The 45741-nt window shown below is 41.1% G+C and carries 43 protein-coding genes and 2 pseudogenes (1 of these 45 running past the window's edge); 17 read left to right on the top strand and 28 right to left on the bottom strand.

Annotation, left to right across the window (positions count from 1 at the left end; all coding sequences use genetic code 11):
• Positions 1-123 precede the first annotated feature (123 nt).
• The 3 genes from IR173_RS05335 (at position 124) to IR173_RS05325 (ending at position 2454) form a co-directional block, all read left to right on the top strand.
• The gene (locus IR173_RS05335; protein WP_237038634.1) at positions 124-1173 is read left to right on the top strand and encodes an alcohol dehydrogenase; all 1050 of its coding nucleotides are present in this window, start codon (positions 124-126) and stop codon (positions 1171-1173) included.
• 31 nt (positions 1174-1204) lie between these two features.
• Positions 1205-2020 carry a TrmH family RNA methyltransferase gene (locus tag IR173_RS05330; RefSeq protein WP_237038633.1) on the top strand — a complete coding sequence of 272 codons (816 nt, stop codon included), beginning with the start codon at positions 1205-1207 and terminating at the stop codon, positions 2018-2020.
• A 152-nt stretch (positions 2021-2172) separates the two neighbouring features.
• On the top strand, positions 2173-2454 hold the full coding sequence (locus tag IR173_RS05325) for an ATP-binding domain-containing protein (RefSeq protein ID WP_237038632.1): 282 nt from the start codon (positions 2173-2175) through the stop codon (positions 2452-2454).
• A 238-nt stretch (positions 2455-2692) separates the two neighbouring features.
• Here IR173_RS05325 and IR173_RS18205 read toward each other — a convergent pair.
• From IR173_RS18205 to IR173_RS05300, 5 genes and pseudogenes are all read right to left on the bottom strand, one after another.
• Positions 2693-2821: pseudogene (locus IR173_RS18205) on the bottom strand (twin-arginine translocase TatA/TatE family subunit); the annotation flags it as partial.
• Positions 2822-2890: 69 nt separating this feature from the next.
• Complete coding sequence (locus tag IR173_RS05315) at positions 2891-3457, bottom strand: flavodoxin (protein ID WP_237038630.1); 567 nt, start codon at positions 3455-3457, stop codon at positions 2891-2893.
• A 250-nt stretch (positions 3458-3707) separates the two neighbouring features.
• On the bottom strand, positions 3708-4271 hold the full coding sequence (locus IR173_RS05310; protein WP_237038629.1) for a sugar O-acetyltransferase: 564 nt from the start codon (positions 4269-4271) through the stop codon (positions 3708-3710).
• 3 nt (positions 4272-4274) lie between these two features.
• Positions 4275-5096, bottom strand: coding sequence for a carboxymuconolactone decarboxylase family protein (locus IR173_RS05305; protein WP_237038628.1), 822 nt, complete (start codon positions 5094-5096; stop codon positions 4275-4277).
• A 25-nt stretch (positions 5097-5121) separates the two neighbouring features.
• The gene (locus tag IR173_RS05300) at positions 5122-5457 is read right to left on the bottom strand and encodes a hypothetical protein (RefSeq protein WP_237038627.1); all 336 of its coding nucleotides are present in this window, start codon (positions 5455-5457) and stop codon (positions 5122-5124) included.
• 156 nt (positions 5458-5613) lie between these two features.
• Here IR173_RS05300 and IR173_RS05295 point away from each other — a divergent pair, with 156 nt between their 5' ends.
• The 6 genes from IR173_RS05295 (at position 5614) to IR173_RS05270 (ending at position 13672) form a co-directional block, all read left to right on the top strand.
• Positions 5614-6510 (top strand): helix-turn-helix domain-containing protein, encoded by an 897-nt coding sequence (locus IR173_RS05295; protein WP_237038626.1) that lies wholly within the window; start codon positions 5614-5616, stop codon positions 6508-6510.
• A gap of 687 nt (positions 6511-7197) precedes the next feature.
• Positions 7198-7377: a hypothetical protein gene (locus tag IR173_RS05290; protein WP_237038625.1), complete on the top strand. Its 180-nt coding sequence runs from the start codon at positions 7198-7200 to the stop codon at positions 7375-7377.
• A 74-nt stretch (positions 7378-7451) separates the two neighbouring features.
• Positions 7452-8579 carry a hypothetical protein gene (locus IR173_RS05285; RefSeq protein ID WP_237038624.1) on the top strand — a complete coding sequence of 376 codons (1128 nt, stop codon included), beginning with the start codon at positions 7452-7454 and terminating at the stop codon, positions 8577-8579.
• Positions 8576-9127, top strand: a complete 552-nt coding sequence (locus IR173_RS05280; RefSeq protein WP_237038623.1) for a condensin complex protein MksE — start codon at positions 8576-8578, stop codon at positions 9125-9127. The genes IR173_RS05285 and IR173_RS05280 overlap by 4 nt, the downstream gene beginning before the upstream one ends.
• On the top strand, positions 9111-12767 hold the full coding sequence (locus tag IR173_RS05275) for an ATP-binding protein (protein WP_237038622.1): 3657 nt from the start codon (positions 9111-9113) through the stop codon (positions 12765-12767). Before IR173_RS05280 ends, IR173_RS05275 begins: the two co-directional genes overlap by 17 nt.
• Complete coding sequence (locus tag IR173_RS05270; RefSeq protein WP_237038621.1) at positions 12764-13672, top strand: hypothetical protein; 909 nt, start codon at positions 12764-12766, stop codon at positions 13670-13672. Before IR173_RS05275 ends, IR173_RS05270 begins: the two co-directional genes overlap by 4 nt.
• Before the next feature lie 1272 nt (positions 13673-14944).
• On the opposite strand, the gene rhuM is transcribed toward IR173_RS05270, so the two are convergent.
• From rhuM to IR173_RS05245, 5 genes are read right to left on the bottom strand one after another with little or no spacing between them, the layout of a single operon-like run.
• Positions 14945-16333: a RhuM family protein gene (rhuM, locus tag IR173_RS05265; RefSeq protein WP_087375733.1), complete on the bottom strand. Its 1389-nt coding sequence runs from the start codon at positions 16331-16333 to the stop codon at positions 14945-14947.
• Positions 16333-17460 (bottom strand): Fic family protein, encoded by a 1128-nt coding sequence (locus tag IR173_RS05260; protein ID WP_087375739.1) that lies wholly within the window; start codon positions 17458-17460, stop codon positions 16333-16335. The genes rhuM and IR173_RS05260 overlap by 1 nt, the downstream gene beginning before the upstream one ends.
• Positions 17461-17467: 7 nt before the next feature.
• Positions 17468-17872 (bottom strand): TIR domain-containing protein, encoded by a 405-nt coding sequence (locus IR173_RS05255; protein WP_087375732.1) that lies wholly within the window; start codon positions 17870-17872, stop codon positions 17468-17470.
• A 4-nt stretch (positions 17873-17876) separates the two neighbouring features.
• On the bottom strand, positions 17877-19079 hold the full coding sequence (locus IR173_RS05250) for a tetratricopeptide repeat-containing protein (protein ID WP_087375731.1): 1203 nt from the start codon (positions 19077-19079) through the stop codon (positions 17877-17879).
• A gap of 11 nt (positions 19080-19090) precedes the next feature.
• Positions 19091-19690, bottom strand: coding sequence for a TIR domain-containing protein (locus tag IR173_RS05245; RefSeq protein WP_087375730.1), 600 nt, complete (start codon positions 19688-19690; stop codon positions 19091-19093).
• Between the two features lie 90 nt (positions 19691-19780).
• Here IR173_RS05245 and IR173_RS05240 point away from each other — a divergent pair, with 90 nt between their 5' ends.
• From IR173_RS05240 to IR173_RS05220, 5 genes are all read left to right on the top strand, one after another.
• Entirely contained in the window at positions 19781-19990 is a 210-nt protein-coding gene (locus tag IR173_RS05240) for a helix-turn-helix domain-containing protein (protein WP_087375729.1), read from the top strand.
• Positions 19991-20078: 88 nt separating this feature from the next.
• Complete coding sequence (locus IR173_RS05235) at positions 20079-22784, top strand: type I restriction endonuclease subunit R (RefSeq protein ID WP_087375728.1); 2706 nt, start codon at positions 20079-20081, stop codon at positions 22782-22784.
• Positions 22785-22788: 4 nt separating this feature from the next.
• On the top strand, positions 22789-24207 hold the full coding sequence (locus IR173_RS05230; protein ID WP_087375727.1) for a type I restriction-modification system subunit M: 1419 nt from the start codon (positions 22789-22791) through the stop codon (positions 24205-24207).
• Positions 24208-24210: 3 nt separating this feature from the next.
• Positions 24211-25341 (top strand): PDDEXK nuclease domain-containing protein, encoded by a 1131-nt coding sequence (locus IR173_RS05225; protein WP_087375726.1) that lies wholly within the window; start codon positions 24211-24213, stop codon positions 25339-25341.
• A gap of 46 nt (positions 25342-25387) precedes the next feature.
• Positions 25388-26794 (top strand): restriction endonuclease subunit S, encoded by a 1407-nt coding sequence (locus tag IR173_RS05220; protein ID WP_237038620.1) that lies wholly within the window; start codon positions 25388-25390, stop codon positions 26792-26794.
• Positions 26795-26824: 30 nt separating this feature from the next.
• On the opposite strand, the gene IR173_RS05215 is transcribed toward IR173_RS05220, so the two are convergent.
• Positions 26825-27628, bottom strand: a complete 804-nt coding sequence (locus IR173_RS05215; protein ID WP_087375798.1) for a tyrosine-type recombinase/integrase — start codon at positions 27626-27628, stop codon at positions 26825-26827.
• 33 nt (positions 27629-27661) lie between these two features.
• On the opposite strand from IR173_RS05215, the gene IR173_RS05210 reads away from it, so the two are divergent.
• Complete coding sequence (locus tag IR173_RS05210; protein WP_117719734.1) at positions 27662-28213, top strand: restriction endonuclease subunit S; 552 nt, start codon at positions 27662-27664, stop codon at positions 28211-28213.
• Here the strand turns inward: IR173_RS05210 and IR173_RS05205 are convergent.
• The 7 genes from IR173_RS05205 to IR173_RS05175 form a co-directional block, all read right to left on the bottom strand.
• Positions 28208-29371: a restriction endonuclease subunit S gene (locus IR173_RS05205; RefSeq protein WP_407921736.1), complete on the bottom strand. Its 1164-nt coding sequence runs from the start codon at positions 29369-29371 to the stop codon at positions 28208-28210. The genes IR173_RS05210 and IR173_RS05205 overlap by 6 nt on opposite strands.
• A gap of 72 nt (positions 29372-29443) precedes the next feature.
• Positions 29444-29842 carry a hypothetical protein gene (locus IR173_RS05200; protein ID WP_087375712.1) on the bottom strand — a complete coding sequence of 133 codons (399 nt, stop codon included), beginning with the start codon at positions 29840-29842 and terminating at the stop codon, positions 29444-29446.
• A 35-nt stretch (positions 29843-29877) separates the two neighbouring features.
• Positions 29878-30819 (bottom strand): relaxase/mobilization nuclease domain-containing protein, encoded by a 942-nt coding sequence (locus IR173_RS05195; protein WP_087375711.1) that lies wholly within the window; start codon positions 30817-30819, stop codon positions 29878-29880.
• Positions 30809-31117, bottom strand: a complete 309-nt coding sequence (locus IR173_RS05190) for a MobC family plasmid mobilization relaxosome protein (protein WP_087375710.1) — start codon at positions 31115-31117, stop codon at positions 30809-30811. The genes IR173_RS05195 and IR173_RS05190 overlap by 11 nt, the downstream gene beginning before the upstream one ends.
• 206 nt (positions 31118-31323) lie before the next feature.
• Positions 31324-32409 (bottom strand): DUF6371 domain-containing protein, encoded by a 1086-nt coding sequence (locus IR173_RS05185; protein WP_237038619.1) that lies wholly within the window; start codon positions 32407-32409, stop codon positions 31324-31326.
• A gap of 78 nt (positions 32410-32487) precedes the next feature.
• Positions 32488-33864: a DUF3987 domain-containing protein gene (locus IR173_RS05180; protein WP_087375708.1), complete on the bottom strand. Its 1377-nt coding sequence runs from the start codon at positions 33862-33864 to the stop codon at positions 32488-32490.
• Between the two features lie 11 nt (positions 33865-33875).
• Complete coding sequence (locus IR173_RS05175) at positions 33876-34241, bottom strand: helix-turn-helix domain-containing protein (protein ID WP_087375707.1); 366 nt, start codon at positions 34239-34241, stop codon at positions 33876-33878.
• A 184-nt stretch (positions 34242-34425) separates the two neighbouring features.
• On the opposite strand from IR173_RS05175, the gene IR173_RS05170 reads away from it, so the two are divergent.
• Positions 34426-35358 carry a restriction endonuclease gene (locus IR173_RS05170; RefSeq protein WP_087346563.1) on the top strand — a complete coding sequence of 311 codons (933 nt, stop codon included), beginning with the start codon at positions 34426-34428 and terminating at the stop codon, positions 35356-35358.
• Positions 35359-35368: 10 nt separating this feature from the next.
• Here IR173_RS05170 and IR173_RS05165 read toward each other — a convergent pair whose 3' ends face one another.
• The 10 genes and pseudogenes from IR173_RS05165 to IR173_RS05120 all read right to left on the bottom strand — a co-directional run bounded on the left by IR173_RS05165 (position 35369) and on the right by IR173_RS05120 (position 45237).
• Entirely contained in the window at positions 35369-36253 is an 885-nt protein-coding gene (locus tag IR173_RS05165; RefSeq protein WP_237038618.1) for a mobilization protein, read from the bottom strand.
• Positions 36254-36517: 264 nt separating this feature from the next.
• Positions 36518-36883 (bottom strand): annotated as a pseudogene (locus tag IR173_RS05160) (lipofamily protein).
• 8 nt (positions 36884-36891) lie between these two features.
• Entirely contained in the window at positions 36892-37998 is a 1107-nt protein-coding gene (locus tag IR173_RS05155; RefSeq protein WP_087375705.1) for a site-specific integrase, read from the bottom strand.
• A gap of 84 nt (positions 37999-38082) precedes the next feature.
• A complete protein-coding gene (locus IR173_RS05150; RefSeq protein ID WP_087375704.1) occupies positions 38083-38982 on the bottom strand; it encodes a helix-turn-helix domain-containing protein in 900 nt (299 codons plus the stop codon).
• A 396-nt stretch (positions 38983-39378) separates the two neighbouring features.
• The gene (mnmE, locus tag IR173_RS05145) at positions 39379-40773 is read right to left on the bottom strand and encodes a tRNA uridine-5-carboxymethylaminomethyl(34) synthesis GTPase MnmE (protein ID WP_237038617.1); all 1395 of its coding nucleotides are present in this window, start codon (positions 40771-40773) and stop codon (positions 39379-39381) included.
• Between the two features lie 11 nt (positions 40774-40784).
• On the bottom strand, positions 40785-41270 hold the full coding sequence (locus IR173_RS05140; RefSeq protein WP_237038616.1) for a GAF domain-containing protein: 486 nt from the start codon (positions 41268-41270) through the stop codon (positions 40785-40787).
• Between the two features lie 9 nt (positions 41271-41279).
• On the bottom strand, positions 41280-42158 hold the full coding sequence (locus IR173_RS05135) for a nucleoside phosphorylase (protein ID WP_237038615.1): 879 nt from the start codon (positions 42156-42158) through the stop codon (positions 41280-41282).
• Positions 42159-42310: 152 nt separating this feature from the next.
• Positions 42311-43309 (bottom strand): flotillin-like protein FloA, encoded by a 999-nt coding sequence (floA, locus tag IR173_RS05130; RefSeq protein ID WP_237038614.1) that lies wholly within the window; start codon positions 43307-43309, stop codon positions 42311-42313.
• Between the two features lie 31 nt (positions 43310-43340).
• Complete coding sequence (locus tag IR173_RS05125; RefSeq protein WP_237038613.1) at positions 43341-43808, bottom strand: NfeD family protein; 468 nt, start codon at positions 43806-43808, stop codon at positions 43341-43343.
• Between the two features lie 16 nt (positions 43809-43824).
• Positions 43825-45237 carry a tetratricopeptide repeat protein gene (locus IR173_RS05120; RefSeq protein WP_237038612.1) on the bottom strand — a complete coding sequence of 471 codons (1413 nt, stop codon included), beginning with the start codon at positions 45235-45237 and terminating at the stop codon, positions 43825-43827.
• A 143-nt stretch (positions 45238-45380) separates the two neighbouring features.
• Between IR173_RS05120 and IR173_RS05115 the strand changes: the two genes are divergently transcribed.
• A protein-coding gene (locus IR173_RS05115; RefSeq protein ID WP_237038611.1) for a tRNA 2-thiocytidine biosynthesis TtcA family protein crosses the window boundary here: on the top strand, positions 45381-45741 show its 5' portion. The gene runs 386 nt beyond the window's last position; the window shows 361 of its 747 coding nt (coding positions 1-361); the start codon lies at positions 45381-45383; its stop codon lies beyond the right edge, outside the window.

The raw sequence follows: 45741 nt of genomic DNA, 5'->3' as shown, positions 1-45741 counted from the left end.
GATGGTACTGCGTAACAGTGGGAGAGTAGGTAGCTGCCGTTTTAATGAAAGCCTCCGAGTCAGTCAAATGATTCGGAGGCTTTTTTGTATTTATAGTGTTATAATCTCTAAAATTGAAATACTATGTTGGCATACACCTATATTAAACAAGGTAAATTTGAACTTATAGAGAAACCGAAACCTGAGTTGAAAGACACTCGTGACGCTATTGTACGTGTTACCCTTAGTAGCATTTGTACCAGTGACTTGCATATAAAGCATGGAAGTGTTCCTCGTGCTGTTCCCGGTATAACAGTAGGACATGAAATGGTGGGTGTTGTGGAACAGACGGGTGCTGATGTCACTTCGGTGAGGCCGGGTGACCGAGTAATCGTTAATGTAGAAACTTTTTGCGGTGAGTGTTTTTTCTGTCGACATGGCTATGTTAACAATTGTACTGATTCGAATGGAGGTTGGGCATTGGGTTGCCGTATTGATGGCGGTCAGACTGAATATGTACGTGTGCCTTATGCTGATAGTGGGCTGAACCGTATACCCGAAACGGTAACTGATGAACAAGCCTTGTTGGTGGGAGATGTTCTTGCTACAGGTTTTTGGGCTGCTCGTATTTCAGAGATAACCGAGAAGGATACAGTTCTTATCATTGGTGCGGGCCCTACGGGAATTTGTACATTGCTTTGTGTGATGTTGAAGAAACCGCAGCGTATCATTGTTTGTGAGAAGGCAGAGGAAAGGATTCGTTTTGTTCGTGAGCATTATCCGCAGGTAGAGGTTGTCACTCCCGGTGAATGTAAGGATTTTGTGCTCCGAAACAGTTCTTATGGTGGTGCTGATGTAGTGTTGGAGGTCGCTGGGGGAGAAGAGACTTTTCGGCTGGCATGGGAGTGTGCTCGTCCTAATGCCATTGTTACTATTGTGGCTCTTTATGATCGTCCTCAAATTTTACCTTTGCCGGATATGTATGGCAAGAACCTGATTTTTAAGACCGGAGGTGTAGATGGTTGTGATTGTGCTACGATTCTGCATTTAATAGAAGAGGGAAAGATAGACACCACTCCGCTCATTACGCATCGTTTTCCGTTAGACCGGATAGAAGAGGCTTATCGTCTTTTTGAGAATAAGGAAGATGGAGTGATAAAAGTAGCCGTAACGGAGAGTATGAACCGACAATAAAAAGATAGTGAATTAAAAAATATAGAAATATATGCCTGTTATCGAAATATCTTCATTGGAGCATCCCGGCGTAGAGGTTTTTTGTACGCTTACGGAAGCTCAGTTGCGTAGGCGAACGGAATCCGGTAAGGGTTTGTTTATAGCCGAAAGCCCCAATGTTATCAGTAGAGCTTTGGATGCCGGATATGAACCTATTGCTTTTTTGTGCGAGCGCAAACATATCATAGGTGATGCAGCCGATATTATTGGGCGTTGTGGTGATGTGCCTGTTTATACAGGTAATCGGGAACTATTGGCGACACTGACGGGATATGTCCTTACACGTGGTGTGTTATGCGCCATGCGTCGTCCTGTACTCCGGAGTGTGGAGGAGGTCTGTCGGAATGCCCGACGCATTGTTGTTATTGACGGCGTAGTGGACAGTACCAATATCGGAGCTATTTTTCGTTCGGCAGCGGCACTTGGGATTGATGCCGTATTGTTGACGCGCAGTTCCTGTGATCCACTGAACCGTCGTGCAGTAAGAGTATCTATGGGGTCTGTTTTCTTGATACCTTGGACGTGGATGGACGGTACGATTCGTGATTTGGGGCGGTTGGGATTTAAGACTGCTGCTATGGCACTGACGGATAATTCCATTTCCATAGATGACCCTTCTCTGGCGACTGAGCCTCGACTGGCTATCGTGATGGGTACTGAGGGGGAAGGGCTTCCTCTAGCAACAATTGCAGAAACTGACTATGTAGTTCGCATTCCTATGGCACACGGAGTGGATTCGCTTAATGTAGCAGCAGCTGCTGCCGTAGCTTTCTGGCAACTTCGGGCTCCCGAAATAACTGAAAACTAATCATTGGTGAATTATCAGATATTCATGTAGTTAGATTGGGATATATGAAAATTATTACTATATTGCAATTCTGATAATCCGTAGCAGATGAGACATCGGTCATTCGATTTAAAGTCGGTCGGAGCGGAGATGGAAATGATGATAATGATAATGTGGAGAATGTGGTACCTTTTCAGGTGGCGTATGCTATTTCTATTCATAAAGCGCAAGGTTTGGAATATGAGTCTGTGAAGGTGGTGATTACAAGTGAAATAGAAGAGATGGTCAGCCATAATATTGTCTATACGGCTATAACCCGGGCAAAGAGTAAATTGAAGGTTTATTGGAGTCCGGAAACAGAAAAACGCATATTGGAGAATATGAAGGTACAGTTTAATGATAAGGATTATCAACTGTTTAAGGCAAAACACAAAGAAACTCTGATGAAATCTTAATTCATGTCAGGTGGCAAGACAGAATACGGAGATGCGGAACGTGGAGGAGGATGTGACTAAAAAGCTTGTATGTTTGTTTGGGTAGCCATCACTTATTCTTCCCTACGTCTCTGGTCTCGTCTGTCTCTTGTTCTATAGTGTGGAGATGTGTCGAAACTCCCCTTTTATTGAAATCACTCTCGCTACAACTATCTGTGGCGAGGGTGATTTTTAGGTTATGAGAGTTTCGACACACCCCCATGCCTTTGCCGGTTCCTCTCATTAGTTCGGGAATCTTTTCGCCACCGAAAAACAGTAGCACAATCAATGCGGCCAGCAGTACTTCCTGCATGCCGATACCACCGATAAAAAGCATAGTCAGGTTCATGATTATGGGATATTTTCCATGTTCGCCATCATGCTGTTCAGGTGGTTAACTCTAAGCTCTTTCCTGCGGCTATTTGATAACTTGCTTAGCCCAATCTTCGGCTTGTTTGATATTTCCATTACACAATCTGCCCTCTTCCCATTTGATTTTTGGATAAAGCTTTTTGAGTATGATTACACTGTTGGCTATCGAACTGCTACCGGAAGTGGCGAAAGGAATGACGGTCTTTCCGGCAAAGTCGTATTTCTCAAGGAATGTATTGACCGGACGTGGACATACATTCCACCATATCGGATAGCCGAGGAATACCACATCATAGTCTTTCAGGTCAAGCGCTTCTCCGCTCAATGCGGGGCGTGAATTTTGGTCGGCCATTTCTACAGAACTGCGGCTTGCTTTATTATTCCAATTAAGGTCTGCAGAAGTGTAGGCTGTAGCCGGGGTAATCCGGTAAAGTTTACCGTTGACTCTTTGGGCAATGGCATTGGCTACTTTTTCCGTTGTTCCGGTACAAGAGAAATAGGCTACGAGGATTTTCTTATCGGATTGTGTACCGGTATCCATTGTCTGTTTTTGTGCTTTTGATGAGCAACTGAAGGTAAGCAAACTCATAATAATCAAGATAATCTGTTTCATTTTACTTTGGTTTTGAATATTTCTTATTTTTGTCATGATAGACAATTCCATACACTACTTGATAGAATGGGGAGGGGAAGTGCGACATATTCTTGAAGTTTCACATAGAAACGGCTTCTGCCACGTTCCTCTTACTTGATTTTATCATGTTCGTGTACAGCATCTGATGATTCATTTCTCACTGGTCAATCGGACTTGTGCGACTTGAATGAAGGTCGCTCATCTCCGAATTCTACATCTGATATCACTTTCATACTATAGATTTAATAAATTTGGCAGGGACACCTCCTACAACTGTATTTGCTTCCACATTTTTTGTAACAACCGCACCGGCACCGATGACAGCATTGTCACCTATTGTAACTCCTTGTAGAATCGTTGCATTGGAACCTATCCATACATTTTTGCCAAGCACGATAGGTGCCGGATAAGTTGTTTTACGCTCTTCCGGAGCCAAGCCATGATTGAGTGTTGCAAAAACCACATTATGTCCGACTTGGCATCCGTCGCCAATGGTCACACCGCCATGATCCTGAAAATGGCAGCAAGCATTGATGAACACTCCTTCGCCTACAGCGATATTTTTGCCGAAATCAGTATAGAATGGTGGAAATACCCGGAGTGACGTCGGCACTTGATACCCGAACAACTCAGAGAGTAATTCACGCACTTCCTCCGGTGTATGGTATGCCGTATTCAGCCGGAAAGTGATGCGTCTGGCTTCGTTGCTCATATCGTCCATAAAATGGTGTATCTTTTCTGTATCGAGCGCCTTGCGCATTTTTACATATTCCTTGAATTCATTTGTTGTCATATCTTATTCTTTTTCAAGCTTATCATACTCTTTGTCCGTTACCGGTTCAAGCCATTCATTAGAAGTTTTTTCTCCGGGAACCTCGAAAGCTAAATGAGCAAACCAACTGTCGGCAGCCGCTCCGTGCCAGTGTTTTACATTGGCAGGGATGTGAATGACTGTACCGGGCAGGATTGCTACTGCCGGTTTGCCTTCTTCCTGATACCAACCGCGTCCGGCCACACCGATGAGCATTTGTCCGCCGCCTTTTGTGGCTTTGTGGATATGCCAGTTATTACGGCAACGAGGCTCGAAGGTAACGTTGGAAATGTTCACTTGCTCATGTGAAATGGGAGCGAGGTAGCTGTTTCCGATAAAATACTTGGCGTATGCCACATTCGGTTCGCCGATAGGGAAAATCATCTCACGCTGGAAAGCTGCTTTGGCGTCCTCACCGGCTGTATTTTCCGCCCATACACTTTTGGCCAGATTGAACGCGGCCCATGCTTTGGGCCAGCCTGCATAGAAACCGATATGGGTGATGATTTCGGCTATTTCGGTGCGGGTAATACCGTTCTTCTTTGCCGACTGGAGATGGAACACGAGTGAATTATCTGTGATGCCCTGACTGATAAGAGAGGTAATCGTTACTAAACTGCGGTCACGCAGACCAAGTTTATCAGTGCGGCTCCATACCTCGCCGAAGAGGACGTCATCGTTAAGTTCCGCAAATTTGGGGGCAAACTCACCCAATTGGGTACGCCCTGCTGTCTGTACTATCTTTTCTTGTGCCATAACATTGAGTGTTAAAATGCTGAATACTGAAATTAAAAGAATCTTGTTCATAGTCGTTTTTTATTGTATGAAATTATTAAGCTGTACTGAACGCTCTCTTCTTAACGTCTTTGTCGTATGTCCTACGAATCAGAGTAATTATTTTCCGTTTGTCATATTTCCTGCTGTAATAGCTGACCATCGGCAGGCAATCCCATCCGATAACCGATACCTTCATTCCTCCGAGTTTACGATACTCCATCGTGCTATCAATGTCCGGTGTGTTTCCGTCCGACAATTTCCCCATTACAAGGGATGAAAGGGCATCGGCAAATACCTGGGAAATGCCGGTCGTAGCTCCGATAGCGAGGAGTGTAAAACTCGCTGCGGTTTTCAGAAAGTTTCTGCAATCCATCATCTTCTGTCTTTTCATTGTTCATTTTCTGATTGCAAATTTACCGTGATTGAATAAGCCGGTTTGTATACGATTTACGGATATTCATACCCAAATCCTCGATTCTGCAATAAAGTCGTATGTAATTCAAATCAAATGAATTACTTTTGCTCAAAAGAAATAAAGGAAAGGCTTATGGAAGAAGTTATAAAACTTGATGAGGTAGATAAGTACAACAAACTTTTCGGACTCGAAACGCGGCATCCCTTGGTGAGTGTCGTTGATTTGTCGAAGGCGACGCAGTGGCCGGAACATTTCAAGATTAATTATGGTGTGTATGCTCTTTATTTGAAGGACACCTACTGTGGAAACATCATGTACGGACGTCAGAGTTACGACTATCAGGAAGGTACGATAGTCAGTTTCGCTCCCGGTCAGGTAGCGGAGGTCGAGATGCAAAAAAATGCTCGTCCAAACGCCCACGGCATTCTGTTTCATCCTGACCTGATAAGGGGTACGGCACTTGGTCAGGAGATTAAGAACTATTCGTTTTTCTCTTATGAAACCCGTGAGGCTTTACATCTTTCGGAAGAGGAGCGTAGCACTGTCATGGATTGCTTTCACAAAATCGAGGTGGAGTTGGAACACAGCATAGACAGGCACAGCCGTAGGTTGATTTGTGCAAATATCGGCCTGTTGCTCGATTACTGCATGCGTTTCTACGAGCGTCAGTTCACGACACGTGAAGAGGTGAATAAAGATGTTATCGTTCGTTTCGAGCGTTTGCTGGATGAGTATTTCGACAGCGATGCCCCCTTACAGGAAGGTCTGCCGACCGTCAAATATTTTGCTGATAAAGTATTTCTGTCTCCGAATTATTTCGGGGATATGATAAAAAGACAGACAGGACAGACCGCTTCGGAATATATCCAGAACAAACTGATTGGGCGGGCTAAAGAGACCTTGCTTGGCACGAACAAGACAACGAGTGAGATTGCTTACGAACTGGGGTTTCAATATCCGCAACATTTAAGCCGGATGTTTAAACGGGTAACGGGATATACCCCTAATGAGTTTCGTTCTTTGAATTAGCTTTTCATATCACAAGGATAATGGAAGAGTTAGTTGAAAAACTTCAAGACCTTTTTTGAAAAGTCTTGGGTCAGTTATTATTCTTGGGGATTGAACATATCAAGCAAATACCTGTCACCGGATGTTGTCTCCTCCGTTTTTTTAACTCTTCATACGTTTTGAACTCCTTAAGTCGTTTCATTAGCCGACCTAAGCGTTTTCGTCCTTTCGATTATGCCTGTCTGTCAGTCGAGTTACTACAGTCTCCGGCAGTGGACCGTACAGTCCGTTACGGTAGACCGTACAGTCCGTTACGGTAGACCGTACAGTCCACCGTAGCGGTCTGTACAGTCTGCCGTAGTAGACTGTAATAATTTTCCGTTTAAAAGGCCTTGGCTGACCCTATGAAACGGCTTACCCTTTCCTTGGTTGGGTGATGTGCTATTTAAATCCCCAAGAAGACAATGTGTTCCAAACTCTTCCAGCTTTTTGGTGCGTGGGGTTTCGTCAAATTTTAAATTTTCGTCGTTACTATTTTGCTGAGTTTATTTCTGGAAGAATTTTTGGCATGAAAACACGAATCAAAGACAAATATCAACAGAATTTAGGCTTAAACATGGCTGATGGTAGGTGCTGGCATTTTAAGATGACATCCGGTATGCGTGTAATTGAAATTTATTATTATCTTTGTAGCAAAGCTGATCAGAGATGATAGCAGAAATTAGCTTCAAGGGCATGTTTTCATTCAGAGATGAAGTGGCATTAAGTTGCGAGGCCGACGGGAGTAAGGACATGGAATCATATTACGTGGCCAAACCGGTCGGGAAATATCAGGAACGTGACCCTTATAGTGAGATTCATAAAACAATTAAAAAAGTTAGCGGATAGTTTTTATGCCAACATATCATTCCATAAAAGAACTGACAAGAGGACTTCAGCAGGGAGCAAAACTGCTCAACGATATGTTCTTCAAGCGGAAGACCGTATCGGTACAATATAACGATGCCGTCGAAACCCTGGATGGAGACGAAAACAAGTTGAAGCACCTTATAAGTTACGGAGTCATTACGCAGGCCGGAGACACACTTGAATTGGGTGAAACTTACAGAATATTTTTTGAAGAGGTGCTGGCAGTAAACGAAGACATAAACATTGCCTCCGTTCAGACTTACATTTCAAAACTGAAGCTGAGTATGGATTCTTTTTTAGCTGCAGACACTCCGGCAAGAAGAGCACAATATCTGAGGGAAATACGTCATATATTCAAAAGTATTGAAAACGCTACCAGAAGAAATGTCGTTGACCTGAAAAGAAATGTTGAGCAAACTTACAAACAGGAACCGAATTTCAAAATAAAAGAGCTGAGACTACGAGACTTTGATGAAAAAAACAGGATAATAGCAGAACTTGTAAGACAGACTGAAAAAGTAATGGATGAACAAACAATATTCTTTGCCAACGCAGCAATGGATATTGGCCTGAAACAGACTATCAGCGAAGTAAAAGAAGGATTGCACGATTCAGCCCATGCACTGATAGCCATTTCAGCGCAGATTATCGACTATCTGAACAAGATAGAATATCAGAGCAGACTCGTTAAGAAAATCAGACAATTGAAATACATGAGAGATCAGCTGATGATAGAAGAAAGCACAGATGTCAAGAATATGCTCGCCCATACTAATGATTTGTGGATGGAAAAGCAGCCTAAATACATAACCAGAGTATCGCTTGACTTTCTGAGGAATGATGATTCTGCCCTTGATATACTAAGGAATATAAGAGGCCGGCTGTCAAAGAAAAGCACCATCAGAGCAAGACTTGCCGACAGAATTGATGATAAATATCTTTCAGAAAACCACGAGACAAGTCGGATGTTCAACCACGCTGAAATAATGAATGGTTTCTTTGCACAGAGTGCTGATCTCTTTAATTATGTGTGGAATTATGAATTCTCTATACAGGCAGATGAAGAAACGCGACTTGTGCTATTCCTTCAATTGGCATCACAGTATGATGCACAATTAAAGTACTCGTCTGAGATTAAAAAAATAAACAATATTGAATACCCCCTAATCTACTCAAGATGAAATATACCAGTGAAGTTTTTCAAAGATTGTCTAAAGGGCAATTTATTTCGGGCAATAGCATTGACCCTGAAATCAGGGCTATTTACAACGACCTTGAAGAATGTCAGCAAGAATATGAAGACTATTTCCGTCTGATTGATTTCAATCTTTCGGCAGGAGACGGATTCTATTATTTCAGCAGAAAAGAAGCGAAAGTAAATATTGAGAACAAACTGCAGTCTCTTTTTTCTTGGATTGATTACTTGGACTTTCTGAAAACATACGATACAACATTTGATGCAGGAACCCAATTTTCATTGGCACAAATGGAAATAAGGGTTTCGTCCGACCTTGAACTGAAAGAAAAACTTTCAAGGTTATTTCAGGATAAACAGTCCAATAGGGACAAACTGGAGGCACTGGTGAATAATATGGTAAATATGGGATTTGCCGAACAGACAAACGAATCGGAAGGAAGGTACCAGATTACTTCGGCATTCCATTATATAGAACAGATAATATCTTGTATAAACATTGACGAGGAGGTGAAAGATGAGATACCTGAATAAGATAATATTCATAAACAGTGCGCACATTCCTTATGCAGAAGTCAAGCTTGACGGAAACGTTCATTTTATCGGTACTCAGGGTGTGGGAAAATCCACTCTGCTCCGTGCCGTTTTGTTCTTTTACAATGTGGACAAAAGTAAGTTGGGAATACGTACTCAGGACAAGCAGAAAAGCTATGACGAATTTTATTTTCCATATCCCAATTCTTACCTCATTTATGAAATTTGCAGGGAAAACGGGAAGTTCTTTGTGGTGACTTTTGCGTCCAACGGAAGGGTTGCTTTCCGCATTGTGGACTGTCCATACGAGAAGCGTTTTTTTGTTGAGGAAGACAATAATGTCAGGTATGAATGGGGCAGGATAAGTGAGCAAATTGGGACAAAGGTATTCAGAAGCAACATTATTAGAGGGTACGAGGAATTCAGGGACATCATATACGGTAATACACAGAATGCAGCCAAAGAGTTGCGTCGCTTTAATCTGATGGAAAGTTCCAGATATCAGAATGTTCCGCGTACCATTCAAAACATTTTCTTGAATCAGAGTCTGGAGTCACGCGTCATAAAAGATACAATCATCGACTCAATGGATTTTGCCGGTGATAGCATAGATTTGAATTTTTACAGGGAACACGTCAAGTACTTCCGTCAGCAATACGAAGACATCTGGAAGTGGTTCAAGAAGGAGAGAAACGGTAAGGTGAAGGTAAGGACAGATGCGGAAAGTGTAATAGAAAAGTACTCTTTGTATGAGGTGGTGCGGAAAAGAATTAAAGAACTTTGTGCCAAGCTGAACTATGCTTTGGAGCGTGATACGGAAAGACTTCCTCATATAGAAGAGAACATTGCGGTTAAATCTCAGGAACTTGCCCGCCAAAAAAGACTTTTGGGCGAAGAAAATGAGAAGTTCAACAAAGAGCGGGATGACCTTAAAGGTAAAGAAGCAATTGTAAATGAATTCCTAAGGCAGGGAAGGGCGAAGATGCAGCATTATACAGAGATTGGCATTAGTTCAATTATTGATAAAATCTCGAAAGAAAAAGAACTGCATATTCGTAAAAACTCTTTGGTTCGTCAGGAAAATATTCTTACTGATAAAAATCAAAGTGTCAAGATGCGCTATGATACATTGATACTAGGGCTTGACAACAGTCTTAAAGAGTTCTGTCTGCAGGCCGGGCAGTACATCAATGATATTGAAAGCCAAATGACCCGGAATATCGCAGGTCTTCAGACCGAACTCACAGGCAGGCTGACAGAGCTGAATTCAACTTATCAGCAAAAGACTGATGGCATTCAGGCAGATATAGAGGCTGTCCAACAGGAAAAAACAGAGCTAAGACTTCAAGAGCAGTATGTCCGGCAATTCAATCCGTTTGAAAAAGAAATGCAAGAACTGACAGCGCAGATTGAAGAGTTGGAGAAAAAGAGGTTTTTACTTACCGAACAACAGGTAAAGAAACAACAGGAAATAGTCCGGATTACAAGCAAAACAGAATCTGAACGTAAAGAACTTGAAAATAACTGTGAAAAAGAAATTCTGGAGATAAGGCATGCCAAAGAGGGGATAAAAAGAGAAATAGATAAACTGAAAGAACTTCTTGACAGACAAAAAGGCTCATTCATTGAATGGCTGGACAATAACGTGGTTGATTGGAAAGATACTTTAGGAAAGGTTGTAGATGACGAGATACTTTACAGTACGTCTCTTGACCCACAGAAGACTATAAACTCTGAGACTCTGTATGGGGTACGAATTGAGTTGCAAAATATATCCAAAACGGCGAAAACACCGGAAGAGATTCGTTCTCAAATCGATACTTTTGAGCAAAAACTCAAACAGCTTGACAACAAAATCGCAGGAAGACAGGAGAGGCTTGATAATGATATCAGAGAACTGGAACGCATCCCCGCTTCAAAACTAAAGGCCCTCCGCTTTGAAAACATCAGTCTTGAAGCAGAACTCAGACAGATGCCGGATCGAATTGAACGGCATAGGAAGGGAATCGCAGACTATCAGTCTAAACTGAAAGAATGGAGAATGCGGGAGATTGGTTCTGTCATAGAAAAACTTGGAAAAATAGAGGAACAGTTAGGCCGATTAAAAACATTAAAACAGGAGGCGGCTTCTAAAAAGCAGAAAGAGACGGAAGATTTGCGCAAATCATTTGAGCGAAAGAAGAAGGAAGTTGAGGCCGTTGCAAAGGAGAAGAAAGATGAAATATCAGTTTCTGTGCAACGTCAGGAAACTGACACTGCAACTCGCAAACATGAGCTTGAAGCACAGATGGATGCCGAACTGAAAGGTCTCGGCGTTGATGTTGACAAGTTGTCTGAAATTAGAAGAGAATTGCAGACTATCGATGATGACTTGTATTTTATAGAAAATCACAGACCTGATTTCTACTCTTGGCAAAACGACAAGAAAGAGTATTTTGATGTGGAGTCATCAAAGAAAGAGGAGAAGAGGCTGTTGCTTAATAAGTTGCAAGACCTGCAGAATAAATTTGAACTTAGGAGAGAAAAGAAGGAGAAAGAGATACGGCTTTTCTCTGAGGAACTCCAGTCGTATCGTTCTGAAGCTGAAAAACTGAAAGAGGCAATTGAAAAGGTCAGGGTATTTCTAAGTACCGAAAGCCGTCCTGTCGATATTGACGATGCCGGAACAAAAGAGACGCAGGCACAGCTTTCTGATATTCTGGACAGTCTCCGGGACAGCATAGCTGCACAGCAGCAAAGGATGGAGGATTTTAAAAAGGCTGTGACTATATTCAAAAGCAATTTCTCTTCTCAAAATACTTTCCACTTTCGGACTGAGTTCAATGCAGAGTCGGATTATACCGAATTTGCATCAGAACTGAACGAATTCATTTCGAATGGAAAGATTGAAGAATATCGCACACGTACCAGTAGCCAGTATGCAAGCATTATCAAGCGTATTGCCAGAGAGGTCGGTGATTTGAATCAGCACAATGCTGAAATCAAATCGACAATCAATGAAATAAACCGCGATTTCCGGAAAAATAATTTTGCCGGTGTAATCAAGGAAATCGAACTTCGTGCCGTAGAGAGCAGTGACAGGCTGATGCAACAGCTTCTTAATATCAAGAAATTCGACGAAGAACATGGATTTGATATCGGAAACCTGAACCTCTTTTCGACGGAAGAGTCACTGAACAGAACAAACGAAGAGGCGGTAAAATTATTGATGAGCCTCATTGACATGATGGACATTGAGAAGAAGCGTGAGAAAATTACGCTCTCGGATACATTCAAACTTGAGTTTAAAGTCAAGGAAAATGACAACGATACTAACTGGGTGGAGAAGCTTTCTAATGTAGGTTCCGACGGTACAGACATTTTGGTAAAATCGATGGTAAACATCATGCTAATCAATGTCTTCAAGCGGAAAATCTCCAAACGGTTTGGTGATTTCAAGCTACATTGCATGATGGACGAAATAGGAAAGCTTCATCCCGATAATGTGGAAGGTATATTGAAGTTTGCCAATGTGCGTAATATATTCCTTATAAACAGCTCTCCGACAACATATAACGCCCAAGTGTATAAGTACACTTATTCATTGAGCAAGGATGAAAAGAGCAATACGGTAGTGAAAACATTGTTAACTATAAGATGAAAACGACTTCTGCACTTATTGAGAGGCTGATAAGGCTTGCAAATGGAGATTCTATGCCGGCCAGTGTCCTGAAAGGGGAATGGTTTGAGTGCATGATTTCTGACGGAATACTGGTTGCTATTACTAAGGGCAGCAGGAAGAGTTATCGTGCCCGTGACGAGCAATCGCTAAGAAATTATCTGGCAACGCATTATGACATCAGGGATCTGGAGGCATACCTTTCCCTACTGAAAAAAGAGAATGCGAGCAGGGCAGAGCAAGTGAAGATTACAGGGAATTCAAAGGTAAGACAGCAACGTACTTTCCGCGGATTTCTTGTCAACTGCTATGACTCCATATCTGTCACTCTTGCCGGAGAGCACATTGAATTGTTACCGGAAGACGGAACATTCACCTTCATATATGATTTCAATGATTTTTTAATACCCGAAGATGTTGTTATTATAGGTGTGGAAAATCCGGAGAATTTCAGATATATCAGAAAACAAAAATGGCTGTTTGGAACCTGTCTGTCCGCGGGGACGAAAATACTCTTTGTTTCCAGATATCCGCAGGAGCAGAGCCGTGACCTTTTGGAATGGTTACTTTCCATTCCTAACCCCTATATCCATTTTGGTGATTTGGATCTTGCCGGCGTGCATATTTTTTTGAGTGAATATTACCGATATCTTGGGGAAAGAGCATCGTTCCTTATACCGAAAGACTATGAAGCTAGAATCTCATTAGGAAGCCGGGAAAGATATGATAATCAGTATGGTAAGTTTGGACAAATGGAAGTTCCAGATATAAGGCTACTTTCGCTTGTAGAGTGTATTCACAGGCTTCACAGAGGTTATGACCAGGAAGGTTTTGTTATGGAGAAAGATATAAAGATTTCTGAATATGTTGCTAAAGATTTCGTTTGAAACTCCGGATAAGGATAAATGTTTCAATGAGAATATCTTGTGATCAAAATAAAGTTTGCAATAAGAATTTGAACTTGTTTTTATCTTGGCATTTTCTGGTTTTCAAGGAAATCATGCGGGTGTGTTGAAACGCTCATAAACTAAAAATCACTCTCGCACAGGTAGTTGTAGCCAGGGTGGGGTGGTAAAAGGGGAGTTTTGACATCTCCATGTTTTATCAGATTATTTGCTGACTGAAATGGAAAAGTCTGATGGATTTCTTCTGGAGCATCATGCCTTATAAACGATAACTATCGCTTATAAGGCTAAAAAGAAAGGCGTTCATTTTGAACGCCTTGATAATCGTTGATGATTACCACTTACTTGCCGATGCAGCATATTTACATCACTGATTATCAGTGACCATTCATTTTAATCGGTACAACCACAGTTTTGACAAATGCACAGAATGTAGGGACAAATGCAAACCGCTGTATTTCATAGCTTTGCATATACGTGTTGTACCGCCTCTTTTCAGCCNCAGCATATTTACATCACTGATTATCAGTGACCATTCATTTTAATCGGTACAACCACAGTTTTGACAAATGCACAGAATGTAGGGACAAATGCAAACCGCTGTATTTCATAGCTTTGCATATACGTGTTGTACCGCCTCTTTTCAGCCTTTTTGTGGAATGTCCGCTATCAGATACAAGGTGTTGAGTGATAGGGCATTTCCGTAGGTGTGTTACAGAACGCTTGTTGAATACAAAGGTAGTGGTTTTCTTGGGATTTCTGTGGTTTGCGTGGACTTTTTCTTCCAAAGAGGTTGATTTACAGTAGAAAAACGGTTATAGAGCCAGAAAACTTTTGTAGATATACACTCGATTCGCTTGAAAAAGTGTAGAGAAATGGGTTATATTCGTTTGAAAAAGTGTAATGAAGTTGAATTATTCGCTTGAAAAAATGTAATTGCTTCCGTTTGCCCACAATGGAAAATGTTTGTATGTCCCAACAGAAACACTTATATGCTTGTAACAACTATTATATCCTATCGGGTATAATTCTGCTTATTGTATCAATATTATACCCGAAATGGTATAATTAATATATTTGACAGAACTCCATAATGTCGAGCATCTAATATTGGATACATAGTTTGAACACCAACAGATTAAAGTCTCATGAATATCACCGGAAACAATTATTGTCTTAGTTTCGGGAAAAGATAGTGAGAATATGCCGTTATGGTTCATCTTATGTTCCTGTTAATAGTGTTTATAGATAGAATTAATCCTTACCATACCCCTCCTTCTCTTTCCATATCTTGATTTCTTTATCAAAATCCGAAAGAAACTCCTTGTCTTGTATAAAGCGAAATTTATCATATTCAGCGTATGCCTTTTCTTTCGCTTGTTCGGCAGAAATGGTGCCAGCCTCATTGTATTTGTCATACTCATATAGAGTCAGGAAATCATCCAATTGCTTTTTCCAATCTGCCATTGTGGAGATGATTTGCCGTTCGGCACGAAGTTCGGCCAAATCAAGGAATGCGGTTGATAGACGATTGAAAGCTGAGACTTCTTTGTCGGACAAGTAATTCTGGGCGATAATTGTATCCGACTTTTGGACTCTGCCGTCAGGAGCGTTTTTCCACGTGGTAAGTCCCATGTGGGGCTTTTGGGCATCTGCTCTTGAATAGATGATTTCGGTTGCCGTTTGATGGGAAGTAGCCCAATACATCATATCTTGCACCCTCTTGAAGAATTGTAGGGTGGTCTCAGCCTTAGGATCATAATCGGCACTACATTCGGCATAGACATCGGTGATTTTCTGATAATACCGACGTTCTGAAACTCGTATTTCTCGGATACGTTCTAATAGGTCGTCAAAATAATCTTTGCCAAAATGTTTGCCCTGTTTCAAGCGTTCATCATCCAATACAAATCCTTTTATGATCATTTCTTTTAGAACCGATGTAGCCCACATCCGGAATTGGCCCGCTTGATAACTGCCCACACGAAACCCAACAGCAATAACCGCATCCAAATTGTAGAACAATGTATCATCGTTCTTGCCATCAAGTTCAGTTGTTCGAATTTTTCGAATAACTGAACTCTCCTCCAATTCTCCGCTTTTGAATATCTCTTTCAGATGGTTATTGATCGTATTCGTTTCAACACCAAACAAATCGGCCATTCGCTTTTGCGACATCCAAAATGTTTCATTATTGAAGATGACCTCTATACGGCTTTCTCCTTGTTTCGTCTTGTATAGCAATATGTTGGAAGATAGACTGTTGTCTATTAATTCAGGAGTTGATATTTCTTGTTTGAAATATTCTTTTGCTATCTGTACTTGTGGCTTCTTACTATCGGCATTTTCAGCAATCATCAAACAAGCGATTCGTGATAGATGTATATTCTCCACCTTACGAAAGGAGCCGGAATTTAGTTTGACCATCTCAAACGTAGCATTAAAATGCTCGGTAGTGTTACAACCTTTCTTATTGGCTATGGCGATAGCTTTGTTTAGAGTACGATTGAATTTTTGGTATGTGCCATAGCCTAATGCGGTGCACAACTCACGAGAAGTCCAATACTCTAAACCTTTATTATCTTGCTTTTTAATCCGTTCAAAGTCGGGTTGAATAGAGGGTATATTGTTCTCGTCTATCATTATTTCATGTTATTGGAGTTATACACCGCCAATCCTTTAATCGTCAACATGTATTTCTGACGAGGATGACGGGGCTTGTCTGGGTAGAGCATAGAAACAAATCCCTCTTTTATGGCTGGATTGAGAGAGTATTCCATGAAATTTTCACGGTTCTTTAAACCTACGGCTGCCATCATCTCTTTGACTGATAATCTATTGTTTGCAAGTACCTCTATTAAACGGTTGATATTTTCATTATCTATCTGTAATGGATTATCTAAGCTTGTCGGGGTACTTGTCGGGGTACTTGTCGGGGTGGAGATACCCATGTCTTCGGGGGCATTAACCACCATGAAACGATTCCTCAATTCATTGTTTTCTCCTATCAATAGATTTCGGAAGAATCGTTCTAAATACACAGGCTCTCTTTTGATGCCTTTTTGTATGTTTTGATAATTGGCTCTAACCAAAGCATTACGGAAATACCAAGAATGATTGGCAAAAAGGTCGTTCTCGACATTGAATCCCATCGAGCGTAAATACTGGATGGTGAACACTGCTGTTGTTCGGGTATTGCCTTCTCCAAACGGATGAATCTGCCACAACCCGGATACGAATTGGGTAATATGAGTGACAATTTGGTCTATATATAATCCTGTATAATCAAACGCCTTTTCTTGTTCAAGATCATACTCTATGGCTCTGCGAATGTCGGGAGCAGATACATAAAATACCGTATCGCCACGAAGCACCCATTCTTTTTTGGTGATATTGTAATCTCTGATTTGTCCGGCAAACTTGAATACTCCATCAAATATACGCCGATGAATGGCGGTCAATCCGGCTACGGTAAAAGCAAATGAACGCTCATTCAATAGTTTGGTTATATTGGCAGAAACTTTATCCGCTTCTTCTGTTTCGTTATCCTTTTCAGTACGAATGTCTTTTGAATCGTAGTAACTCTTGATAAGTTGTTGTACTTCATCAATGGTTATGTCTCCCTCAATATGCTTGCGAGCAGTTTCAATAAGATAATCCGAGGGCTTCAAGCCATCTACCGCTTGAAGTCCTATTGCCGTTTGCCAAGCATAGCCTCTTTCACGCTTTTGCGGTTCGCCTTGCTGGATGTATTCATCGAAATTGACCATCGTAATATCATTTCGCATGTTTTCGTATAGCAGATACTATGCTTTCTGTATTCCAATGAACAATTTCGTCGGCTCTATCATTTACAATAGCAGAAATTCGCTCTTGTCCTCTTGGGATTACCCCAATAATTGGAACTCCTTTTTCTATAGCTTTGTCAAGCTCCCATTTCATCCAATCACTATATGAAGCATAGATTCCAGCGATACCTAAAACAATATCCGAAGCCGCTATTCTTTCTGAGATTCGCTGTCTTATGTAATATGTATTCATTGAATTTATAGAATCTGTTGGTGGAAATTCTGTAAATTCAACATTAAAGTACCCTCTTGATTCGAGAAGGTTTCTTAACGATTTTAAGTCATTTACATGTGACCAAGAATGACTAATGAAAATTTTATATGTTTTAGCCATGTTTTTATTTCTTTAAAATTGATTTTGTTTTCTCGAAACTATCTATTTGCCATTGTAAGGGTTGCTGGTCGTGAAATAGTCTCTCATACTTTTCAGCTTCAGCATGGTTGCCTAATGCAAGATAGGCATTAGATAAAGAAGCATATTTCCAAAGCAACTCTTCGGCTTCTGGGTCTTCAAGAGATTTCAGAATTATATCAATAATCTCAGCATATGTGAGTTTGGCTTCAACTATAGAATGTGTCTTTAGTTCTTCTGATATCTCATGCAATGATTTTATATACATACAAGTTGCATAGTTTTCACCTGTATAATAATCTTTATATTGATTCCATCCTTTTTTATATGAATCTATGGCTGAGTTAAGATAACTTTTATCGGATGTTATTTCCCATAATCTTTTATTTATTGCTCCTAAAATTCCAAGAGTTTCTGTATCTGTTTGGTTTCCTATTTTCGCCATTATTAGCATAGCATCGGTCAACGCTCTTTGTGTAGATGGTACTTCACTTTTGTAACGGCACAACGCTCGTTGTTGAATATAGTATTTTTCATTTTCTGTTTTAGAACACAATTTCTCCCACAATTGTTCTGCTTTAACAAAATCACCTTTTGCCATATTATCTTTCGCCATCTCAGTCAAAGCATAAATAGAATCTTCATTATTTTTCAATTCTCCAATGATACTGGAGATTTCTTCTTCTGAAATTTCCGGTTTTTTTATTTGATGAATGTAAGAATAAAGTGGGCTATCCGTTTTAGGCTCATTGATGACACTTTGAATTAAAGTTCGAAGCTGCGGAATACATTTCTTTGCTTCTGCTTCTGAAATTTCATTTCCTAAATGTTTGTAACTTATTATTCTATCGTGTCCAATATCAAACGGTATTTTCCCTTCATCTTCTTTAATGATTATTGTAGAATATGGACGTAATGCATGACGTACTCCTAATTCGTATATTGCATTAGGGTTAAAAGTTGATATGTCTGCAATAACAATGTCAGCGTAATATAAGAGTGCATACATACTTCTATCAATTATTCCAGATTCTACAATCTCGTCAGCGCGTATGCATTTGCATCCAGCGGATTCTACGGCAGGACGGATTATTTTTTTATACGTAGCATCTAAATCAATAGTACGGTTAGTATCTGGATCCTTTTTCTTGCCGAATCCCATTACTATAAAACATAAATTCCTTTCCATTATTTATAAATTCATTTAGGTCTAACAATTACTTCACTTGCTATAGGATGATTACGCTTATTGAATGCTTGTTCAATATAAGCGTTAGGATTACATTTGAAGTCATCCCATTTAACTAAGATGCAAAATCGATCATCTTCATCATATGCACATTTTCCGTGATTATTTAAGTAATAATTTTTACTAAATTCTTTAATAGTAGTCGCATCGTTAATAGCTACAGTATTATGACTTTTACCACAGATAGAGCATATATGTTGTCCTTTGTATATTGAATCATACATTGAAGGTAATACAACTCCTAAAATTCCGTTTCGAGTATTACCTTCGCTATTATACAATGACGCTTGTAGCTCTCTCTTTATAAATTTCTGTTCTTTCCACCCCAAAGTCTCTGCACTCTGTGCCCCAATCAAGAAGATTGTAACCGTTGAATCAGACAAATAATCTTCTCTGATTTTTCGCATAATATAGTCTTCGTCTTCAGAATTAATAGGGGTATTTAGCGACTTGTCTATCATGTCAACTTTTTCATTGGCACTCCATTTTTGTATTTCTCGTTTATACCAACTATCTTCTGTTTTAAAAGAAATATAACATTTATGTCCCATATGCTTATGTTTTTGCGTACAAAAATACAAAAAAGACCCGAATTATCGAATATAATTCACTACATTTGCACTATAAAATCATATTAAAGAATGAAACTGAATAGAATAAAGACTGTTTTATCCGAAAAAGGTATTTCTCAAACGTGGTTAGCTAAACAGCTCAACAAGAGTTTTAGTATGGTCAATGCCTATGCCTGTAATAGAATTCAGCCTAATTTGGAAACCTTGCAACAGATTGCGGAGATATTACAAGTTGATTTGAAAGATTTGATAACCGATAAAAAGGAAAGGTTACAATAGTATTTAATTAGGTTGGGAGGATCGGAGACCTTTTGCAGTTTATTGCAGATGTATCTATGAACTTCCGATAATATACAATATTAAGAACATGACTCCTGAAGAAAAAGCAAGAATAAAGATAGACCAGTGGTTTACTGATGCAGGTTGGGAAGTTGTCAATAGGGATGCTTATGAACCTACTTGTACGGCTGTAGCTATAAGAGAAGGTTTATTGAAAGGAAATCTTGAAGCAGATTATTTCCTTTTTATTAATGGGAAAGCAGTGGGCGTGCTTGAGGCTAAACGTGAAGAAACGGATGCTTTTGCTTCAAAAGTATGCGAGCAAGCGGCCTTATACGCAAGAAGTGTTCCGAATATCTATCAGACATACCAAAAGCCATTGCCTTTTATCTTTACCTCGAATGGCAAGGAACTATATTTCTGCGATTTTCGTGAACCGGATTCTTATTTCAAGCCGATAATGGCTATCCCTACGCCACATGAATTGGTTAAGAAACTGGGGATTGAGGATACATTTGCCGGACTTCCAACATTGAAAAAGAAAGGGCTTCGTGATTGTCAATATGAAGCGGTAACAGAACTTGAAAAGAGTTTCCGTGCTGGGCAAAATCGAGCGTTGATGGTTCTTGCCACCGGTGCGGGTAAAACATATACGGCTTGTCTTGCTGCCTACCGAATGCTTTCTTATACACCCATGCGTAGAGTGTTGTTTCTTGTTGACCGAAATAATCTTGGAAAACAAGCCGAGGGAGAATTCGGAACTTTTCGTCTGACAGAGAACGGGGATGCTTTCAATACTATCTTTACGGTCAATCGTCTTCGCTCGTCTTCTATCCCTTCTGATAGCAATGTCGTTATTTCTACAATACAACGTCTATTCTCATTCTTGAAAGGAGAAACTATTGAGGATAACGATAACGATGATGAGAACGAACCAGCAGAGGAGGTAACCTTGCCTCCTAATCCCAACTTACCGCACGATTACTTTGATATGATTATCATAGACGAGTGCCATCGCTCCATTTATGGGAACTGGCGCAAGGTGTTGGAGTATTTCGATACGGCTCGACTTGTCGGTTTGACAGCAACCCCGATTGAAGAGACAAAGAAATTCTTTAACTATAATATCATTGTCAATTATACCTTAGAAAAGAGTATCGTTGATGGTGTGAATGTGGATTGTAGGGTGTATCGAATAAAAACGCAAGTTACGGAAACTGGGGGAGCTATATTAGAGGGTGAGAGAGTAAAGGAAGAAACGAGATATACGGGTGAGGTTAAGACTGTGAGAAACAAGGAAACCAAAACCTACACCAATAAAGAACTTAATCGGAGTGTCATTAATCCGGCACAGATAAAGTTAATCCTTTCAACCTATTGGGATGTGGTTTATACAGAATTGTTTAATGACCCGCAACGTGAGCCGAATATGGACTATTTACCTAAAACCTTGATATTTGCTCTCAATGAAGCTCACGCCACAAATATCGTACAGATAGCTAAAGAGGTGTTCGGACGGACTGACGACCGCTTTGTTCAGAAAATCACTTATTCAGCAGGCGATAGTAACGAACTGATACGCCAATTCCGTAATGACAAGGATTTCCGTATTGCTGTCACCTGTACGTTGGTTGCCACCGGAACAGATGTAAAGCCACTGGAAGTGGTAATGTTCATGCGTGATGTGGAGTCATTGCCTTTGTATATTCAGATGAAAGGGCGTGGAGTGCGTACTATTGGTGATGAGCAACTTCGCAATGTTACCCCGAACGCATTCAGCAAGGATTGTTTTTATTTGGTTGATGCGGTAGGCGTGACAGAACATGCGCAAACAGTGGCACCTATAGACGACGGTCCTACAACAAAGACAATTACGTTGAAGGAGCTGTTAGAACGTATTAGTCATGGCTATATTCCTGATGAATACCTTAAACGGCTTGCGGCAACGCTTGCACGAATATACAATAAAGCGGATGATTCGCAACGGAAAGAGTTTGTCCGTCTGTCTCATGATGACATGAAGGAGCTTTCTGCCAGAATATACGATGCACTGGAGAAAGGCATTCTTCCACAGTTTGTAAGCACTGATGAGCCTAACAATGAACGTAAGGGGCTAGTCGCTCCGCTTGCCAATCATGCGGATGCCCGGAAATACCTTCTGATACTTGCAGCCGGATTCGTCAATACATTGATGCCGGGTGAAGATACGCTTATCTCCAAAGGGTTTTCCATTGAGGAAGCAAAAAATACGACAGAGGCTTTTGAAGATTTTTGTAAAAAATACTATGACGAAATAGAGGCACTGCGCATCATTTACAACAATGAGGGAGAGCCTATAACCTATTCGATGCTAAAGGATTTGGAGAACAGACTCAAAATGGCAAACAATCATTTTACATCCAAACAACTCTGGAACTCTTATGCCATAGTTAATCCTAAAGTAGTAAGGCGTTCCACTACCAAAGAAGAAAGCGATGCATTGACCAATATCATACAACTTGTACGCTTTGCTTTCCACCAAATCGAACGATTGGATAGTGTAGTTACTACCTCTAAACAGTTTTTCAATCTTTGGTTAGGACAAAACCAGCGTGAAATAACAGACAAACAGCGAGAGGTTATCAGTTGTATTGTGGATTATATTGCTTCTAATGGAGCTTGTACGGTCAGGGATATTCGTGAAGATGATGCTACCCATGCAGCCCAAATGATTAGAGCGTTTGGTAATATGCAGAAGGCAGACGAGGCACTTCATTCACTTTACACATTTGTAGTTTTAAGAAAAGCAGCATAAAGAAATGGCAACAAATAATACAACAGAGCAATCGCTCACCAAAAAAGTATGGAATCTGGCAACCACTCTTGCCGGACAAGGCATTGGATTCACTGATTATATTACCCAACTGACCTATCTTTTATTCTTGAAGATGGATGTCGAAAATGTAGAAATGTTTGGAGAAGAGTCGGCTATTCCAACTGGTTATCAGTGGGCAGATTTGATAGCACTTGATGGTCTGGATTTGGTAAAACAATATGAAGAGACCCTTAAATTGCTTAGCGAGCAGGATAATCTGATAGGTACAATTTATACGAAGGCACAAAACAAGATAGACAAACCTGTTTATCTAAAAAAAGTTATCACCATGATTGATGAGGAGCAATGGCTCATTATGGACGGTGATGTGAAAGGTGCTATCTACGAAAGTATTCTTGAAAAGAATGGGCAAGACAAGAAAAGCGGTGCAGGACAGTATTTTACTCCTCGTCCACTTATTCAGGCAATGGTAGATTGTATCAATCCGCAAATGGGTGAAACGGTTTGTGACCCGGCTTGTGGAACGGGTGGATTCTTGCTTACAGCTTACGATTATATGAAAGGTCAGTCAGCAAGTAAAGAAAAACGTGATTTCTTGCGTGACAAAGCTTTGCATGGTGTGGATAATACGCCTTTAGTGGTGACGCTCGCTTCCATGAATCTTTATTTGCATGGTATCGGTACAGACCGTAGTCCGATTGTTTGTGAGGATTCTTTGGAAAAAGAACCGTCAACTCTTGTTGATGTGATACTTGCCAATCCTCCTTTTGGAACTCGTCCGGCTGGTTCTGTGGACATCAACCGCCCGGATTTCTATGTAGAAACCAAGAATAACCAGTTAAACTTTCTCCAGCACATGATGCTTATGCTCAAAACCGGAGGACGTGCTGCTGTGGTGCTTCCCGACAATGTCCTTTTTGAGGCAGGGGCAGGTGAAACTATTCGCAAACGCTTATTGCAAGATTTCAATCTACATACTATCTTGCGCTTGCCTACAGGTATTTTCTATGCGCAAGGCGTAAAAGCCAACGTGTTGTTTTTCAGCAAAGGACACCCAACCAAAGAAATATGGTTTTACGATTACCGTACAGACATAAAGCATACGCTTGCCACCAACAAACTGGAACGGCATCATTTGGATGATTTTGTTTCTTGCTACAATAATCGAGTAGAGACCTACGATGCCGAGAATAATCCGCAAGGTCGTTGGCGTAAATACCCTGTAGATGAAATTATTGCCAGAGACAAAACAAGTCTTGACATTACTTGGATAAAACAAGGTGGTGAGGTGGACGACCGTTCATTGGCAGAACTGATGGCAGACATCAAGGATAAGAGCCAGACCATCAGTAGAGCGGTGACTGAACTTGAAAAACTGCTTGCAAATATTGAAGAAAATTGAGCTATGCGAAAAGATATTAGCACAAATGATAAAGATATAAACGATCTGTTCTTAAAGGTTGTTGACCTTGTCACGCAGGCAAGGGAACGTGTGGCAACAGCCGTCAATATTGCTGAGGTCTATACTAAGTTCCATATTGGACAATATATAGTAGAATATGAGCAAAAGGGAGAGACAAGAGCCGAATACGGAAAGGCTGTACTGAAAGAACTCTCTAAACGTCTGACTGATAGGCTGGGAGATGGATGGTCGTATTCAACGCTTAAGAATATACGGCAGTTTTATATTGTCTTTTCTAAAGGGCTAACCAGTGGTTGTCCAAAGTCGAGCCAAAAGGCTAACCAGTGGTTAGCCGATTATCCGAAGGCAGAGGAACATCTTTCTGAAACGACATTCGCTCTCTCATGGTCTCATTATCTTATACTGATGAGGGTGGAAAATCCGGATGCCCGCAGCTTCTATGAAATAGAATGTACCCAACAACAATGGTCTAAAAGGCAACTCAGCCGTCAAGTAGGAAGCTGTCTTTATGAGAGATTGGCTTTGAGTCGTAACAAAGATGAAGTAATGCGGTTGGCGAAAGAAGGACAAACTATTGGGAAACCATCGGACATCATCAAGAATCCCATCACATTAGAGTTTCTTGGTCTAAAACCCGATGCAGTTTACTCAGAGTCTAAATTGGAGAATGCCATTATCAACAAGATGCAGCAATTCCTATTAGAACTTGGCAAAGGGTTCCTCTTTGAAGCAAGGCAGAAAAGGTTCACATTTGATGAGCAACATTTCTTTGTTGACTTGGTGTTTTACAATCGTTTGTTACAATGCTATGTGCTTATAGATTTGAAAATAGACAAACTTACTCACCAAGACCTTGGACAGATGCAGATGTATGTCAACTATTACGACCGCTATGTCAAACAAGACTTTGAAAAGCCGACAATTGGCATTCTGTTGTGCCGGGAGAAGAACGATGCACTTGTGGAACTCACCTTGCCTAAAGATACTAACATCTATGCTTCTGCTTATCAACTCTATCTCCCCAACAAGGCTTTATTGCAAGCCAAGGTGAAGGAATGGATTGAAGAGTTTGAAGAAAATGAGGAATTAAAGAAACTGGAAGAAAATGAATAGTAATTGTGCAGTTTTTGGCTGCACAATTACAAACAGATATACAACAATGGATACAAAAGCGTTACGTCAAAAGATACTCGACCTTGCGATACATGGAAAACTTGTACCGCAAGACCCTAACGATGAACCTGCATCAGTTCTGCTCGAACGAATCAAGGCTGAAAAAGAACGACTGATAAAAGAAGGAAAAATCAAGCGGAGCAAGAAGTCTGCAAAGACTTCTGATACGCCCCATTATGAGAACGTACCGTTTGAGGTACCAAGTTCGTGGGTGTGGACAACTTTGGGAGAAATTAGTAATTATGGCGAATGTAATAATGTTTCCGTTGATAGCATAACCGATGACGACTGGGTTTTAGAACTTGAAGATTTAGAAAAGGATACAGCAAAAATCATTCAAACACTTTCTAGATCAAAAAGAAGTATTAAAGGAGTACGGCACAGATTCAACAAAGGAGATATCCTATACTCTAAATTACGCACATATCTGAATAAGGTCTTGGTCGCACCACAATCAGGATATTGTACAACTGAAATAATGCCATTCAATTCATACTGTAATGTTTCTTCATATTATCTTAATCATGTACTGCGTTCGGCATATTTTCTTGACTATACGCAACAATGTGGATATGGTGTTAAGATGCCACGCTTGAGTACAACAGATGCTTGTAATGGCATGATTCCATTGCCACCTCTTGCTGAGCAAAAGCGTATTGTGAAAGAAATTGAACACTGGTTCTCTTTGATTGACGTTATAGAAAGTGGAAAGGAAGATTTGCAGGCAACCATCAAGCAAGCCAAGAGTAAGATTCTTGACCTTGCCATTCACGGCAAACTCGTACCACAAGACCCAAACGATGAACCTGCCTCAGAACTGCTCAAACGCATCAACTCGAAGGCAGAAATCACTTGTGATAACAGGCATTATCCCGCAGGATGGCAACAAACAATTTTAGGGGAACTTTTTAATCATAATACAGGTAAAGCCCTTAATTCAGTCAACAGGGACGGTGTAATGAAAGATTATTTGACTACTTCAAATGTGTATTGGAATAAGTTTGATTTTACAGTGATAAAGCAAATGTCTTTCAAAGAGAGTGAATTAGATAAATGCACTGTAACAAAGGGGGATTTACTTGTGTGTGAAGGCGGCGATATTGGACGCTCTGCAATTTGGAACTATGATTACGATATTTGCATTCAAAATCACATTCATAGACTTCGTCCAAAGATTGATTTATGTGTACCATTTTACTACTATACATTGGCGTATTTAAAAGAGAACAATTTGATAGGAGGGAAAGGTATAGGATTACTTGGACTATCTTCTAATGCTTTGCATAAAATTGAAATACCACTACCTCCTCTTGCCGAGCAACAACGCATTGTTCAAAAGATAAAAAAACTATTCTCTGTTCTTGATAATATTCAAAAAGCCTTAGAAGTGTAAATCAATACACTTCTAAGGGCTAATGCGGCTTTACCAGTTTACGACCTTATCCACAATCTTCTGCTGTTCGCTAGCAGTTCTACGAAGATAGATTCGAGTGGTTTCTATACTCTCATGCCCCATAAGGTCGGCTAGTAGAGCAAGGTCATTAAAGCGGTCGAGGAAGTTTTTAGCAAAACGATGACGGAATGAATGAGGATAAACTACTTCCTTGTTCATTCCGTATTTTTCGGCAAAATGCTTGAGTTGGGAAGCAATTCCACGAGTAGTAATGCGCTGCCCGAAACGGTTCAGGAAGATATAGCCAGATGTCAGGCCTTGATTCTTCAACCATTTATCGGCTTCTGTTCGTAGGTTCTTTGGGATGTATAGCCGTCGAATCTTTCCACCTTTACTATACAGGTCGAGATAACCCACCTTGATATGTTCCGCTTTAATGTGGAGCAATTCACTAACACGTGCGCCTGTAGCAGCCATAAACCACACGATAAAATACCATTCATCGTAACCATCGGCTTTAAGTTGGGCTTTGAGAAATTTGTAATCGGCATCGCTGATTACATTTTCCAAAAAGTTCTTTTGCTGTACTTTTACGAACTTCACTTTTAGTTTCTCCTGTTTTATAAACTCTAGGAACTTGTTGATTCCTTGTAAGCGCAGGTTCACTGTCTGCGGTTTGAAGTTCTCCACCAAATACCCCTTGTATGCCAAAAGATTTTTCTTGTTCACTTCTCCATAATGATTGAGGAAATACTGCACCGTCCACACATAAGAGGAGACTGTGTTTTTGGCCAAATTACTCTTTGCCAATTGATTTTTGAATTTTGTTACCATACTACATTGAATTAGAATGAATATGGTAATAATATAAAGGTACGTATCGGGCATTATACGAACTTACCGAAAGGATGGGCTATATGCAAGTTATCTGATTTGTGTAGAATTGAGAATGGCTTTGCTTTCAGCAGCAATGATTATAAGTCACAAGGAATACCATTAGTTCGTATATCGAATATCACTCATAATACTATAGATATAACTGACTGTGTTTATGTTGAGGGCATTACGGACAATAAATTTAAGATTTCGAAAGGAGATTTGCTGATTGCCATGTCTGGAGCAACAACAGGAAAAATGGGAGTATATTTGTTTGATGAAATAGCATACCTAAATCAACGTGTAGGAAATATCAAAATCTTAAACAAGTCCTCATTGTTTCCCGATTATCGAAATATTTATATGCAATCGAAAGTTGATGAAATACTAAAAATTGCATATGGAGGAGCACAGCCTAATATCAGTGCTTCTGTTATTGGTAATTTTGATTTTCCCTTACCACCATATAAAGAACAGATACGAATTGTAGAGACTGTTCAAAGAATTTTTGACCAATTAGATACTATCACGGAGAGCCTATAAACTCTCCGTGATCAAATCCAGTTGTTTAAACGCAATATTTATTGCCATTACAATCCTTTGTTGTTCCTTGTAAGATGGAATAGGAACTTCTATTGCTTTGAATAATTTCTTATTCAAGTGGGGAATGGCAGAACCAACCTTGCTTTCTCGCAAGACTTTCCTATGCAAGTTGATAATTTGTAGTACATATTCTTCGTTCATATTTTCGTTGATAAGTAACTGTTTGAAAGTACTACCTTGATAACCGTCAATCGGAGTCCTAAATACCTCACCAGAGTTCTCGCCATCTACTAAAATCAAAAGTGAATTTGCAGTAACATACTTTCCAGAAGTCAAAGTCTTGGCATCACGCTCACCTCGCAAATATTTGACATCAAGATTTGTTCGTTCTATGCCATTTTGCTTATCACCATCAACCAAAGAGCATAGTACTTGCATCGGTGCAACAGTCCATCCTTCGGGCAACTGCGTATAATGCCCGTTATCACAAGGTGTAAAGCCGGGATTTATACGTTTCAAGAGTTCAATGGCTGGTTCATCATTCGGATCTTGCGATACGAGTTTTCCATGAATGGCAAGGTCAAGAATTTTGTTTTTGGTTTGCTTGATAATGTTTTGCAAATCATTTTTCCCATTCTCGATAATATCAATTAACGAGAACCATCTTTCTATTTCAGCTACAATACGCTGTTGCTCTAGAAATGGAGGTAAAGGGATATAGGTCTTTACTATTATTTCTTTTGAAATGTTCGGTTGGGCTCCGCCACCACCTTTTGCGATGAATGCTGTTCTTTGAGACAAAAGGAAATAAAACAAAAACATTGGGTCGATAGCATCGTATTCAATACAAGCACAACATGCTTGGTTTGTTGTTGCCGGGAATGTAAGAATACCCAGTTTGCCAATCGTCGCTCCATACATTGCAATTAAAACACTTCCTACAGGATTTAATTTTGCAGAAGAATTCACGACTGCTTCTTCTGTAATAAATTCAGGAATATGAGTAATATATCCATCGTTTAAGTCTCCAGTTTTAAGCCAAGGTATATTCCCACCATAATATGATTTATTTGAACGGCTAGGTGTTCCGCCTGATTGCCAAGTACCGATAACTCCCAAAGTTGTCCACATCCATCCCTCCGGCACTTCAAACGGCACGTTCTCATAATGGGGCGTATCGGAAAGAGAAAAGGAGAGGAAAAATCCCCTCCTTAACTTAAAGACCATGTATCAGATATTTAAATCTTTCAGTGCTAGTGCATAATTGGGACAAAAACCGTCCATTATACACTTTAAACCAAGTGTCTGATAGTACTTGTGGTCATCATCTTCGGTACATAGGTATTTGTAACCATAGCGTGGCATGTACTCCTTGAAGAACCGAGCCAAGTCTTTCAGGCTTTCTTCTTGGTTCTTTTTGAAATTACTGCGCACAATGATGATAGACCAGTCGGGAAAGTTGCCTCTTCCACAGCTATACTCCCAGAAGCGGATATAGCAGTCTAAATCACGTTCACGAATGTCCACACAAAAGCCGTTGGCATGGGACATCACGCTACAGCTTTCTCTGTAGCCAAATTTCTCACACAAGTAGAGATTGAAATCAAGAATTAAATCTTTTTGTACCATAAATAATTGGGTTTTAAAAATTAATAAATAGAGAATTATAAATGAAAGCCTCGCTTACGCTTAGCCTTTTTCTTTTTCATTAGGCGATTGAACTCTGCTTCTTCTGCGGCAGTGGCATCGTAGGATGAGCTACCGTTTAGCAAACCGAGACTGATGCCAAAGCTATCATCGGAATGGGAAACGCTTTGCTGTACCTCTTCTTTTTGTTGTTTGGATTCCTGTTTGGCAGACTCCAACAAAGATGCACAAGCATTCTCTTCCAGTCGGTTGTCGATATTCAAGTAGCTGAACTCTCGACCTACTTTTGAGCCGGAGAAAGAAAAGCCGTTATGTTCAAACTTGACACCTTGTATTTCCCGTGTAGTCCGGCTGACTTTGAATTTCATATCAATCTCCCGGTCGGCAAGCGCATCTTTCAAATTATCCCAACTATGAGCTGTGGGCAGTTCTTCTTTCAATGCCTTGTATATCTCGTGCTTTGCCTTATCGTATGGGCGCAAGCGTTCCTCTTTGATATGGTCTTTACCATTGGCAAAGTGCAAGCGATATTTGGCGGTCAACATTTTGCAAACTTTCTCATTCCTGCGAAAATCATTCTTGTCGCTAATCGTCTTGCCATCATTGTCCACTCGGTTGAAAACGATATGGCAATGCGGATGCTCACGGTCGATATGCCGGGCAATGATGTATTGCGTATTTTCGATGCCCATCAGTTTCATATAGTCGTGGGCGATTTGCAACATCAACGCATCATCAGACTTCAAGCATTCGCCATCTTCAGGAGAGAAGTTGAGCGAGGTGTGTCCGACAATATTCTTTACCTTGTCGTTGAGCAACGCCTGTAATTCAAATTGCTCCGCCATCTGTTCGGGTGAGCCATTCACTCCGACAGCTTCCAGCAATTTGGATTTCTCCTCTTTGAGGACATAGCGGACACAGCCACTGAACGATGTCCCTTTGGTCTGCTTACCTATCATCTTTCAGTTGCTTTATGAGTTGGTTAATACGCTGCGCCATCTCCTCGCATCTTTCGGCAACAGCAAAGAATCCGTAGGTGTTTGCCTGCTTCGCCAATTGGTTAAGATTGGTGCTTTCACCTATCAACTGACGGATGATGTGGATATGCTCTTTCGTGATTCGTTCACGTACTGTTCCGCTCTCAATGAGCGAACGGATGACTGCGCTTTGGGTCTGCTTGCTCCGTCTGCAAAGCGCACCGAGCCATGCGAATTGGTCGTATGACAGACGGAGAGTTATCGTATATTTCTTTTCCATTTGGAATTGCTTTTAGTGAATAATTTGTGACCATCGGGAGCTGCCTCCTCAGACTTTTTGAGGAGCAAGTGGTCGGGAAATGTAATACACCGACATTAACTTGCTACAGTAAAAAAGTCTCGATTCCTCTTCCGGTATTCAAAGTCTGAATCCTCGTTTCTTAGGCTGTGAAACTTTCGGCAGCGGAGGGTCTTTTTGTNCGGTATTCAAAGTCTGAATCCTCGTTTCTTAGGCTGTGAAACTTTCGGCAGCGGAGGGTCTTTTTGTATGCTGATGAGCTTCAGATCGAATATATCTATCAGTGTTTTCAAGACTGGATTTCTCTTTATCATCTGTTGCAGGATAGCTTCGTCGGGCTTCACTTTGAGCAGATAATCGGCTATGTCGTACCCCTCTTTTCGCTCGTTTTCGGTGGCATTGGTTTCCATATAATCGAACATTCGTACCTCAATCCCGTAGCTTTTCATCAGACCGATTTTGCTCTGCCAATAGTCGGTCGCCCCCAAATCGGGGAATAACACAACGCTTCTTCCTACCAGAACGGATAGGCTGTTGGCATTGAAGCAACCGTTCTTTCCACCTGATGCTATCCATAGAAACTGCGGCAGATAGTAGGAAGCAATGAGTGCCGTTTTCTCGCTTTCGACCAGTGCGACAGGACGGCTTTTGTCTTCAGGAAGCAGATGCTCACCGAAGAAGCATTGCTTCAAATTGTAATCACCTTTGTGTAATACGGAGTGCACCCACGTAACATGATTGTATGGTTCTTTTATCCGCTTACCTGTTTCGGAATTGTAAAGCATTATCTTACCTGTACGGATTTTATTCTGATTGTCCGTTTGCCAGAATACGGTTGCACCGTCCCAATACTTGGAAGTACCAACCTTGTATCTTTTCATGAGTTCCAATGTCTCCGTCTCTCCGAACTGAGCCGATAGAAATTGAAACAACTTGTTTGCAGAATAGCCACGCAATGATTGGTTGACTATATCCAAATCAATGTAGGAAGTAGCTATTGGTTGTGCTTCCTTAATAGGGGCATAGTTCCTGAAACTATTCTCCTTCTCCGCAAACTTTTCTTTCTCAGACGGGTTCTGCTCAAAGTAATCACGAGGCGTGAAGTGATAACCGCATTTCTGCTCATGGTCACAACGCCCCACGTACTCAGGGAACTGGATTTGCTTCTCCGTATCAATGTACTTGGAAAAACATCTTTGGTGGTGGCAGTTCGGGCAAGTGTGTCGAGTGCTGACACCTTTGTAGGGTTCTAATATGAATCTATGTGTACTCATTGTATGTTTCTTTTTGGGTGTGTCACTTTTGTCGTTATTGTCGTTTTCGCTGGAAAAGTGTCAAAACCGACAAAAATGTCACGGGTTAATCTTTGAATATTCTCCATGCTTCTCTTTGCGGAACAATGTCCCGATGTTGTCATTGAGAAAGCGTTGAAATGTGCGCTCCTTCATTCCATTTTGCTCGGCTATCTGTATAGCTTGGGCAGTTGTAAAGGATGGAGGAAGTAGATTGACTATCGCCTGTTGTTGGCTGTTGAGCATGTTCTCATTGAGTATATTTTGAACGCTCAATGCGGATTCCTTGAAATACTCCGTCAGTTTAATGGCTCGTTCTACCGTCAACAGGTCGATATATGTTTTACCACACTCTCCGCAGGTCCATCGCGCTAATTGGATAATCAGGCAGAAACGGATGATGTATATCTCCAGCTTGCAATAGATACTCACAATGGTGTCATTTGTCTCTTGGTCGCACAATTCTGAGAAGTGGTGCTGCCATTCGTAAAGCCGTCTCTTGGCATCCTCCGTGAAAAGAAGAATCTGCGGTTCTATCTCTCCAAACTCATTGAGGGCATACTCTTGTTGTATCAGTTTGTCAATAATGGCATTCCATTCTTGTTCGATGTTCTCCGGTAGTTCCTTGTCATTCCAACGAGCCTTCTGTTGCAGATTGGGCATCACAAACAGAATGCGGTCGATGAATCCGTTACTGGAACGTTCACCTTTAGCCAACTCACTGAGAATCTTCTTTTGAATAGTACCAATAACTGAGATATACGGTCGCTTGATGAAGATGGAACTCTTGGCATTTTTGCGGTCGGATATAGTGGTCTTGGCACTGAACACCGACAGCCAGAACTGTTCTTCCGAACCGTTGTTATAACGGTTGAAGTTCTTGAACCAAGCGGATAACTCGTCAGCCCACAAGCATAAACCACGTTTGTTTTGCGCATGGATAAGGCTCAAACCTTCAGGCGTTACATCCGAAATTAAGAAGCGTTTACGAACTGGCTCCTGAGGAAATTGTTCTTCACCGCTTTCCGCTCGTTCTTTGCGGCTCATACTCATCAGTTCATCATACTTGGCAAGAGCCTTTTCAAAGACTTGATTCTGCTGATAGTCGTAATCAAGAAACGGTTTCATCGCAAAGCTGAGCGGATGACTTTTGTTTGCTCCCGGTCTTCCTATCAATGCCATATACAGGATAGGGCTTTCTATCCAGCCTTGCTTGATTTGGGCAAGATGCGTGTTACCGATGCCAACTGCAATCGCTGCAAAAATTGCAGAGGCAATGTAGTCAGTCGGGTAGTTATGGCATTCGTGAACCTCACTGATGATGCGTTGGATTTTTGTCGGGAATATGCTGACAGGAAAATCAGTGCCAGCCAATCGCATACTTAAATCAACCGCTTCGTCAATGATGGATGCCGGATTAATAGAGGATGTATCCATAGTTCTACTCATTAAAACTTCATGGATGATTTGGACTTATGACGGACACCGCCTTGCATATTTGCCAGCATCTCCTCGTAAGTCTGTTCTGCACTCTTTCTACGCCCGTTCTCAATCCAAGAAAGAAGTTCGTCTTCATAGAAATAGAGTTTCTTACCTTTCTTATAGGCAGGAAGCAGTCCTTTGCGTACCAATGTATAAATGGTAGGCTTGGCTTTTCGGATGATACGGCAAGCATCCTCTATTTCTACCAACACATGTTTGTCAGATGGCTGTGGCTGGAGTTCCGCTACCATCTTTTTCAACTCGATGACCTGTTCGGTCAGATAACCTACCGCTTCGGGCAGCTTATCAAATGTTACTGTTTCTTTTTGCATACGCCAATCGTTTTTAATTGTTCGACGGCAAAGGAAACAGGTGTTTCAATGGTGGAATCATTCACCAAAATATAACTGATGAATAACTTTTTGATGGTAATAAGTGATGATTACGAGTAATTTAAGTACCTTTGTGTCATGAAATACCAGTGGTTATTGAAGCTATAAAACAAATTTGTCGTTTATGATACCGCAATTTGAAGAAATACGGATACAGGCATTGAAAGAATTAAGTGCCGGGATAGTTATGAGAGCTAAAGATTTACGCATTCCTTTGGCTAAGCATTTTGGATTGACCGATGAGGAAATGAATGCTTGGTATCCTTCTGGTAATGGCGAAATATTCTTAGACCGTATTTCGTGGGCTTTATCGTATCTTTTTATTGCAGGTCTTGTAGAAAAGCCCCAAAGAGGTGATTATAAAATCAGCGAAAAGGGACTGTCTATGCTTTCTTCATGCACGGAGAAACAAATAAATGAGTTCATCAAAGTAACAGTGAATGCGAAAACTCCGAAGAAAAGTTCTAAAAATAAGGATGCTAACAACACTTCTTCCCATTTGGGAAATGATGATGAACGTACACCGGAAGAAGAATTAGCTGATTCTTATGATAGGATAAAGCAGAATGTGCAATCTCAAATTCTGACAACTATATTAAGTAAAAAGCCACAAGAATTTGAACGGTTAGTTGTGAAATTACTTCAAGCAATGGGGTATGGTGGCGAGGTCAAAAACTCAGGTGTTGTAACGAAACTATCTAATGATGGTGGTATAGATGGTATCATTAAAGAAGATATTTTAGGATTTAATCATATATCCATACAGGCAAAGCGATATGCTTTAGATAATAATGTTCAGCGTCATGAGGTTCAGAGCTTTGTAGGAGCTGTTGCAGGAACACCATCCAAGAAAGGTGTATTCATCACCACCTCTGATTATTCTAAAGGTGCGATGGAATATGTGGAAAGCCTTAACGGTTCACCAACTATTATCCTGATAAATGGTCAGCAATTAACAGAATATATTTATGACTATGGCTTGGGATTGCAAACAGAGAAAGTCCTTAAAGTCATGAAAATGGATATGGACTACTGGGATGCAATGGACAATGCCTAATGGTATTGCGTTATGCAATTTTTCTATCTAATTTAATCTTGCATTCTGATTCTGTATGCGACATTTTACGTTCAATAGTAGATATTTCCGAATCACGGAGGGTATGGGTAAATACCCTCTTTATAAAAGTGGCGGTCTGTAAGCGTGGCTTACTGAATGCCTTGCCGATATTCCATCCAAAGTGCATGATGTCAATGGTCTTTAACTGAGAATCGACCTTTATTGGTTCAACTTTAGGCAGAGTATCTAACAAGTAATATTCTGCCACATATCCACACAAGCGATTAAGTGCCGTTTCATCAAGATAGGAAACCAAAGTTTGTTTTGTGTATGCGATAACCTTATTGAGTTTTTCTTGTGAGGCACGTTCTTTCTCTGCCATAGCGTTTGCACGAAGAGTCTCGTATTCTGATGGCTGGTCGGATTCTTCGATAGATGTGTTGTTGGTAGAAGGCGTGGTTTCCTCCTTTGGAAGTTCTGCCACATCTTCGTTGGGTTCGTAATATGATAGAGTAGAAACTTCTTCTGTTATGTCAGATATAGTTTCGATTTCAATTTCGGGTTCAGGTTCAGAAATGATAGGTTTTGAATTTATAGAACTTCCGGCAAGTTCCGAGTTTGCTGCTGGAGCTTCTACGACTACAGCCTTGTTGCGATAGCATTCAAATCTCATAAAGCACTTCTCTATTGTAGGTGAAAGGAGTTGTCTGAATACCATTTGCAGATTGAGATAGATAGCTCCCATGATAATGGAGCTTACCACTAAAATGAGGTAGCTGCTGAACTCATCCCAACCATAGTGTAGCACGGTCTGGCGGGCTAAAACACCAATGATTGCGATTGTACCAAAAACAATCAGATGCAATGTTATATGTTCTATCTTTTTCTGCTCCATAGTGGTATGTATTAATCGTTTGTGTGCAAATATATAGGATTAATTTTTGAAAAAATCCATAGTTTTGCCTGTTAATGGGCTTTTGACGATATATTTCATCACTTTTCACCACGTTACACTCTTAATAATAAGCGCATTGCAAATTTCTTGTTTTTGGATGAAAATAGTTGGGTAAATAGGCTTGTGTATCTTAAAAACAAAAATTATCTGCATCATTTAATGTAAACAATGCAGATAATCAATAGGGTATAGAGATATTGCTTATTAGCAATACAATGTATGGTTTGTATCCTTGTTGAAATATAACAAGAGGTTGTAATCTTGTTTACGAGCGACTTTGTTTATTAGCTATTTCCTAAATGCTGCGGAATGCCCGGTGTCTATCTGATAGGATAGGGCTATAACCATATCGAGATTATACACATCGGCATTGTTCCCATTCTCCAATTTGATGTACTTACAAACTTCGTGGCTCCTCAAAACATTAGCTTTCAGGATTCTCTTAATTGCTGCATGGATAGTCCAAGCAGTTGTATAAAACAAGTCTGCAAGCTCCCAAGCGGTCATCCATATTTCACCATCGGAAATATGGATGCTTTGTTCGTTGTTTGTTATGATTCCTCGTTTCATAGTTATATCTATTTGAGTGATATTTTATTGGCTGTTTCTCGTTTCTTGGAATTGACCAAATCGGCATAAATCTGAGTTGTGGACACATTCTTATGCGTTAGCATCTTTGATACCGTGTAAATATCTGTACCTAAGGATATTTGTATGACGGCGTAGCTGTGCCTGAAGCAATGGAAGCTTATCGGTTTCGTTATTCCTGCTTTTTTGAGCCAGCTTTTCAGCGGATAATTAATCATGCTCCGTTTCAAATCCTTGAATACTTTGCCTGTTCCGGGTGTTCCGCATAGTTCGTAGGCTTCGTAACTGATGGGGAGTGTCGCTTCCGTTTGTGTTTTCTGTGTCCTGATGCGCAAGCAATAACCTTGGTCGGGAGCGATAGTGAAATCTTCCCATTGCAGATTGAGAATGTCACTGATACGTAAGCCTGTCAGACAAGCGAATAGAGAAGCAGCTTTCAGAACAGGAATGTCGCAAGGTGTGGCAGCGAGTTGCTTCACTTCGTCCAGCGTCAGATACTCTTTCTTCACATCTTGTGGCTCTATTTTATCAAGATAGTCATTGATGTTTTCTCGAAACCATTTGTCTCGATAGGCAATCTTTAACAATCCTCTGAATGTAGAGTAGTAGCCGGATGCCGAATTGAGGGAAATGTGGCGGTTGCTGTGTTTGAGTTGCTTGGCGTTCAGCAAGTACTCACGGAACTTCTTGCATAAATCCACATTCACATCGCCAAAGGTACATTGTCCCTTGACGAAGTTGTAGAAATGCTGATAGACAAACTGCCATTTCTGGTCTTTATTCCGGCACATTTTCTTGAAGTAGGCGAGGAAGTCGGCTTTCTGTTTGGTCTTATCCAAGAAGCCAAACTCTTCATTGATGAGCGATTGTACCCGGATGCAGCGGATAGCCTCTGCCTTGTTCAACATATCGTTGTTGAACTCCCGTTCCATTTCGTTCTTCGGATGGGCATAGATGTAGATGCCGAGGTATTCCCTGCGGCTCATCTGCATCGTTTCGGGGTTACGGACTGCCGGATAATAATCCAGATACAAGGAGATGCGATTATTCCGAATCGCTCTCTGACGAACTGTTACTTTTGTACATGTGTGTGACATACTGTTTGATATTTAGAATTTTACATTTGTTTGGTGCAAAGGAATAAGGTGATTCAATGGTGGGTATATTCACCAAGAAATAACTTATTCAATCTTTGGGGCTGCAAGCAACTTATCTAATTCGGGCTTGGAGATAAACGTGTATTTGCCTTTCTTGACCTTGGGGATATTATGGTACTTCGCATAGTGATAGAGTTGGTCACGAGTGAGGTTGAACTTCTCCATCGCTTCGGCTACCGTATAATATTGCGGTTCTTCTGGTATGGCAATTCCCTTGGCTATATCTACGTGCTTCTTGGAATAGTACACCATGATGCCCTCTTTCTTCTTGGGGATGGCATTCTTGGAAACGAAACAATAGATGGCAGATAGGGTCATGCCGAACTTCTCCTGCATTTCTTGGGAGCTGTACCATTCGGTAATGTCTGGATTCGGGGCTTTCTTGGCAAAGTAAGCGTCAATATGTTTCTTGCTCCAGTAGGTCTTACCACGATTGAAAGTTCGGGGGATGTTGTTCTTCTTGGCTACCACAAATATCCATGACTCGTTTACATGATATTTCTCTTTGACTTCTGCGGTGGTGTAGAAGTCGGTGATAGGGGCTTTCTCAATGGGTACTCTCTTTTTGTATTCCGCTGCATTTTCAAACAGAAGCTCTATATCTTTTCTTCTGACTAATGTCTTACCTTTGAATTGAACTACTTTTATGATGTTATCTGCCATATAGCGATAAATACTGGCTCGACTAATCCTTAAGAGTTTTGCTGCTTCAGGTGGGGTATAGAATTCCTTGTCCTCAATAGATGGTTTTTCCGTCTTTATTGAGAACTCTTTTTGATAAGTCGCTATACGCTCTTGCCTAATCCGTTCTTTATAGGCTGCATTGTTGCACCTATGAGAACAATAGTTCGTAGTCGTTTTGCGAGCTATGAAAATTTGCCCACACCATTTGCATTTCTTCTTGATTTCGATGTTGCTGCTCATTCTTTTCTCCGTTTATTTCTCCAATTTTGTTTCAGTGCGTCTCACCACGTCTCACTGTGTCTCAAATCTCTACTACCTTGCTGGTGAGAAACAAGGCTTTAACAAGCGAGCAACAAATGCGGTACAAAAATGAGCTGAATAAGCCCTATAAACGATAACTATCGCTTATAAGGCTAAAAAGAAAGGCGCTCAAAATGAACGCCTTGATAATCGTTGATGATATATGCTAATCGTTGGTAATCACCACTTACTTGCCNAGCAACAAATGCGGTACAAAAATGAGCTGAATAAGCCCTATAAACGATAACTATCGCTTATAAGGCTAAAAAGAAAGGCGCTCAAAATGAACGCCTTGATAATCGTTGATGATATATGCTAATCGTTGGTAATCACCACTTACTTGCCGATGCAAAAATTTTTAAATATATTTCCAAGAACTTCGTCATTGGTTACATCTCCCACAATATCTGAAAGATGGAAAATACATTGCCTTAAGTCTTCACTTATCAAATCTCCCGACAGACCCGATTGTAACCCTTCCTGCACCCTGTGAATGGAGTCTAATGCCTTGGTTAATGCTTCGTAATGCCTAGCGTTTGTTATAATAATATCATTTTGACTAATCTCAGGTAAAGCGGCCTTTTGTACTAATATTTCTTCCAATGCCGTTATGTTCTCCCGTTTCTTGGCGGCGATAAATAGCTTCTCCGCTTCAATATCGGAAAACATAGCCGCCAGTTCTTCCTTTTGTATGGGTAGCAACAATTCTGATTTATTGAATAAAATGATTAGCTTCTTGCCTTGGCAATGCGGAAGAATCTCTGTTTGCAACTCTTCAAAACGCACCTTGGCATCTGTAGAGTCTATCATCCATAAAATGATAGAGGATTGTTCCATTTTTTTAAAAGTGCGTTCTATTCCCATGCTTTCGATGGTATCAGTTGTCTGCCGGATTCCTGCCGTGTCAATGAACCGGAAGGTGATGCCTTGTAAATTTATTGTATCCTCTATCACATCGCGGGTGGTCCCATGGATATTGCTTACAATGGCTTTTTCTTCATTCAGCAATGCATTCAGCAAAGTGGACTTTCCGGCGTTCGTTTCTCCGATAATCGCTACCGGAATGCCATTCTTGATGGCGTTTCCCACGCTGAACGAATGGGCGAGTCGGGCGATGACTTGCTCAATGCGGGTGGCCAGTCCGTTCAGTTCATCGCGGTTGGCGAACTCTAGTTCCTCATGGTCGCTGAAGTCCAGTTCCAGTTCCATCAGCGAGGTGAAGTGGAGCAACTGGTTGCGCAGGCCGGAAAGTTCCTTGCTGAACCCTCCGCGCATCTGGCTCATGGCCAAGCGGTGGGTGGCGGCAGAAGAAGAGGCTATCAGGTCTGCCACGGCTTCGGCTTGGCTCAGGTCCATTTTCCCATTCAGAAAGGCGCGCTGGGTGTATTCGCCCGGCAGGGCGGAACGGCATCCGTTTTGGATGAGGAGTTGCAGCACTTGTTGCAGGATATAGGATGAACCATGACACATTATTTCTGTGCTGTCTTCACCGGTATAGGAATGGGGGGCACGGAACAGGGAGACCAGCACTTCGTCAATGATTTCTCCTTGGGCGGAGAGTATTTTCCCGAAAGTAAGGGTATAAGGCTTGCGCTCAGATAATGGCTTGCCTTGCATGGGGGTGAACAGGCGTGAAGTTATTTCAATGGCTTGGGGACCGGATACGCGGATGGTTCCGATGGCTCCTCCGGGAGCGGTGGCAATAGCACAGATGGTATCTTGGTTTGTCATTTTATATTTAATTACTGATAGATTGTTTTAGCTATGAGGGCGGCTACTTTTTCCAAGTAGTGGCGGTCTGTTTCATCAAAAGAGTTTAACTGGTCGCTGTCTATGTCCAGCACTCCCTTTACTTGCTCCCCGGCAAGGATGGGGACTACTATTTCGGAACGGGAGAGGGAGCTGCATGCTATGTGCCCGGGGAATTGTTCTACATCGGGCACTATCAGGGTGCGGGCTTCCGCCCATGAGGTTCCACATACTCCTTTTCCCTTGCGGATGCGGTAACAGGCGGCGCTTCCTTGAAAGGGGCCGAGAATGAGTTGGCCGTCTTTGACCAGATAGAAACCTACCCAAAAAAAGCCAAAGGCTTCATGAAGGGCGGCGCTGGCATTGGCAAGAACGCTTACTTCTTCCTTTTCGTCCGAAATGAGAAGTTCGAATTGGGGGAGGAAGAGGCGGTAACGTTCCGCCTTATCGGTAGTGGTTTGTTTGAAGCTGGCTTCCATCTGTATTGATTATATTCGTTCTAACACTTTTTTTATCAATTCGTCAATAGAATTTTTATATCCGGTATTGGCTTCCTTGATGAGTCGGTTGGCAATGACCATACATACAGTCATTGCTTTGTGGCCCATTAAGCGTGCAAGTCCTGCAAGGGCAGAGCTTTCCATCTCAAAGTTAGTGATGCGATAACCTTCGTATTCAAATTGTTCAATTTTCTCATTTTGCTTGGGGTCAGCTAAGGGGATACGGAGTTCACGTCCTTGCGGTCCAAAGAAACCTCCGGCAGCGATAGTTACGCCACGAACCATATCATTTTGTGCGATGCGGTCAATGAGTTCCTTGTCTGCATTAATAACGTAGGGATGTGCGATGCATACATTGCCTTCCCAGCCCATATAATTGACGAATGATTGTTCCATTTTAAGATCGCATACTTCATTACGGCCGGCATAAAAATTAAGCAATCCATCAAAACCGATAGACTTTTCTGAACAGATATACGTACCTACAGGAGTATAAGGTTGCAGACCTCCGCAAGTGCCTATGCGTACCAATTGTAGTTGGCGTAAATTATCTTTCTCATAGCGGCTTTTGAAATCAATATTAGCCAAGGCGTCCAGTTCGTTCATTACAATATCTATATTGTCGCAACCAATTCCAGTAGAAACTACTGTAATACGTTTACCTTGATAAGTTCCGGTAATGGTTTTAAACTCACGACTCTCTACTTCACATTCTTTGGTGTCGAAATGAGAGGCTACCAAAGCTACACGGCCCGGGTCACCCACAAGAATTACTTTATCTGCTAGTTGTTCCGGTTTGATATGGAGGTGGAAAATAGAACCGTCTGGATTGATAATCAATTCTGATTCGGCATAATATTTTTTCATGGTTTTTGCTTTTAATCGTTTTTGTAATAAATATCTTTTCCATCCTAGTAGAGGCAGACTTATGGGCACATACATTTAATATTCTTTCGGCTTATCGACTAAGCCCATAAAGGTCTGCTTCTATGTTGGATATAACCGATACCTCGCGTTTGTTATTTGCTTAACGGTTCACCGCCGAAAGTTGTTTCAGGTTTTGCTATATTTTCGCGCATGGAGGTATCTGCCTGTATATTTTTCATACGATAATAGTCCATGATACCTAGGTTGCCACTACGGAATGCTTCAGCCATGGCTTTGGGCACTTCGGCTTCGGCTTGGATTACGTTGGCGCGTGCTTCCTCGGCTTTCGCTTTCATTTCCTGTTCCAGTGCGACTGCCATGGCACGACGTTCTTCAGCCTTGGCTTGTGCGATATTCTTGTCTGCATTAGCTTGGTCTATTTGTAAGGCTGCACCGATGTTTCTACCTATGTCGATATCCGCAATATCGATTGATAGAATCTCAAAAGCTGTCCCGGCATCCAAGCCTTTGCGGAGTACCAGTTTGGAAATTGAATCAGGGTTCTCCAACACTGATTTGTGGTTTTCCGATGAACCGATAGAAGATACGATACCTTCGCCTACACGCGCTAAAATGGTATCTTCTCCTGCACCACCCACTAATTGGCGGATATTGGCGCGTACGGTGACACGTGCCTTGGCTATCAACTGTATACCGTCTTTTGCTACGGCAGTAACAGGAGGGGTGTCAATTACTTTCGGGTTAACCGACATCTGTACAGCTTCAAATACATCACGACCTGCCAGGTCGATGCCTGTTGCCATTTGAAAAGAAAGTTCGATGTTTGCTTTAGAAGCTGAAACCAATGCGTGTACCACTTTTTCTACGTGTCCGCCTGCCATATAGTGTGCTTCCAGTTCGTCACGGGTAATCGTGTTCAAACCGGCTTTGTGCGCTTCAATCATTGCCGGGACAATAACGTATGGCGGAACGTTTCGGATGCGCATTAAGAACAATTGTATCAGTGAGATGCGTACACCCGATACCTTGGCTGAAAGCCAAAGGAAGAACGGAACATAATGAAAAAATAATATTACAAAGATAATTCCACCTCCAATAAGAATGAAGGGAAGATAGTTGGGTTCAATCATGGTGATTCGTATTTTAGTGTGAATATTTATGTTATTTGAGTTTACGTACAATGACCGTATTTTCTACGATACGCTCTACATAGATAGGTGTCTTTTCATCTATCAGTCCGTCGGCAGAACGGACTTCTATAATATGTCCGCTTATCTCTGCATTACCGATTAAGGCTAGACGGGTAACAGCGATTCCCTCATTACCGACTTTAATATTCAATCCTTTCAATGGGTTGATTTTATAATCGAGACTTTTCTTCAAAGACAGTTTATCCACTGTCTTGGAATGCATAAACCATGCGGTGATGCCAATACATCCCACAACTGAAACTGCCAGCGTAAGAAACCCTGCTTCTAGCCCTAGAGCGGAAAAGGCATAATAGTTGGCATATAAAATACAAATAGCTGACGCTATTCCGGCAATGCTAATACCCGGAATAAGGAATACTTCCACAATGAAGAGAAGTAGGCCGGCCAATATCAGGGCGATAATGATGAGTGCTTCCATTTTTAGTTTGTTTGTATTAGTGTTTTAATTTCTTTATCTCTTCGTTTCGTACGTTCAGGGTAAGCTTTTCAATTTCTTTCAAAAGTTGCTCGGTTCGCTTTTCCAGGTCGAGTATGCCGGGAGCGAGGGCTTTCTTTTGCGAATTGTTGCTTTGAGCATATTGCTCTCGTTTCTCTTCAAGATTTTTGGAGAGCATTTCATAATCTTTCTGCTTCTGTAGCACTTGCTGGTATGCGGCTCGTGCAGAGGTGGAATGGAAATCATTGAGAGTATGATAGACAGTGGAATCATCCACTATAAATAAAAAGTCTCCTTCCTTCTTTTCCGCATCTTTGGTATACATCAGGGCAGCTAACTTTTGTTTGGCAATACGTACTTTGTCTGTATCTTTCCAGGTGGTTCGGATAGAGCGTAAGCTAGCTGCTTCTCTAAGTGTTGCCGGGTCAGTATTTTCATAATCGTATACCACCTTTGTTTCATTTGGAACAAAAACGTAAATGCAGACCTTGTCTTCAGGTTGGTAACGGTCGGATGCAAACCATCCTAAATTATTTAGTTCATCAATGACGTACATATAGTCATTGGCCGGTGAATTAAAAGGCATTCCAATATTATCCGGCCGTAAATAGCTGCTACCTTCTGAGTCATAGCGAGTGACAAATATATCATATCCACCCAGCGAACCTTCTCCGTCAGAGGCATAATATAGTGTTACTCCGTCCGCCATCAGATAGGGGTAGTTGACATTTCCCTGTTCATTCAGGGCCTCTAAAGGCTCAGGCTCGCTCCAGTCATTTATCAATTTTATGCGTGAGTAGAGTTGCATTTTTCCATCAGTGTCTTGATTACCATAAATCACTTTATTACCCATTTCCGATTGGTAAATGGTGCCTGCTATGGAGTTGTCTTGATGTAGAGTTCCTGACTCACGGCTCACTTTATATGCTTTCAGAAATTCGTTTTTGTCTACCACAAAGCTATCTATTACAGTTACGTCTTCCACACCCTTAATCATGCGTGCGCCTTGTTTGATAATTTCCAATTCGGCTTCAGCTGCTTCGGTTGGTCGTTTTTTCTTTTCCAGCCATTCGATGTGTTGCTCGTAGTTGTCCACTGCGTCTTCAAAACGGTACATATCATAATATAGCTTTCCCAGATATTTGAATGCATCAATCACCTTGCGTGCCGCACTTTTTTCCAAATAGGGTTGTGCTTCAACTTTTTCTCCGGTTTCATAGCAGCAAGCACCATACCAATAATTGTAATTGGCATTGGATGGGGCTTTTTTTACTAAACTCTGAAACATGGGTTTGGCCTTTTCAAATTCTCCTTCAAGGAAAAGTTTTTTAGCTTGTTCGAGGTTTTGCGCCATCATGCAGCTCGTCAGCCCTAAGGCAAACAAGCAGGCTATGTATCTTTTGCGTATCATTTTTATCTGCAATATTTGTACGATTCTAGATTCAAAAATACAATATTAATTGGAATTATGCCACATTACTTCATTCTATTTTATTAAATCTTCCATAAATCATTCTTTTCATGTATTTTTGTGCCCGATTTCTAAAAACAGATATGGCACAATTTACGGAAGAAGATAAAATAATGCGCCGCGTGGAGCAACGCTTTAACAAAGGGGTGGTGAAATATCGTCTTATTGAAGATGGAGATAAGATATTAGTCGGTTTGTCTGGTGGTAAAGATTCGTTGGCGTTGCTGGAATTGTTGGCTAAACGTTCTCGTATTTTGAAACCACACTTTACAGTGATGGCAGCGCACATTGGTATGACCAATATTCCTTATAAGTCTGATTTGGAATATTTGAAAAATTATGCAGAGGGTTTGGGTGTGCCATTTGTGTATTTCGAAACATCTTTCGATTTGTCTACCGATACTCGTAAGTCTCCTTGTTTTCTTTGTTCGTGGAACCGGAGGA

Source organism: Phocaeicola faecalis (genome assembly GCF_021730445.1).
GTDB lineage: Bacteria > Bacteroidota > Bacteroidia > Bacteroidales > Bacteroidaceae > Phocaeicola > Phocaeicola faecalis.
Note: the sequence above shows the minus strand (reverse complement) of the source record. Positions and strands in the feature narration are given on the sequence as shown.

Bases quoted from the DNA above. Each gene is read 5' to 3' on its own strand.
- IR173_RS05280 (WP_237038623.1), top strand. From the start codon at position 8,576: ATGAAATATACCAGTGAAGTTTTTCAAAGATTGTCTAAAGGGCAATTT.
- IR173_RS05165 (WP_237038618.1), bottom strand. From the start codon at position 36,253: ATGGAGCAGAAAAAGATAGAACATATAACATTGCATCTGATTGTTTTT.
- IR173_RS05170 (WP_087346563.1), top strand. From the start codon at position 34,426: ATGATACCGCAATTTGAAGAAATACGGATACAGGCATTGAAAGAATTA.
- IR173_RS05270 (WP_237038621.1), top strand. From the start codon at position 12,764: ATGAAAACGACTTCTGCACTTATTGAGAGGCTGATAAGGCTTGCAAAT.
- IR173_RS05220 (WP_237038620.1), top strand. From the start codon at position 25,388: ATGGATACAAAAGCGTTACGTCAAAAGATACTCGACCTTGCGATACAT.
- IR173_RS05135 (WP_237038615.1), bottom strand. From the start codon at position 42,158: ATGAAAAAATATTATGCCGAATCAGAATTGATTATCAATCCAGACGGT.
- rhuM (WP_087375733.1), bottom strand. From the start codon at position 16,333: ATGATAGACGAGAACAATATACCCTCTATTCAACCCGACTTTGAACGG.
- IR173_RS05235 (WP_087375728.1), top strand. From the start codon at position 20,079: ATGACTCCTGAAGAAAAAGCAAGAATAAAGATAGACCAGTGGTTTACT.
- IR173_RS05310 (WP_237038629.1), bottom strand. From the start codon at position 4,271: ATGACAACAAATGAATTCAAGGAATATGTAAAAATGCGCAAGGCGCTC.
- IR173_RS05230 (WP_087375727.1), top strand. From the start codon at position 22,789: ATGGCAACAAATAATACAACAGAGCAATCGCTCACCAAAAAAGTATGG.
- IR173_RS05140 (WP_237038616.1), bottom strand. From the start codon at position 41,270: ATGGAAGCCAGCTTCAAACAAACCACTACCGATAAGGCGGAACGTTAC.
- IR173_RS05200 (WP_087375712.1), bottom strand. From the start codon at position 29,842: ATGGTACAAAAAGATTTAATTCTTGATTTCAATCTCTACTTGTGTGAG.
- floA (WP_237038614.1), bottom strand. From the start codon at position 43,309: ATGATTGAACCCAACTATCTTCCCTTCATTCTTATTGGAGGTGGAATT.
- mnmE (WP_237038617.1), bottom strand. From the start codon at position 40,773: ATGACAAACCAAGATACCATCTGTGCTATTGCCACCGCTCCCGGAGGA.
- IR173_RS05315 (WP_237038630.1), bottom strand. From the start codon at position 3,457: ATGAAACAGATTATCTTGATTATTATGAGTTTGCTTACCTTCAGTTGC.
- IR173_RS05260 (WP_087375739.1), bottom strand. From the start codon at position 17,460: ATGGTCAATTTCGATGAATACATCCAGCAAGGCGAACCGCAAAAGCGT.
- IR173_RS05285 (WP_237038624.1), top strand. From the start codon at position 7,452: ATGTTCTTCAAGCGGAAGACCGTATCGGTACAATATAACGATGCCGTC.
- IR173_RS05125 (WP_237038613.1), bottom strand. From the start codon at position 43,808: ATGGAAGCACTCATCATTATCGCCCTGATATTGGCCGGCCTACTTCTC.
- IR173_RS05250 (WP_087375731.1), bottom strand. From the start codon at position 19,079: ATGGAAAGGAATTTATGTTTTATAGTAATGGGATTCGGCAAGAAAAAG.
- IR173_RS05155 (WP_087375705.1), bottom strand. From the start codon at position 37,998: ATGTCACACACATGTACAAAAGTAACAGTTCGTCAGAGAGCGATTCGG.
- IR173_RS05175 (WP_087375707.1), bottom strand. From the start codon at position 34,241: ATGCAAAAAGAAACAGTAACATTTGATAAGCTGCCCGAAGCGGTAGGT.
- IR173_RS05215 (WP_087375798.1), bottom strand. From the start codon at position 27,628: ATGGTAACAAAATTCAAAAATCAATTGGCAAAGAGTAATTTGGCCAAA.
- IR173_RS05255 (WP_087375732.1), bottom strand. From the start codon at position 17,872: ATGGCTAAAACATATAAAATTTTCATTAGTCATTCTTGGTCACATGTA.
- IR173_RS05120 (WP_237038612.1), bottom strand. From the start codon at position 45,237: ATGATACGCAAAAGATACATAGCCTGCTTGTTTGCCTTAGGGCTGACG.
- IR173_RS05195 (WP_087375711.1), bottom strand. From the start codon at position 30,819: ATGATAGGTAAGCAGACCAAAGGGACATCGTTCAGTGGCTGTGTCCGC.
- IR173_RS05185 (WP_237038619.1), bottom strand. From the start codon at position 32,409: ATGAGTACACATAGATTCATATTAGAACCCTACAAAGGTGTCAGCACT.
- IR173_RS05275 (WP_237038622.1), top strand. From the start codon at position 9,111: ATGAGATACCTGAATAAGATAATATTCATAAACAGTGCGCACATTCCT.
- IR173_RS05335 (WP_237038634.1), top strand. From the start codon at position 124: ATGTTGGCATACACCTATATTAAACAAGGTAAATTTGAACTTATAGAG.
- IR173_RS05300 (WP_237038627.1), bottom strand. From the start codon at position 5,457: ATGAAAAGACAGAAGATGATGGATTGCAGAAACTTTCTGAAAACCGCA.
- IR173_RS05330 (WP_237038633.1), top strand. From the start codon at position 1,205: ATGCCTGTTATCGAAATATCTTCATTGGAGCATCCCGGCGTAGAGGTT.
- IR173_RS05150 (WP_087375704.1), bottom strand. From the start codon at position 38,982: ATGAGCAGCAACATCGAAATCAAGAAGAAATGCAAATGGTGTGGGCAA.
- IR173_RS05240 (WP_087375729.1), top strand. From the start codon at position 19,781: ATGAAACTGAATAGAATAAAGACTGTTTTATCCGAAAAAGGTATTTCT.
- IR173_RS05290 (WP_237038625.1), top strand. From the start codon at position 7,198: ATGATAGCAGAAATTAGCTTCAAGGGCATGTTTTCATTCAGAGATGAA.
- IR173_RS05225 (WP_087375726.1), top strand. From the start codon at position 24,211: ATGCGAAAAGATATTAGCACAAATGATAAAGATATAAACGATCTGTTC.
- IR173_RS05190 (WP_087375710.1), bottom strand. From the start codon at position 31,117: ATGGAAAAGAAATATACGATAACTCTCCGTCTGTCATACGACCAATTC.
- IR173_RS05245 (WP_087375730.1), bottom strand. From the start codon at position 19,690: ATGGGACATAAATGTTATATTTCTTTTAAAACAGAAGATAGTTGGTAT.
- IR173_RS05180 (WP_087375708.1), bottom strand. From the start codon at position 33,864: ATGGATACATCCTCTATTAATCCGGCATCCATCATTGACGAAGCGGTT.
- IR173_RS05305 (WP_237038628.1), bottom strand. From the start codon at position 5,096: ATGAACAAGATTCTTTTAATTTCAGTATTCAGCATTTTAACACTCAAT.
- IR173_RS05295 (WP_237038626.1), top strand. From the start codon at position 5,614: ATGGAAGAAGTTATAAAACTTGATGAGGTAGATAAGTACAACAAACTT.